The organism is Streptomyces sp. NPDC041124 (assembly GCF_055592385.1).
Map to the genome: position 1 here is coordinate 392,806 of NZ_JBVIYR010000002.1, position 56,516 is coordinate 449,321.

50 protein-coding genes and 1 riboswitch (2 of these 51 only partly in view) are annotated in these 56,516 nt (G+C 71.9%); of the genes, 24 read left to right on the plus strand and 26 right to left on the minus strand.

The window, feature by feature from the left end:
• The 3 genes from ACZ6A9_RS06195 to ACZ6A9_RS06205 form a co-directional block, all read right to left on the minus strand.
• Positions 1–539 carry the 5' portion of a C40 family peptidase gene (locus tag ACZ6A9_RS06195; RefSeq protein ID WP_468979312.1) on the minus strand. 502 nt of this gene lie to the left of the window's left edge, so 539 of the gene's 1,041 nt are visible here — the first part of the coding sequence; the start codon lies at positions 537–539; the stop codon falls past the left edge of the window.
• 232 nt (positions 540–771) lie between these two features.
• Complete coding sequence (locus ACZ6A9_RS06200) at positions 772–2,115, minus strand: NYN domain-containing protein (RefSeq protein WP_468979316.1); 1,344 nt, start codon at positions 2,113–2,115, stop codon at positions 772–774.
• Between the two features lie 105 nt (positions 2,116–2,220).
• Positions 2,221–2,460, minus strand: a complete 240-nt coding sequence (locus tag ACZ6A9_RS06205) for a hypothetical protein (protein ID WP_004932140.1) — start codon at positions 2,458–2,460, stop codon at positions 2,221–2,223.
• A 161-nt stretch (positions 2,461–2,621) separates the two neighbouring features.
• On the opposite strand from ACZ6A9_RS06205, the gene ACZ6A9_RS06210 reads away from it, so the two are divergent.
• The 7 genes from ACZ6A9_RS06210 to ACZ6A9_RS06240 all read left to right on the plus strand — a co-directional run bounded on the left by ACZ6A9_RS06210 (position 2,622) and on the right by ACZ6A9_RS06240 (position 8,870).
• Positions 2,622–3,356: a rhomboid family intramembrane serine protease gene (locus tag ACZ6A9_RS06210; RefSeq protein WP_468979322.1), complete on the plus strand. Its 735-nt coding sequence runs from the start codon at positions 2,622–2,624 to the stop codon at positions 3,354–3,356.
• The gene (locus ACZ6A9_RS06215) at positions 3,353–3,634 is read left to right on the plus strand and encodes an Lrp/AsnC family transcriptional regulator (RefSeq protein ID WP_030820493.1); all 282 of its coding nucleotides are present in this window, start codon (positions 3,353–3,355) and stop codon (positions 3,632–3,634) included. Before ACZ6A9_RS06210 ends, ACZ6A9_RS06215 begins: the two co-directional genes overlap by 4 nt.
• Positions 3,635–3,790: 156 nt before the next feature.
• On the plus strand, positions 3,791–4,120 hold the full coding sequence (locus tag ACZ6A9_RS06220; protein ID WP_468979328.1) for a small secreted hydrophilic protein: 330 nt from the start codon (positions 3,791–3,793) through the stop codon (positions 4,118–4,120).
• On the plus strand, positions 4,032–5,546 hold the full coding sequence (locus tag ACZ6A9_RS06225; protein WP_468979331.1) for a sensor histidine kinase: 1,515 nt from the start codon (positions 4,032–4,034) through the stop codon (positions 5,544–5,546). The genes ACZ6A9_RS06220 and ACZ6A9_RS06225 overlap by 89 nt, the downstream gene beginning before the upstream one ends.
• Positions 5,543–6,205, plus strand: a complete 663-nt coding sequence (locus ACZ6A9_RS06230) for a response regulator transcription factor (RefSeq protein WP_468979333.1) — start codon at positions 5,543–5,545, stop codon at positions 6,203–6,205. The genes ACZ6A9_RS06225 and ACZ6A9_RS06230 overlap by 4 nt, the downstream gene beginning before the upstream one ends.
• 77 nt (positions 6,206–6,282) lie before the next feature.
• Entirely contained in the window at positions 6,283–7,698 is a 1,416-nt protein-coding gene (locus ACZ6A9_RS06235; protein ID WP_468979338.1) for an SLC13 family permease, read from the plus strand.
• 11 nt (positions 7,699–7,709) lie between these two features.
• A complete protein-coding gene (locus ACZ6A9_RS06240) occupies positions 7,710–8,870 on the plus strand; it encodes a glycerate kinase (protein WP_468979344.1) in 1,161 nt (386 codons plus the stop codon).
• A gap of 146 nt (positions 8,871–9,016) precedes the next feature.
• Here the strand turns inward: ACZ6A9_RS06240 and ACZ6A9_RS06245 are convergent, their stop codons facing one another.
• The 6 genes from ACZ6A9_RS06245 to ctaE all read right to left on the minus strand — a co-directional run bounded on the left by ACZ6A9_RS06245 (position 9,017) and on the right by ctaE (position 16,156).
• The gene (locus ACZ6A9_RS06245; RefSeq protein WP_468979348.1) at positions 9,017–10,381 is read right to left on the minus strand and encodes an aminotransferase class V-fold PLP-dependent enzyme; all 1,365 of its coding nucleotides are present in this window, start codon (positions 10,379–10,381) and stop codon (positions 9,017–9,019) included.
• Between the two features lie 165 nt (positions 10,382–10,546).
• Positions 10,547–10,663, minus strand: a riboswitch (SAM riboswitch).
• Between the two features lie 77 nt (positions 10,664–10,740).
• On the minus strand, positions 10,741–11,805 hold the full coding sequence (gene trpD, locus ACZ6A9_RS06250; protein WP_468979354.1) for an anthranilate phosphoribosyltransferase: 1,065 nt from the start codon (positions 11,803–11,805) through the stop codon (positions 10,741–10,743).
• A gap of 156 nt (positions 11,806–11,961) precedes the next feature.
• Entirely contained in the window at positions 11,962–13,599 is a 1,638-nt protein-coding gene (gene qcrB, locus ACZ6A9_RS06255; RefSeq protein WP_468979358.1) for a cytochrome bc1 complex cytochrome b subunit, read from the minus strand.
• Complete coding sequence (gene qcrA / locus ACZ6A9_RS06260; RefSeq protein WP_468979362.1) at positions 13,596–14,654, minus strand: cytochrome bc1 complex Rieske iron-sulfur subunit; 1,059 nt, start codon at positions 14,652–14,654, stop codon at positions 13,596–13,598. Before qcrA ends, qcrB begins: the two co-directional genes overlap by 4 nt.
• Positions 14,651–15,463: a cytochrome bc1 complex diheme cytochrome c subunit gene (gene qcrC / locus ACZ6A9_RS06265; protein WP_468979368.1), complete on the minus strand. Its 813-nt coding sequence runs from the start codon at positions 15,461–15,463 to the stop codon at positions 14,651–14,653. Before qcrC ends, qcrA begins: the two co-directional genes overlap by 4 nt.
• Positions 15,464–15,544: 81 nt before the next feature.
• The gene (ctaE, locus tag ACZ6A9_RS06270; RefSeq protein ID WP_189555433.1) at positions 15,545–16,156 is read right to left on the minus strand and encodes an aa3-type cytochrome oxidase subunit III; all 612 of its coding nucleotides are present in this window, start codon (positions 16,154–16,156) and stop codon (positions 15,545–15,547) included.
• Between the two features lie 226 nt (positions 16,157–16,382).
• On the opposite strand from ctaE, the gene ACZ6A9_RS06275 reads away from it, so the two are divergent.
• Complete coding sequence (locus tag ACZ6A9_RS06275; protein ID WP_468979372.1) at positions 16,383–16,784, plus strand: response regulator; 402 nt, start codon at positions 16,383–16,385, stop codon at positions 16,782–16,784.
• A gap of 103 nt (positions 16,785–16,887) precedes the next feature.
• Here the strand turns inward: ACZ6A9_RS06275 and ACZ6A9_RS06280 are convergent, their stop codons facing one another.
• The 4 genes from ACZ6A9_RS06280 to ctaC form a co-directional block, all read right to left on the minus strand.
• Positions 16,888–18,162 (minus strand): L,D-transpeptidase, encoded by a 1,275-nt coding sequence (locus ACZ6A9_RS06280; protein WP_468979375.1) that lies wholly within the window; start codon positions 18,160–18,162, stop codon positions 16,888–16,890.
• 128 nt (positions 18,163–18,290) lie between these two features.
• Positions 18,291–18,689 carry a cytochrome c oxidase subunit 4 gene (locus ACZ6A9_RS06285; RefSeq protein WP_468979377.1) on the minus strand — a complete coding sequence of 133 codons (399 nt, stop codon included), beginning with the start codon at positions 18,687–18,689 and terminating at the stop codon, positions 18,291–18,293.
• Positions 18,686–20,422 carry an aa3-type cytochrome oxidase subunit I gene (gene ctaD / locus ACZ6A9_RS06290; protein ID WP_468979379.1) on the minus strand — a complete coding sequence of 579 codons (1,737 nt, stop codon included), beginning with the start codon at positions 20,420–20,422 and terminating at the stop codon, positions 18,686–18,688. Before ctaD (ACZ6A9_RS06290) ends, ACZ6A9_RS06285 begins: the two co-directional genes overlap by 4 nt.
• A complete protein-coding gene (ctaC, locus tag ACZ6A9_RS06295) occupies positions 20,419–21,378 on the minus strand; it encodes an aa3-type cytochrome oxidase subunit II (protein WP_468979382.1) in 960 nt (319 codons plus the stop codon). Before ctaC ends, ctaD (ACZ6A9_RS06290) begins: the two co-directional genes overlap by 4 nt.
• A gap of 262 nt (positions 21,379–21,640) precedes the next feature.
• Here ctaC and ACZ6A9_RS06300 point away from each other — a divergent pair, with 262 nt between their 5' ends.
• On the plus strand, positions 21,641–23,029 hold the full coding sequence (locus tag ACZ6A9_RS06300) for an aminotransferase class V-fold PLP-dependent enzyme (protein ID WP_468979384.1): 1,389 nt from the start codon (positions 21,641–21,643) through the stop codon (positions 23,027–23,029).
• Between the two features lie 53 nt (positions 23,030–23,082).
• On the opposite strand, the gene ACZ6A9_RS06305 is transcribed toward ACZ6A9_RS06300, so the two are convergent.
• Entirely contained in the window at positions 23,083–24,057 is a 975-nt protein-coding gene (locus ACZ6A9_RS06305) for a carbohydrate kinase family protein (protein WP_468979386.1), read from the minus strand.
• A 129-nt stretch (positions 24,058–24,186) separates the two neighbouring features.
• On the opposite strand from ACZ6A9_RS06305, the gene ACZ6A9_RS06310 reads away from it, so the two are divergent.
• Both ACZ6A9_RS06310 and ACZ6A9_RS06315 read left to right on the plus strand, forming a co-directional pair.
• Entirely contained in the window at positions 24,187–24,396 is a 210-nt protein-coding gene (locus ACZ6A9_RS06310) for a hypothetical protein (RefSeq protein WP_468979390.1), read from the plus strand.
• A gap of 142 nt (positions 24,397–24,538) precedes the next feature.
• Positions 24,539–26,482 (plus strand): hypothetical protein, encoded by a 1,944-nt coding sequence (locus ACZ6A9_RS06315; RefSeq protein WP_468979393.1) that lies wholly within the window; start codon positions 24,539–24,541, stop codon positions 26,480–26,482.
• Between the two features lie 83 nt (positions 26,483–26,565).
• Here ACZ6A9_RS06315 and erpA read toward each other — a convergent pair whose 3' ends face one another.
• Positions 26,566–26,922 carry an iron-sulfur cluster insertion protein ErpA gene (erpA, locus tag ACZ6A9_RS06320; RefSeq protein WP_030859125.1) on the minus strand — a complete coding sequence of 119 codons (357 nt, stop codon included), beginning with the start codon at positions 26,920–26,922 and terminating at the stop codon, positions 26,566–26,568.
• A gap of 282 nt (positions 26,923–27,204) precedes the next feature.
• On the opposite strand from erpA, the gene nadA reads away from it, so the two are divergent.
• Positions 27,205–28,389: a quinolinate synthase NadA gene (nadA, locus tag ACZ6A9_RS06325; RefSeq protein WP_468979397.1), complete on the plus strand. Its 1,185-nt coding sequence runs from the start codon at positions 27,205–27,207 to the stop codon at positions 28,387–28,389.
• 83 nt (positions 28,390–28,472) lie between these two features.
• Here nadA and ACZ6A9_RS06330 read toward each other — a convergent pair whose 3' ends face one another.
• The 5 genes from ACZ6A9_RS06330 to ACZ6A9_RS06350 all read right to left on the minus strand — a co-directional run bounded on the left by ACZ6A9_RS06330 (position 28,473) and on the right by ACZ6A9_RS06350 (position 34,866).
• Complete coding sequence (locus ACZ6A9_RS06330) at positions 28,473–31,589, minus strand: efflux RND transporter permease subunit (RefSeq protein ID WP_468979400.1); 3,117 nt, start codon at positions 31,587–31,589, stop codon at positions 28,473–28,475.
• A 165-nt stretch (positions 31,590–31,754) separates the two neighbouring features.
• Positions 31,755–32,438, minus strand: a complete 684-nt coding sequence (locus ACZ6A9_RS06335; protein ID WP_468979403.1) for a response regulator — start codon at positions 32,436–32,438, stop codon at positions 31,755–31,757.
• A gap of 44 nt (positions 32,439–32,482) precedes the next feature.
• Positions 32,483–33,706, minus strand: a complete 1,224-nt coding sequence (locus ACZ6A9_RS06340) for a sensor histidine kinase (protein ID WP_468979406.1) — start codon at positions 33,704–33,706, stop codon at positions 32,483–32,485.
• 73 nt (positions 33,707–33,779) lie between these two features.
• A complete protein-coding gene (pspAA, locus tag ACZ6A9_RS06345) occupies positions 33,780–34,061 on the minus strand; it encodes a PspA-associated protein PspAA (protein ID WP_228968227.1) in 282 nt (93 codons plus the stop codon).
• Positions 34,062–34,080: 19 nt separating this feature from the next.
• Positions 34,081–34,866 carry a PspA/IM30 family protein gene (locus ACZ6A9_RS06350; protein ID WP_468979410.1) on the minus strand — a complete coding sequence of 262 codons (786 nt, stop codon included), beginning with the start codon at positions 34,864–34,866 and terminating at the stop codon, positions 34,081–34,083.
• Between the two features lie 305 nt (positions 34,867–35,171).
• Here ACZ6A9_RS06350 and ACZ6A9_RS06355 point away from each other — a divergent pair, with 305 nt between their 5' ends.
• The gene (locus tag ACZ6A9_RS06355) at positions 35,172–35,771 is read left to right on the plus strand and encodes a DUF3043 domain-containing protein (RefSeq protein ID WP_468979413.1); all 600 of its coding nucleotides are present in this window, start codon (positions 35,172–35,174) and stop codon (positions 35,769–35,771) included.
• Between the two features lie 77 nt (positions 35,772–35,848).
• The gene (locus tag ACZ6A9_RS06360; RefSeq protein ID WP_468979415.1) at positions 35,849–36,517 is read left to right on the plus strand and encodes a methyltransferase domain-containing protein; all 669 of its coding nucleotides are present in this window, start codon (positions 35,849–35,851) and stop codon (positions 36,515–36,517) included.
• 144 nt (positions 36,518–36,661) lie between these two features.
• Here the strand turns inward: ACZ6A9_RS06360 and ACZ6A9_RS06365 are convergent, their stop codons facing one another.
• A complete protein-coding gene (locus ACZ6A9_RS06365; RefSeq protein WP_468979419.1) occupies positions 36,662–36,904 on the minus strand; it encodes a hypothetical protein in 243 nt (80 codons plus the stop codon).
• A gap of 125 nt (positions 36,905–37,029) precedes the next feature.
• Between ACZ6A9_RS06365 and ACZ6A9_RS06370 the strand changes: the two genes are divergently transcribed.
• On the plus strand, positions 37,030–38,229 hold the full coding sequence (locus tag ACZ6A9_RS06370) for a bifunctional adenosylcobinamide kinase/adenosylcobinamide-phosphate guanylyltransferase (protein ID WP_468979422.1): 1,200 nt from the start codon (positions 37,030–37,032) through the stop codon (positions 38,227–38,229).
• 100 nt (positions 38,230–38,329) lie between these two features.
• On the opposite strand, the gene ACZ6A9_RS06375 is transcribed toward ACZ6A9_RS06370, so the two are convergent.
• A complete protein-coding gene (locus ACZ6A9_RS06375; protein ID WP_468979424.1) occupies positions 38,330–39,379 on the minus strand; it encodes a class I SAM-dependent methyltransferase in 1,050 nt (349 codons plus the stop codon).
• A 228-nt stretch (positions 39,380–39,607) separates the two neighbouring features.
• Here ACZ6A9_RS06375 and cobT point away from each other — a divergent pair, with 228 nt between their 5' ends.
• A complete protein-coding gene (gene cobT, locus ACZ6A9_RS06380) occupies positions 39,608–40,654 on the plus strand; it encodes a nicotinate-nucleotide--dimethylbenzimidazole phosphoribosyltransferase (RefSeq protein ID WP_468979426.1) in 1,047 nt (348 codons plus the stop codon).
• 77 nt (positions 40,655–40,731) lie between these two features.
• Here the strand turns inward: cobT and ACZ6A9_RS06385 are convergent, their stop codons facing one another.
• Positions 40,732–41,490 carry a hypothetical protein gene (locus ACZ6A9_RS06385; RefSeq protein ID WP_468979429.1) on the minus strand — a complete coding sequence of 253 codons (759 nt, stop codon included), beginning with the start codon at positions 41,488–41,490 and terminating at the stop codon, positions 40,732–40,734.
• A 60-nt stretch (positions 41,491–41,550) separates the two neighbouring features.
• Here ACZ6A9_RS06385 and ACZ6A9_RS06390 point away from each other — a divergent pair, with 60 nt between their 5' ends.
• Positions 41,551–42,336, plus strand: a complete 786-nt coding sequence (locus ACZ6A9_RS06390) for an adenosylcobinamide-GDP ribazoletransferase (protein WP_468979432.1) — start codon at positions 41,551–41,553, stop codon at positions 42,334–42,336.
• 117 nt (positions 42,337–42,453) lie between these two features.
• Here the strand turns inward: ACZ6A9_RS06390 and ACZ6A9_RS06395 are convergent, their stop codons facing one another.
• Together ACZ6A9_RS06395 and ctaD (ACZ6A9_RS06400) are read right to left on the minus strand one after the other, a co-directional pair.
• The gene (locus ACZ6A9_RS06395; protein WP_468980673.1) at positions 42,454–42,795 is read right to left on the minus strand and encodes a hypothetical protein; all 342 of its coding nucleotides are present in this window, start codon (positions 42,793–42,795) and stop codon (positions 42,454–42,456) included.
• 37 nt (positions 42,796–42,832) lie between these two features.
• Positions 42,833–44,560 (minus strand): aa3-type cytochrome oxidase subunit I, encoded by a 1,728-nt coding sequence (gene ctaD / locus ACZ6A9_RS06400; RefSeq protein ID WP_468979436.1) that lies wholly within the window; start codon positions 44,558–44,560, stop codon positions 42,833–42,835.
• A gap of 279 nt (positions 44,561–44,839) precedes the next feature.
• Between ctaD (ACZ6A9_RS06400) and ACZ6A9_RS06405 the strand changes: the two genes are divergently transcribed.
• The gene (locus ACZ6A9_RS06405; RefSeq protein WP_468979438.1) at positions 44,840–45,445 is read left to right on the plus strand and encodes an RDD family protein; all 606 of its coding nucleotides are present in this window, start codon (positions 44,840–44,842) and stop codon (positions 45,443–45,445) included.
• On the opposite strand, the gene ACZ6A9_RS06410 is transcribed toward ACZ6A9_RS06405, so the two are convergent.
• Positions 45,405–46,196: an endo alpha-1,4 polygalactosaminidase gene (locus ACZ6A9_RS06410; RefSeq protein ID WP_468979441.1), complete on the minus strand. Its 792-nt coding sequence runs from the start codon at positions 46,194–46,196 to the stop codon at positions 45,405–45,407. The two genes, ACZ6A9_RS06405 and ACZ6A9_RS06410, sit on opposite strands and share 41 nt — an antisense overlap.
• 298 nt (positions 46,197–46,494) lie before the next feature.
• Between ACZ6A9_RS06410 and ACZ6A9_RS06415 the strand changes: the two genes are divergently transcribed.
• The 6 genes from ACZ6A9_RS06415 to ACZ6A9_RS06440 form a co-directional block, all read left to right on the plus strand.
• On the plus strand, positions 46,495–48,036 hold the full coding sequence (locus ACZ6A9_RS06415) for a leucyl aminopeptidase (RefSeq protein WP_468979447.1): 1,542 nt from the start codon (positions 46,495–46,497) through the stop codon (positions 48,034–48,036).
• Between the two features lie 352 nt (positions 48,037–48,388).
• Entirely contained in the window at positions 48,389–49,777 is a 1,389-nt protein-coding gene (gene lpdA, locus ACZ6A9_RS06420) for a dihydrolipoyl dehydrogenase (protein ID WP_468979454.1), read from the plus strand.
• Positions 49,778–49,839: 62 nt separating this feature from the next.
• A complete protein-coding gene (gene sucB, locus ACZ6A9_RS06425) occupies positions 49,840–51,684 on the plus strand; it encodes a 2-oxoglutarate dehydrogenase, E2 component, dihydrolipoamide succinyltransferase (RefSeq protein WP_468979456.1) in 1,845 nt (614 codons plus the stop codon).
• 220 nt (positions 51,685–51,904) lie between these two features.
• A complete protein-coding gene (locus ACZ6A9_RS06430; RefSeq protein WP_468979458.1) occupies positions 51,905–52,528 on the plus strand; it encodes a GntR family transcriptional regulator in 624 nt (207 codons plus the stop codon).
• A gap of 418 nt (positions 52,529–52,946) precedes the next feature.
• Positions 52,947–55,649, plus strand: coding sequence for a pyruvate dehydrogenase (acetyl-transferring), homodimeric type (gene aceE, locus ACZ6A9_RS06435; RefSeq protein WP_468979461.1), 2,703 nt, complete (start codon positions 52,947–52,949; stop codon positions 55,647–55,649).
• Between the two features lie 67 nt (positions 55,650–55,716).
• On the plus strand, positions 55,717–56,516 hold the 5' portion of the coding sequence (locus tag ACZ6A9_RS06440; protein ID WP_468979467.1) for a helix-turn-helix transcriptional regulator. 178 nt of this gene lie beyond the right edge of the window; 800 of the gene's 978 nt are visible here — the first part of the coding sequence; its start codon is at positions 55,717–55,719; its stop codon lies off the right edge, out of view.

Below are 56,516 nucleotides of genomic sequence, written 5' to 3' on the forward strand. Positions count from 1 at the left end.
TTCTTCTTGCCCAGTTCGGCGCGCGTGGAGGAGAGGTCCTTGAGCTTCTCGGACGCCTCGGAGCGCTGCTGGGAGAGTTCGCGCTGCTTCTCCTGGATCTTCTTCAGCGCGTCGACCTGCTGGGTGCTCAACTGGTCGAGGGTGGACGCCTTGTCGAGGTAGTCGTCCGGGTCGGCGGAGAGGAAGAGCTGCAGCGAGGGGTCTATGCCGCCGCTGCGGTACTGGGCGCTGGCCATCGAACCGAGGCCGTCGCGCAGCTCGTTGAGCTCCTGCTGGCCCTTGGCGACGTTGTCCTGGATCGTGGAGATCTCCTTCTGGAGCTTCTCCTGCTTCTCCTTGGCGCCGTTGTACTTCTCGGTGGCCTGCTCGGCCTGCTCGTAGAGCTTGTCGACCTTGGCCTTGACCTCGTCCTTGCTCGGCTTCTCGCTCGGGGCGGCGTTGGCGGCCTGCGAGCTCATGACGACGGCAGCTGCGGCAGCGGTGGTGAGCACGGTCACGCGTGCGCGGCTCGGCTGCTTGGGACGACGGTGGGACGCCACGGAGACGAGCTCCTTCTCGAGAGTGATCGCGCGAGCGAGGGTTCGAAGGGAGACCCTAGTGATTCTCTTGTGATCAGTTCAAATCCCCGGACGCAAAATCTCCGTCACAACGAGTTTATCGGGCCTCAACTCACCTGCAGTGATGCCCGCTTGACGCTACGTTGCGTGACGGTTCCGTCAATTCGGGCAATCAACCTTGTACGTTGCACGAGGGACGGATGCGCATCAGATACTAGGAAAGCCTTTTGAGGAGCACCGCCGAGGCGACGGGGCGTGCGCCCGCGCGGGCGACCCCGTCGGCGACCTCCCGGTCGGTGGAGACGACGATGACGGGACGCCCCGGCGGCTCCGCGCGCACCAGCTGGCGGATGAGTTCGTCGGCGGTGACGCCCGGCTTGGAGAACAGCACGCGCACACCGCGCGGCGGCGCGAGCAGGACCGGCGCGGCCAGTTCGGCGCCGTCGAAGACGCAGGTGACCTCGGCGCCGGTCTGCGCGGCGAGCTGGGCGAGCTGCCCCAGCAGGCGCAGGCGCTGCTTCTCCAGCGGCATCTGGGGATAGCCGGTCTTGGTCACGTTGTAGCCGTCGACGACGAGATGGGCCTGCGGCAGTGCCAGCAGCTGGTCGACGATGGCCGGGTCGTTCTCGGACAGCGCGCGGGCGGCGATGTCCTTCGGGGTCATGCGGCCCGGCTCCACGGCGTCCACGGTCTCGGCGGGCCGGACGGACACGGGAGGCAGCGCCAGTTCGCGCCGCAGCCCCTGGGCGGCGTCCAGCACGGTGTCCAGCAGCAGCCGCACCCGCATGTCCTCGACGCTGCGGCCCTCGCGGGCCGCCCGGCGGGCGGCCTCCAGGGCGGCCTCGGTCTCCCCCAGCCGGGCCTTGAGACGCCGGCTCTCGCTCTCGGCGGACGACACCTGGGCGCTGCCCTCGGCGCGTACGGCCTCCATCTCGCCGCGCAGCTTGCGCACGGCGGCCTCACCGCGCTTGACGTCGCTGAGGGCGGAGCGCAGCTTGCGGTGGAGCGAGTCGGTCTCCTTCTTCGCCGCTTCCAGCTCGGCGCGCAGCCGCTCGGTCTCGGACCTGGTGTGCTCGCGGGCCCGGTCGAGTTCGGTGCGCAGCCGTTCCAGCTCGGCCCGGGTCTCCTCGTCGGCGCGCTCGGCGTCGGCGCGCTGGGCCTCCTCGCCGGCGGCGGTCACCAGTTTGACCCAGCCGGCCGGGCGGAGCACATAGGCCGCGGCCGCCACGTCCAGCGGATCCGCGGCCGGGGGCGGGGAGCCCGAGTCGAGGGCGCCGGTCAGTTCCGGCTGGGCCTCTCTGAGCTTCTCCCCGATGCGCTGCCGGAACAGCGGATCGGTCTCCAGTGCCGCCGCCATGGCGTTGCCTGCGAACTTGGCGCGCCGGTTCGGAGCGAATCTGGCGTACTGCCTGAGCTGGGCGGGCAGCTCGGTGACCGTGAGTCCGCCGAAGCCGTCGGCGACGATCTGGACGACGCGGCGGCGCACGCCTTCGGGCAGCGGACGGTCGAGCATCTCGGCGGCGCCGTCCTGCGGCCCCCCGCCCGTGGTCTCCACCATCCGTCACACCCCCATGCCTGTGTGCGGCCCCGTGCGCGGGGTCGCCGTCAGCGGGACCCTCCCCCACTCTCGACTTCGCTCGAGCGGGAGGGGACCCCCTTCGCTTCAGGAGCCGGCGCCCGGCCTGTCCACCAGTTCCACCTGGTCCACGGCGTTGCACCAGCGGCACCGCACCGACTCGATCGTCTCACCGAGCACCTCCCGCTCCTCGACCCTGGGCTCTCCGGCCAGGTCCAGGTGGACGTACTCGACGACCTTCGACGAGCGGGTCACGTCGAAGCGGGTCAGGTTGCCGCAGAGGGTGCAGCGCCACCGCGTCGAGGCGGTCGGCAGAGGAACCGTCATCGTGGCTGTTCGCCTTCCTTCCAGTGTCCATGACGCACCGGGCGGGCCGACCGGTGCGTGTGGCTCGTAACCCTACGGCCTGGGGAGTCCCCGCCGCCCGCCCGTCCACGGCGGCGAGGCGGTATGCAGGGTTCCGTCCGGTTGCGTCATGCTCTGTGTCCATGATCCGCAACTGGAGCGCGTCGGCCGCCGCGGCGATCCGGGGCACGTCCGCGCCGGTGACCCACACCCTCGTCGCGCTGTGCTGCCTGGTCTTCCTGACCGGCCCCGTGGCGGGTCTCGGCCCGGCCCACGGCTCGGGGGACGAGCTGCTGGCCGCGCAGCGGGCCTACTTCCGGCGCTGGGGCGTCATCCCCGCAGACCTGTTCGAAGGGTCCCCCGGGGCCGTCCTGACCCCCGCCACGGCGCTCTTCGTGCACGGCGGCTGGGTGCATCTGCTCGGCAACATGCTGTTCCTCCACGTGTTCGGAGCGATGACGGAGGCGCGGATGGGACGGCTGCGGTTCACCGTGTGCTACGTCGGCTGCGGCTCCCTGGCACTGCTGGGGTACGCCGCCGCCAACGCGGACTCCGAGCGGGCCCTGGTCGGCGCCTCGGGGGCGATCTCGGCGGTCCTGGGCGCGTTTCTCTTCCTGTTCCCCCGGGCCCGGGTGACCAGTCTGCTGCCGTTCCTGTTCTTCCTGCCCGTGCGCCTGCCGGCGTGGGTGGTGCTGCCGTTCTGGGCGGCGCTGCAGTGGGCTGCGGCGGGACGGGCGGACGACGGGCCGGGGGTGGCCTACCTGGCGCACCTGCTGGGGTTCGCCCTGGGCTTCGGCTGCGCGTGGGTCTGCTTCGGCAGGGCGACTACAGTGAAGTCCGCCCCTGCTCCGGCCCCCGAGGGAGAGAACCAGCCGTGATCACCGCGATCGTCCTCATCAAGACCAGTGTGGACCGGATCCCCGAGATCGCGGAGCGGATCGCCGCGCTGGACAGTGTCAGCGAGGTCTTCTCCGTCACCGGCACCTACGACCTGATCGCCATGGTCCGGGTGCGCGAGCACGAGGACCTGGCGGAGGTGATCCCCGGCCGGATCAGCAAGATCCCGGGTGTGGAGGGCACCGACACGCACGTGGCGTTCCGCACGTACTCGCAGCACGACCTGGAGGCGGCGTTCGCCATCGGTCTGGACAGCTGACCCCGGCTTCGTCCCGGGCACGCCGTCCGGCCGTGACGGTCCCCGCCCCCGCCGCCCCTCCCCCGCTCCTCGGGCGCCGGAGGGGCCGCGCCCAGATGAAGAACTCCTCATCCGGGGCTCATCCGGGGCCCGCGGTGCGGTGCGCAGGATCGGACCATGGTTTTCACTCGCCGGATGGCGGCGCTCGCCGCCGTCGTGCTGATCCCGCTGGGCGTCGCCGCGACCAGTTTCGCGCTCGCCGACAGCCCCGAAAGGCCCAAGGTGCCGCCGCGGGTCGAACTGGACAGCGGCTCGCCCACGCCCACACCCACGGCCTCCTCGGCGCGGCCCGAGCCGACGCCGAGCGACGAGGTGGTCTCCCGGCCACCGGTGACCGACAGCCCCGCGGGTGGTGACGATGACGACGACCGAGGCCAGGACTCCTCGGACGACAACGGACGGGACGACGACGGACGGGACGACAACGGACCGGACGACGAGGGCTGACGGTGTCCGCCGGCGGATCTCCGCCCGGGTCCGCATCCTGCTGTGGCTGCTGTTCGTCATGACGGTCGCGTTCGCCTCCGTCGCCATGACCACCCGCTCCTTCCTGCTGCGGGACGTCGACGACCGGATCAGCGGGCTCCTCTCGCAGGAGGCGGGCGAGTTCGCCAACTTCGAGCAGCGGGGCTTCGACCCGGAGACGGGCCGGCCCTTCACCGACCCGGACCGCCTGCTGCGGGTGTTCCTGGAACGGCAGTACGCCGACCCGGACGAGGAGCTGATCGGCCTGGTGGCGCGGCGCGACGGCGGCCCGGCGCAGATCATCCAGCCGCGTGACCTGCCCGTCGCCCTGCCGCTGCACCAGGACCCCGACGCCCGGCGCCACGTCTTCGCCTCGCCCGACGCCTCCGGGGTGCTCCAGCGGCCCGAGGGGGAGATCCGCTGGGCCAAGGTGTCCGTGGCCCGGCACGGCGGCGGCACCCCCGAGGCGGCGTTCGTCGTCGCCTTCCACCCCGAGCGCGAGGTGGCGCGCGTCGACGAGGTGTTCCGGGTGCTGCTCGCCATCTCCGGGGTCGCCCTGCTGCTGACCACCGGCATCGGCTGGGCGGTCGCCGGACGGATCCTGCAGCCCGTACGGCTGGTGCGGACCGCGGCCGCGCAACTCACCGAGCAGGACCTCACCCGCCGCATCCCCGTACGCGGCCACGACGACATCGCGGCCCTCGCCGAGACGTACAACGCGATGCTGGACCGGATGGAGCGGGCCTTCGCCACCCAGCGTCGGTTCGTCGACGACGCCGGCCACGAACTGCGCACCCCGATCACCATCGTGCGCGGCCACCTGGAGCTGATGGGCGACGACCCGGCCGAACGCGAGGAGACCGTACGCCTGGTCACCGACGAACTGGACCGGATGAGCCGCATCGTGGAGGACCTGCTGCTGCTCGCCAAGGCCGAACGGCCCGACTTCGTCGCCCCGGAGCCGGTGCAGCTCGCCGAACTCACCGCCGACGTCTACGTCAAGGCCCGCACCCTGGGCGAACGCGACTGGCAGCTCACCGGCATAGCCGACCGGGAGACGGAGCTGGACCCGCAGCGCATCACCCAGGCGATGGTGCAGCTCGCGCAGAACGCGGTGCAGCACACCACCGCAGGACAGACCATCCGCATCGGCTCGCGCGCGCAGGGTGCGCGGATCGAGCTGTACGTCGCCGACTCCGGGTCCGGCGTCCGGCCCGAGGACCGGCAGCTGATCTTCGAACGCTTCCGGCGCGGCACCTCCCGGCGCGGTACGCGCGGTTCGGGCGCCGGGCTCGGCCTGTCGATCGTCAAGGCGATCGCCGAGGGCCACGGCGGCCACGTCCGCCTGGACGACACCGAGGGCGGCGGCGCCACCTTCGTACTCACCCTGGAAGAGGCACGCACGTGAACCGCATCCTGATCGTCGAGGACGAGGACCGCATCGCCTCCTTCGTGCAGAAGGGCCTGCGCGCCAACGGCTTCACCACCACCGTCGTCCCCGACGGCGAGGCCGGCTACGCGTACGCGCTGACCGGCGGTTTCGACCTGATCGTCCTGGACATCGGGCTGCCCGGCCGGGACGGTTTCACGGTGCTGCGCGAACTGCGCGAGTCGCGGGTGACGACCCCGGTGATCGTGCTGACCGCGCGGGACTCCGTACGGGACACGGTGGCCGGACTCGAGGGCGGCGCCGACGACTGGATGACCAAGCCGTTCCGCTTCGAGGAACTCCTCGCGCGGGTACGGCTGCGGCTGCGCACGGCGGCCCGCGCGCCGGAGGTGACGGTGCTGAGGTCGGGCGCGCTCGGCCTGGACCTGCGCACCCGCCGCGCCCGGGCCGGTGAGCGCACCGTCGACCTGACGGCCCGTGAGTTCGTGCTCCTCGAACTGTTCCTGAGGCATCCCGGGCAGGTGCTCTCCCGCGAACAGATCCTGTCCCACGTGTGGGGTTACGACTTCGACCCGGGCTCCAACATCGTGGACGTGTACGTCCGCGCGCTGCGCAAGAAGCTCGGCGCGGACACGGTGGAGACGGTCCGCGGGATGGGCTACCGGCTCCCCGCGTGAACACCCGTGCGACCGGGTGAAGTTCCCTTCATCTTCGGCTCATCGACGGCTCACCGCCCTCGGGGACATTCGATGACGTGACCCTGAATCCCCGTCCTGCCGCGGCGCTGTGCGTGGCCCTCTCGCTGTGCGCGCTGCTCGCGGTCCCCGGCACCTTCCCCGGCCTCGGCGGGGACGCCCGGCTCGCCCTCGCCGTGTTCGCGCTCGCGACGTGCGCGTGGGTCGGGACGCCGATCGACGACACCTACATCGCGCTGGGCGCGGGGCTCGCCCTGACGGTGACCGGGGTGATCAGCAGCGACACCCTCTTCGGGACCCTGGGCGACTCGACGGTGTGGCTGCTGATCTGCGCGTTCGTGCTGGCGGCCGCGGTCGCCCGGACCGGGCTCGCGGGGCGGGCGGCCGCCTTCCTGGTCGGCGGGGCGCGCACGGTACGGCAGTTGACGCATCTGACGACGGCAGCCCTCGTCGTCACGGCGTTCGCGGTGCCGGCCACCTCGGGCCGGGCGGCGCTCGCGCTGCCGGTCTTCCTCGCCCTCGCCAGAGCGCTCGCCGACCGCAAGCGAGTGGTCGTGATGCTGGCCCTGCTGTTCCCGACCGTGATCCTGCTGTCCGCGGTGGCAACCCTGATCGGCGCGGGAGCACACCTGATCACCGTGTCGGTGCTGTGGGAGGCCACCGGGGACCGGGTGGGCTTCACCGAATGGCTCCTGCTGGGGCTGCCGCTGGCCGTGGCCTCCTCCCATCTCGCCGCCGAGGCGGTGCTGTCGACCACCACCCGCCGCGCGGACCGGCGGGGCCCGGTGCACATCACCGCCGAGGAGATCCAGCGGCACAGCGACCGCCCGGTCACCGGTCCCTGGACGCAGGCCGAGAAGCGCTGCGCCCTGCTGCTCGCCACGGTGGTCGCCCTGTGGTGCAGCGAACCGCTGCACCGGGTGTCGCCGGCCGTGGTCGCGCTGATCGGCGCGGTCGTCGCCGCCTCCCCGGCGCTGGGCACCGTACGGCTGAAGGACGCGCTGAAGACGGTGCCGTGGTCCCTGCTGCTGTTCATGGCCGCCACCATGGCCATGGGCGTGGCACTGGCCGAGTCCGGCGCGGCCGAGTGGCTGGTCGACGGGATACCCGAGGGGATCACCCCGGTGATGTTCCTGGCGCTCGTCGTCGCGGTCAGCACCGCGGCCCACCTGGTGCTGCAGTCCCGCTCCGCACGCTCCTCCGTCCTGGTCCCGCTGGTCGTCGCGGCGGCTGTCGGCGCCGGGGTCAACCCGGTCGCCGCCGCGCTCGCGTCGACCGCCGCCGCCGGTTTCTGCCACACCCTCCCGGCCTCCGCCAAACCGGTCACGCTCTTCGCGGAGATCCCCGGCACGCCCACCTACACCCCGCGCGACCTGCTGCGGCTGTCCGCCGTGCTGGCCCCGCTCACCGCCGCCCTGGTCCTGCTGTTCGCCGTCGCGGTGTGGCCGCTGCTCGGCGTCCCCATGACCCGCTAAGGAGTTCCGTCATGCTCGACCGTGTCGTCGTAGCACCCAGCGGCTTCAAGGAGTCGCTGTCCGCCCAGGCCGCCGCCGACGCCATCGCGGCGGGCGTTCGCCGGGTCCTGCCGGACGCCGAGATCGACCGCATCCCGCTGGTGGACGGGGGTGAGGGAACGGCCGCGGCGCTCGCCTCCGCCACCGGCGGCCGGCTCGTCGCCCTGGCCGCCACGGGGCCGGTCGGTGAACCGGTCGGCACGCACTTCGCGGTGCTCGGCCCGAAGGACACGGCGGTGGTGGAGATGGCGGCCGTCGCCGGTCTCTCCCTCGTCCCCCGCGCCCGGCGCGACCCGGGCGCCACCACCACGTACGGCGTCGGGGAACTGATCCGTGCCGCGCTCGGCCAGGGTGTACGGCGGATCCTGGTCGGCTGCGGCGACTCGGGCACCTCCGACGGCGGGGCGGGCGCCCTCCAGGCGCTCGGGGCGCGACTGCTGGACGCCGACGGCTTCGAACTCGGCTCGGGTGGCGCTGAATTGGTGCGTCTGGCGCGCATCGACCCCTCCGGTCTCGATCCCCGCCTCGCGGACGTGGAACTCCTCGTCGCCTGCAACCCGTACAACGTGCTGTGCGGGGAGCGGGGCGTGGCCCGGGTGTTCGGCCCGCAGAAGGGGGCGACCCCGCGGCAGGTGGAGGAGTTGTCGGCGGGACTGGAGAACTGGGCGCGGGTGCTGACCCGGGACCTCGCCGGCACCGGCACCGACCTGCGGCTCGGCCGCGGCACGGGCGCCTCCGGCGGGCTGGGGGCCGGACTCGCCGCGCTGGGCGCGTCCCTCGTCCCCCGCTTCCCGGTCCTGCTGGACCACCTCGACCTGGACGACCGGCTGGCCCGCGCCGATCTGGTGGTCACCGCGGAGGGGGCCCTGGACCACCAGACGCCGCGCGGCAAGGTGCCGGCGGAGGTGGCGCGGCGGGCCAAGCTCTCCGGGCGGCCGGTGCTGGCCCTGGCGGGGACGCTGGGTGAGGGGGCGGGGGAGGTGCCGGGGGTGGACGCCTGTCACGGCATCCTGCCGGCGCCGATGGCTCTCGCGGAGGCGCTGGTGCGCGGCGCGGAGCTGCTGACCGATGCCTCGGAGCGTGCCCTGCGCATGATCGTCCTCGGCGCCCGCCTGCCGATGGCCCGCGCATGATCCTCGCCCCCGCCGCCCCTTCCCGTCCCGAACCTGGGGCTCCGCCCCAGACCCCGCTCCTCGAACGCCGGAGGGGCTGCATCAGCCCTTCCGGCGTTCGAGGAATGGGGGTTTGGAGGCAGCGCCCCCCGGGGGCGGATCCCGTACTAGGGCCGGGCGGCCGAGGTGTCCGGGACGCAGCGCCCGTCCACCGTCCGGTAGGACCAGCGGGCCCCGTCGCGGACCAGCTCCCGCACCGCCCGCACGAACCGCTCCACGTGCTCGTCCGGCGTACCCGCCCCGAAGCTCACCCGGATCGCGTTGTCCGCGGCCCCGCACCCGCCCTGGCCCCCCGCCTCCCCGCCGAGCAGCCGCCGCACCAGGGGATGTGCGCAGAACAGCCCGTCCCGCACCCCGATCCCGTACTCCGCGGAGAGCGCGGCGGCGAAGTGGGAACTGGTCCAGCCCTCGACGAGGAAGGACAGCACGCCGACCCGCGGGGCGTCGTCCCCGAACAGCGACAGGAACCGCACCTCGGGGACGTCCGCGAGCCCTTCCCGCACCGCACGGACCAGCGCCTCCTCCCGCGCGGCCAGGCCCTCGAAGCCGGCCTCGGTGAGCGCCTTGCAGGCGGAGGCGATGGCGTACGCGCCGATGACGTTCGGCGAGCCGGCCTCGTGGCGGGCGGCGCCCTGGTGCCACTCCACGTCCAGTCCCCCGTCCGTGCCCCGGGTGACCTTCCGGCTGGCTCCGCCGCCCGCGAGGTAGGGCTCGGCCGCCCGCAGCCAGTCGGCCCGGCCGGCCAGCACCCCGGAGCCGAAGGGGGCGTACAGCTTGTGCCCGGAGAAGGCGACCCAGTCGACGTCCAGGTCGCGCACGCTCACCGCGTGGTGCGGGGCGAGCTGCGCGGCGTCCAGCACGATCCGCGCCCCGTGCGCGTGCGCGGCGGCGGCGAGCTCCCGTACGGGCCACAGCTCACCGGTGACGTTGGAGGCGCCGGTGACACAGACCAGGGCGGGGCCGTACGGGGCGCGGTCGGCGAGGGTGCGTTCCAGGGCCGTCACGGCCCGGCGGGGGCTGTCGGGCGCGTCGAGGCAGGTGACGCGGGCACCGCGCCAGGGCAGCAGGGAGGCGTGGTGCTCGGTCTCGAAGACGAACACCTCGCAGTCGTCGGGGAGCGCGGCGGCGAGCAGGTTGAGGGAGTCGGTGGTGGACCGCGTGAAGAGCACCTGGTCGCCGGTACGGCAGTCGAGGAACTCAGCGACGGTGCGGCGGGCGTTCTCGAACAGGTCGGTGGAGAGCTGGGAGAGGTACCCGGCGCCCCGGTGGACGCTGCCGTAGTACGGCGCGTAGGCGGCCACGTCGTCCCACACCCGCTGCAGGGCGGGCGCGCTGGCGGCGTAGTCGAGGGCGGCGTAGGTGATCTCGCCGCCGGTGACGAGGGGGACGGTGACGTCGCGGCCCAGGACGGGCAGCGGGGCGGGCAGCGGAGCGCGGACGGGACGGCCGACGGCAGCGGTGGAGACGGACATGACGGAACTCCCGGTGAGGCAGGCGGAACCACCACGCGAGCGGACGGCGCTCGAGCGCGGAGGGGAAGAAGGAAGAGGGGGGTGCGGAGGCGGGGCTCGGCGGCCCTAGCGCATTCGCTTGCTCACCGGAGGCTCCTCGACGACCAGGACCCCTGGTGTACGAGGGGTCCGCGCTTGCCGTGGACCTCGCTGCCCACGGCCTGGTCCTCACCCGGGGCACCCCGCCACGGACGGAGGGTTGCCGGACAGCCGGCCGGGGCCTGATGGCTGTCACTCATGACCTGGGACAGGAAACTACGTGAAGTGATCGATGTCCCGCAACCCGTTTCCGGATCGCGGGACATCGTGCACGTCGGGGGCTAGGCGTTGCTGACGGCCACCCACCGCTCCAGGACGCGCCGGGCGGCCCCCGAGTCGATGGACTCGGCCGCCTTCTCCATCCCGGCGCGGATCTGCTCCGTGAGGGTGCCCGAGCCGGGCTCCAGGGCGACCAGCGCCGCCGCCGAGTTCAGCAGCACCGCGTCGCGCACCGGGCCTCTCTCGCCGTCCAGCACCCGGCGGGCGACCTCCGCGTTGTAGGAGGCGTCGGCGCCGCGCAGGGCTTCCACCGGCACCCGTTCGATGCCCACCTCGCGCGGGTCGAAGGTCTGCTCGTCGACCGTCCCGTCGCGGACCACCCACACCCTGGAGGTGGCGGTGGTGGTCAGCTCGTCCAGACCGTCGTCGCCGCGGAACACCAGCGAGGAGTGGCCGCGCCCGGCGAAGACCCCGGCGATGATGGGCGCCATCCGGGCGTCGGCGACCCCAACGGCCTGTGCCTTGACCCGCGCCGGGTTGGACAGCGGGCCGAGGAAGTTGAACACCGTGCGGATGCCGAGCTGGCCGCGCGCGGCCGCCACGTGGCGCAGCGCCGGGTGGAACTTCACCGCGAAGCAGAAGGTGATCCCCGCCTCCTCGGCCACCTCGGCGACCCGGCGCGGGGTGAGTTCCAGGTTGACGCCGAGCTTCTCCAGGACGTCGGAGGCGCCCGACGCGGAGGAGGCGGCCCGGTTGCCGTGCTTGACGACCTTCGCGCCGGTACCGGCGACGACGATCGAGGACATCGTGGAGATGTTCACCGTCCTGGCGCCGTCCCCGCCGGTGCCGACGATGTCGACGGTGGCGCCCGGCACGTCGATCACGTTGGCGTGGTCGTACATGGCGCGTACGCAGCCGGCGATCTCGTCGACGGTCTCGCCCTTGGCCCGCAGCGAGACCGCGAAGCCGGCGATCTGCGCGTCGGTCGCCTCACCGCGCATGATCAGGTCCATCGCCCAGGCGGTGTCGTCGGCGGAGAGGTTCCGGCCGTCCAGCAGTCCGTTCAGCACGGCGGGCCAGGAGCGGCCCGCCGCGATGTCGCCTCCAGCGGGGGTCACAGCGCTCATGGCCGCTCCTGGTGTACGTAGAAGAGTGCGGGCAACCGGTTCGGTCCCCGGACTCCCACCCTATCCAGCCCCGGGGACGGCGAAGGGCCCCCGTCCGCAGAACGGACGGGGGCCCTTCGCCGTCGTGTGGCGACTGGGGTGAGGGGGGTGGGGGGATCAGTGGTGGCCGTGGCCGCTCGTGATCTCCTTGTACTCCTCGACGGTCGGCTTGGGAATCTGGGACTCCCCGCCGTAGTAGCCCTTGCTGAGCTTGGCGCGCAGCTTCTCGCTCATCTTCACCTTGCGCCGGACGCCGTTCTCGTCGGCCTCCGGGCCGAGCTCGAGCGGCTTGTACTGCTCGTGCGCGGTGAGGGTGTGCAGCTGCTCCTGGCTGAGCGGCTCGTGGACCTCGATGAACTCGCCGTGCGGCAGGCGCTTGATGATGCCGGTCTCCCGGCCGTGCAGCACCTTCTCCTTGTCCCGGCGCTGGAGGCCGAGGCAGATCCGCTTGGTGACGATGAAGGCCACGACCGGGGCGACGAAGAAGCCGATCCGGACGAACCAGGTGATGGCGTTGATCGACAGGTTGAAGTGCGTGGCCCACAGGTCGTTGCCGCCGCCGACGAGGAGCACGAAGTACAGCGTGATCCAGGCGACGCCGAAGGCGGTGCGGGTCGGGGCGTTGCGCGGACGGTCCAGGATGTGGTGCTCGCGCTTGTCGCCGGTGACCCAGGACTCGATGAACGGGTACACCGCGATCGAGACCAGGACCAGCGGGAAAATCAGCAGCGGGATGAACACGCCCAGGACGAGCGTGTGGCCCCAGAAGTTGATCTCCCAGCCCGGCATGACACGGATCAGGCCCTCGGAGAAGCCCATGTACCAGTCCGGCTGGGCGTTCGTGGAGACCATGTCCGGCCGGTAGGGGCCGATGTTCCAGATCGGGTTGATCGTGGCGATCGCCGAGAGGGCCGCGAGCACACCGAAGACCAGGAAGAAGAAGCCTCCGGCCTTGGCCATGTAGACCGGCAGCAGCGGCATGCCGACGACGTTCTTGTTGGTCTTGCCGGGACCCGCGAACTGCGTGTGCTTGTGGTAGAAGACCAGGATCAGGTGGGCCACCACGAGGCCGAGCATGATGCCCGGCAGCAGCAGGACGTGGACCGAGAAGAACCGGGCGATGAAGTCGTCGCCGGGGAACTCGCCGCCGAAGATGAAGAACGACAGGTACGTGCCGACGATCGGCACGGACAGGACCGCGCCCTCCATGAAGCGGATACCGGTGCCGGAGAGCAGGTCGTCCGGGAGCGAGTAGCCGGTGAAACCGGTGAACATGCCGAGGACGAACAGCAGGAAGCCGAACAGCCAGTTGATCTCACGCGGCTTGCGGAACGCGCCGGTGAAGAACACGCGCATCATGTGCACGAACATGCCGGCCAGGAAGACCAGCGCGGCCCAGTGGTGGATCTGCCGGATCAGCAGACCGCCACGGACGTCGAAGCTGATGTCCAGCGTCGACTTGTAGGCCTCACTCATCAGCTGGCCCTGCATCGGGATGTAGCTGCCGTGGTACTCCACCTCGTTCATCGACGGGTGGAAGAACAGCGTCAGGTACACACCCGTGAGGATGATGATGAGGAAGCTGTAGAGGCAGATCTCACCCAGCATGAACGACCAGTGGTCGGGGAAGATCTTGCGCATGTTGGCCTTGGCCAGGGAGTAGATCCCCAGCCGGCCGTCGGCCCAGTCGGCGACGCGTTCGCCGGCCGGTGCCTTCCCGCGAGAGCGGGACTCGGGGGTCGTCGTAGTACTCATCCGCGCTCCCAGAAGGCAGGACCGACGGGCTCGTCGAAGTCGCCGAGCGCTTCGAGGTAGCCCTCGTCGTTCACGCCGATGCGCAGCTGCGGCAGGGCGTGACCGGCGGGACCGAAGATCACCTTGGCACCGTCGGAGAGGTCGAAGGTGGACTGGTGACAGGGGCACAGCGCGTGGTGCGTCTGCTGCTCGTACAGGGAGATCGGGCAACCGACGTGGGTGCAGATCTTCGAGTAGGCGAGGATCCCCTCGTGCGACCACTCCAGCGACTGCTTGTCCTTGATGTCGTCCGGCTGGATACGGACCAGCATCAGGGCAGCCTTGGCGATCTCGGTCATGAAACCGTGCTCGTGCGGGTCGAGACCCTCGGGCTGGGCGAAGGTGAGCGAGCCCACGATGATGTCGGACGGCCGCAGCGGCTCGTTCGTGTTCATGTTGACCAGCAGCTTGCCCTTGGACCACGCGGTCTCGCGCAGCTTGGTCCCGGGCAGCGGCCCGAGGTCGCGCAGCAGCACCACTCCGGAGAGCGGGAACAGGGCGAGCGCACCGAACATCGTGTTGCGGATCAGCTTCCGGCGGCCGAGCACCGACTCCTTGGCACCCTGGCGGAAGTCGTCCATGACCTTCGCCTTGACCTCCGGGGAGGCCTCGATCGGGTGACGCTCGTCGGCGATCTCGTGGTCCGACATCAGCGTGCGGGCCCAGTGGACCGCGCCGGCGCCGATGGCGAACAGGGCCACACCGAGGGTCATACCGAGCGCGAAGTTCAGCGCGCTGATGTGACCGAGCATGAAGATGTAGACGTACTGGTCGACCGGGATCGTCACGAACGAGACGATGAAGCCGACGGTGGCCAGCATCGACAGCGTGAACAGCAGGGCGACCGTGCGCTCGGACCGCTTGGCGGCCCGCTCGTCGAGGTCCTGGATCCGCGGCTCGTGCGGCGGCAGGCCCGGGTCGGCGAACGGGTTCTTCTCGTCCGCGAGCTTCACCGCACCGGCGGGGGTGTCCTGCGCTGCGGGCAGGTTCTCTTCTGGAATGTCTTGGCTACTCATGACTTCTTGGCCTTTGCGGTCCGAGCGGCGACCCAGACGGCGACCGCGATCAGCGCGCCGAGTCCGAAGACCCACGCGAACAGACCTTCCGAGACCGGTCCGAATCCGCCGAGCGCGAGGCCACCGGGGCTCTTGGACTCATCGCTGTTGACCGTGTCCAGGTACGCGATGATGTCCTTCTTGTTCTGCTCGGACAGCGTGCTGTCGGGGAAGGAGGGCATGTTCTGCGGGCCCGTGAGCATGGCCTCGTAGATGTGCTTCGGTGCGACGTCCTCGAGGTCCGGGGCGTACTTGCCGTGCGTGAGCGCGCCGCCCTTGCCGGTGAAGTTGTGGCACTGCGCGCAGTTGTTGCGGAACAGTTCACCGCCCTTGGCGATGTCGGCACCCTCGGGGCCGTACTGCTCCTCGGTGGGGATCGCCGGACCGGCGCCCAGGGAGGCGATGTACGCGGCCAGCTGGTCGATCTCGGCCTGCGAGTAGACGGCCGGCTTGTCGGGCAGCTGCGCGCCCTGCGAGGTGGCGGCCGGCATACGGCCGGTGCTCACCTGGAAGTCGACCGCGGCGGCGCCCACGCCCACCAGGCTCGGACCGTCGGAGGTGCCCTGACCGCCGGTGCCGTGGCAGCTGGCGCAGCCGACCGCGTAGAGCTTCTTGCCCTCCTCGATGGTGAGGGACTGGGCGGTTTCGTCGGCCTGCGCCTTGTCCGCGGGTGCGAACACGGCGTAGAGCCCCCCGGTGCACGCCAGGGCGAGGAGTAGGACGACGAGCGCCGCCAGCGGGTGGCGTCGTCGTGCGGAGAGCTTTTTCACGGATTACCCCGGTGTCAGGATCTTCTGCGTCGATGCTTCTGGTTGGTGCGCGGCTTCGCGCGCGCGAGGCTGTGGGCCCTGCTACTTGATCATGTAGATCGTGGCAAAGAGGCCGATCCAGACGACGTCGACGAAGTGCCAGTAATAGGACACGACGATGGCCGCTGTCGCCTGCTCGTGAGTGAACCTCCGTGCCGCGTAGGTCCGGCCCAGGACCAGCAGGAAGGCGATGAGACCGCCCAGCACATGCAGGCCGTGGAAGCCGGTGGTCAGGTAGAAGGCCGAGCCGTACGCGTCGGAGGAGAGAGACAGGCCGTAGTGCTTGACCAGCTCGGTGTACTCGAGGACCTGTCCTCCGATGAAGACCGCACCCATGATGAAGGTGACGATGAACCACATCCGGAGCTTCTTCACGTCACCGCGCTCGGCGGCGAAGACGCCGAGCTGACAGGTGAGGGAGGAGAGGACCAGGATCGTGGTGTTCGCCGCCGAGAACGGGAAGTTCAGGGAGTCGGCCTTCTCCGACCAGAAGTCGGGTCCGGTCACCGATCGCAGGGTGAAGTACATCGCGAAGAGGGCCGCGAAGAACATCAGCTCGGAACTCAGCCAGATGATGGTTCCGACGCTGGTGAGGTTCGGTCGGTTGACCGACGGGTGCGCGTGCCCGGTATCTACTGTCGTTGCTGTCGCCACGCCGACATTATGTCGGTCGCTTATCCCGCCCTCACTCCCGGGGGTGCCGTTCGGTGTGTTCCCCCGTCCTGGACTGCCCGGATGGCCCACCCGGAGCCCCGTCGGGACCCGTTCGAAGCCGTGTCCGAACCAGTGTTGACAGGCGGTCCGAGGGGGTAGCATCCGCGCCATCGGTACCCGAAGTTCCCGACAGAGCCGTGCCCTCTCTCTTACGCGTGGAGGAACAATGCAGGCGACCGCCACGGTGCTGGTCTACAGCGACGACGCCAACACCCGGGAGCAGGTGCGGCTCGCCACCGGCCGGCGGCCGGCCCCGGACGTGCCCGTAGTGGAGTTCGTGGAGTGCGCGACCCAGGCGGCCGTGCTCACGGAGCTGGACCGGGGCGGCATCGACGTGTGCGTGTTCGACGGCGAGGCCGTGCCGCTGGGGGGCATGGGGCTGTGCCGGCAGATCAAGGACGAGGTGTTCGGCTGTCCGCCGGTGCTGCTGCTGATCGCGCGGCCGCAGGACGCCTGGCTGGCGACGTGGAGCCGGGCGGAGTCCGCGGTGACGCTGCCGGTCGAGCCCGTGGAGTTCGCGTCCGCGCTGGCCGCGCTGCTGCGGCAGAAGCGGCTGCAGAGCGCCTAGTCGCTCCGTCGGTCCTGTGGTGCGGCGGCCGCGGGTCCGTCGTGGCCGGTCGCGCCCGCGCGGCGGAGCCGCATACCGGTACGGCCCCGCGCCCCTGAGGGGGTCACACAGCCGTTGGCCGCAGGCGTGCCCTCTCGCCGGAGCCCTGGGGCGTGGGGGTCGTCAGCGCGCTGCCGGCCAGCCACTTGTCCCAGTCGAGGTTCCAGTCGCCGTAGCCGTTGCCGAAGGGTTCCATCGTGTCGCCGGCCGAGTTGACGACCTCCACGATGTCGCCCTCGCGCACGGTGGCGAAGAACCACTCGGCGTTGGCGGTGTTCATGCCCACGCAGCCGTGGCTGACGTTGTCGGAGCCCTGGGAGCCGACGGACCACGGGGCGGCGTGCACGTACTCACCGCTCCACGTCACCCGGGTGGCCCACTGGACGTCCATGTCGTAGGACTCCGAGGAGCCCTCGGCGATGCCCACGGTGCTGCTGCGCATGCGTACGAGGGGTTCCTTGGCGAGGACCACCTTGACGCCGTTGCGGGTCTCGAAGCCGGGCTTGCCGGTGGTGACGGGGATCCGCTTGATCTCCTCGCCGTTCTTGTAGACCGTCAGGCGGTGCGCGGCGGCGTCGGTGAGGGCCGTGACGCGGTCTCCGGTGCGGATCGTGAGCGGCGCGGTGGTGCCGCCCCTGAGCCGGTCGCCGACCTTGATGCCGTCCAGGGTGCTGCGGACCCGGATGGTGGCGTGGGCGGGCCAGTACTCCTTCGGGCGGTAGTGGAGCTTCTTGTCGTCGACCCAGTGCCAGGACCCGGTCACGGCGGGCGTGGAGTCGACCTTGAGGGCGCGTTCCACGACGGCCCGGTGGGCCCGCTCCCTGACCGGTTCGGTCAGCTCGGCGGTGAGGGGCTGGCCGACGCCGTAGGTGCCCGCCCGGGGGCCGAAGGCGACGTCCAGGCGCTGGGCGGCGGTGGGTCTGCCGGTGGTGAAGGTGATGACCTTGCGGCCGGGGGCGCCGTCCTCGTCCTCGGTGCTCACCCGGACCGTGTACTGGGCGTCGGCGGCCAGCGGAGAGGTGCTGTGCCACCGGCTGCCGTCGGCGGCCAGTTCGCCCGCCACGTGGCGTCCTGAGGCGTCCACGGCGGTGACGTCCGTGATGCGGCCGTCGGAGTCCTCGGCGACCACTTCCAGGGGCTTGTCGGGGTCCGCGGGCTTGCCCTCGTCGACCCCGACGAAGGAGATCTGGTCCGTCGCGTCGTACGGCTCGGCGGACAGCGGGCTGCCGTCGGAGGAGCAGCCGGTGACGCCCGCGCCGACGGCGATCACCAGCAGCGCGCAGCCGGCGAGGCGGCTCCGGCCGGCGCCCGCGCCACGGGGGGACTCTGTCTGTCTCATGGCCTCACGCTAGGAAGCCGGGCCCGTGCCGGCTCACTGGACGGCCCGAACGGGTGACGCCGGAGACGAAAGCGGGGGCCCGGACGCTCCTGACGGAGTGTCCGGGCCCCGAAGTGCCGTGGCGCGTGTTACTGGGTGCGGTTCTCACCGCGGTAGTACTCGAAGACCCAGCCCCAGATGCCGAGCAGCAGCACCGGCGCCGAGAAGTACAGCAGCCACCAGCCGACGGCGACACCCAGGAAGGCCAGGGCGCCACCCGCGGCGAGGGCCAGCGGCTGCCAGCTGTGCGGGCTGAAGAACCCGACCTCGCCGGAGTCGTCCGCTACGTCCGCTTCCTTGTCGTCCTGCGCGCCCACGTCGACCCGCCGGGCGGTGAAGCCCAGGTAGAAGCCGACCATGATGCTCAGGCCGAACGCCAGGAAGAGGGCGGTGGTGCCGACCGGCTCCTTCGACCAGACGCCGTAGACACCGGCGACGATCAGGAAGAAGAGGCTCAGCCACATGAACAGGTTGCCCTGGATTCTCACTTGCCGGCCTCCTTGCCACCAGCGAGGGCCTTCTCACCGTGACCGGCGTTCTCGAGCTGGTCGAGCGCGGCGATCTCCGGGTGGTGCAGGTCGAACGCCGGGGATTCGCTGCGGATCCGCGGAAGGGTGATGAAGTTGTGGCGCGGCGGCGGGCAGGAGGTCGCCCACTCCAGGGAGCGGCCGTAGCCCCACGGGTCGTCGACACCGACCGGCTTGCCGTACTTGGCCGTCTTCCAGATGTTGTAGAAGAACGGCAGCAGCGACATGCCGAGCAGGAACGAGGCGATCGTGGACACCGTGTTGAGCGCGGTGAAACCGTCGGCCGCCAGGTAGTCCGAGTAGCGGCGCGGCATGCCCTCGACGCCCAGCCAGTGCTGGACGAGGAAGGTGCCGTGGAAGCCGACGAACAGCGTCCAGAAGGTGATCTTGCCCAGGCGCTCGTCGAGCATCTTGCCGGTGAACTTCGGCCACCAGAAGTGGAAGCCGGCGAACATCGCGAACACCACGGTGCCGAACACCACGTAGTGGAAGTGGGCCACCACGAAGTAGCTGTCGGAGACGTGGAAGTCCAGCGGAGGCGACGCCAGGATCACACCGGTCAGACCACCGAAGAGGAAGGTGATCAGGAAGCCGACGGACCACAGCATCGGTGTCTCGAAGGACAGGCTGCCCTTCCACATGGTGCCGATCCAGTTGAAGAACTTCACGCCCGTCGGCACCGCGATCAGGAAGGTCATGAAGGAGAAGAACGGCAGCAGCACACCGCCGGTGACGTACATGTGGTGCGCCCACACCGTGACCGACAGACCGGCGATCGCGATCGTCGCGGCGATCAGGCCCATGTAGCCGAAGATCGGCTTGCGGGAGAAGACCGGGACGATCTCGGAGACGATGCCGAAGAACGGCAGCGCGATGATGTACACCTCGGGGTGGCCGAAGAACCAGAAGAGGTGCTGCCACAGCAGCGCTCCGCCGTTGGCCGAGTCGAAGATGTGCGCCCCGAACTTGCGGTCCACCTCGAGGGCGAACAGCGCGGCGGCCAGCACCGGGAAGGCGAGCAGGACCAGCACGCCGGTCAGCAGCACGTTCCAGGTGAAGATCGGCATGCGGAACATCGTCATGCCCGGAGCGCGCATGCAGATGATCGTGGTGATGAAGTTGACCGAGCCGAGGATCGTGCCGAAGCCGGAGAAGGCCAGACCCATGATCCACATGTCGGCGCCGATGCCCGGCGAGCGGACCGCGTCCGACAGCGGGGAGTAGGCGAACCAGCCGAAGTTGGCAGCGCCGTCCGGGGTGAGGAAGCCACCCAGCGCGATCAGCGAGCCGAACAGGAAGAGCCAGTAGGCGAACATGTTCAGCCGGGGGAACGCCACGTCGGGCGCCCCGATCTGCAGCGGCATGATCCAGTTCGCGAAACCGGCGAAGAGGGGCGTCGCGAACATCAGCAGCATGACCGTGCCGTGCATCGTGAACGCCTGGTTGAACTGCTCGTTCGAGACGATCTGCAGTCCCGGACGGGCCAGCTCGGCGCGCATGACGAGCGCCATCACGCCACCGATGACGAAGAAGGCGAACGACGTCACCAGGTACAGCGTGCCGATCGTCTTGTGGTCGGTGGTCGTCAGCCACTTGACCACGACGCTGCCGCGGTTCTGGCGCCGGACCGGCAGCTCGTCCTCGTAGTGGGACCCGGCTGCCTCGGCACCCTGGGGTTGGTTGAGGATGCTCACAGGATGTTCGACTCCCGGTTCTTCTCAGGGCCCGTCTGTCCGATGCCGGCGGGCACGTAACCGGTCTGCCCCTTCTTCACGAGGTCCTTCAGGTGCTGCTCGTACCGCTCCTGAGAGACGACCTTCACGTTGAAGAGCATCCGGGAGTGGTCCACGCCGCAGAGCTCGGCGCACTTGCCCAGGAAGGTGCCCTCACGGCTGGGGGTCACCTCGAAGGCGTTGGTGTGCCCGGGGATGACGTCCTGCTTCATCAGGAAGGGCACCACCCAGAAGGAGTGGATGACATCACGCGAGGTCAGCACGAAGCGGACCCGCTTGCCCTCGGGCAGCCACAGGGTGGGGCCCGGGTTGTTGGTCTGCGGGTTGCGGGTGCCGGGGACACCGCAGTCGTAGACACCGCCGGCGTCGGCCGGGAAGGCGTCCTTGTAGCGGTCCGGGATCGCGTCCAGTTCCTTGGACTTCTTGGCGTCGCCCGAGGAACCGTCGACGTTCTCGACGTAGTTGAAGCACCAGCTCCACTGGAAGCCGACCACGTTGACCGTGACGTCGGGATTCTTCTCGAGCTTCAGCAGCTCGGACTCATCGCGCGCGGTGAAGAAGAAGAACACCGAGACGATGAGGAGGGGGACGACCGTGTACAGCGCCTCGATGGGCATGTTGTACCGGGTCTGCGGAGGGACCTCCACCTTGGTGCGGCTGCGCCGGTGGAAGAACACACTCCACAGGATCAGGCCCCACACCAGCGCGCCGATGGCGAGCGCGGCAGCCCAGGATCCCTGCCACAGGGAGAGGATCCGCGGAGCCTCTTCCGATGTTGGGGTGGGCATACCGAGGCGGGGGAAGTCCTCCCATGTGCAACCGGTGGCGGTCGCCAGGACCAGGCCCGCGGTCAGTGCCTGCAGCAGCTTCCGCCGCATGGGGCGCCGCGGCGAGCGGTCGGAGCCGTTGGGACTCACGTAGCGCCTTCCCGAGAGTCTCGCCCGCGCTTAACGGCTGCGGCCTGGCCTTCTCGCTGGTCGGTCGCCGCCCTGCGTCGGGCAGGGGTTTGGATGTTTATGCGGACCAAACCCTAGCCGACGCCCTCCGGGGGGTCGCGGGGAGGGGGGCCTAGTCGGTCCGCGGGTCGCTGGATTGGCGGCTGCGGGTGCGCGGGTGCTGGTCGCGCGGTTCCCCGTGCCCCCGGGGCCGGCTGCCGCACCGGAGTTCTACCGTTGCCGTATGGCCTACTTCGACGCCGCTTCCGCCGCTCCTCTCCACCCCGTCGCCCGGCAGGCCCTGATGGCCTCCCTCGACGAGGGGTGGGCGGATCCCGCACGGCTGTACCGGGAGGGACGGCGCGCCCGGATGCTGCTGGACGCGGCGCGCGAGGCCGCCGCGGAGGTGGTGGGGTGCAGGGCGGACGAGTTGGTGTTCACCCCGTCCGGGACCTCGGCGGTGCACTCCGGTGTCGCGGGCGCGCTGGCGGGGCGGCGGCGCACCGGGCCTCACCTGATCGTGTCGGCGGTCGAACACTCTTCTGTACTCCATGCGGCGGAAGTTCACCGGGCCGGTGGAGGGGCGGTCACCGAGGTGGCGGTGGAACGCACGGGGGCGGTGAGCCCGTCGGCGTACGCCGAGGCGCTGCGGCCGGACACCGCGCTGGCCTGTCTGCAGTCGGCCAACCACGAGGTGGGGACGGTGCAGCCGGTGGCCGAGGTGGCCGGGGCGTGCCGGGAGGCGGGGGTGCCGCTGCTGGTGGACGCGGCCCAGTCACTGGGCTGGGGGCCGGTGGAGGGCGACTGGTCGCTGCTCGCGGCGAGCGCGCACAAGTGGGGCGGCCCGTCGGGGGTGGGGCTGCTGGTCGTGCGCAAGGGGGTGCGGTTCGCGCCCCAGGGGCCGCGGGACGAGCGGGAGTCGGGGCGGTCGGCCGGGTTCGAGAACCTGCCGGCGATCGTGGCCGCGGCGGCGTCCCTGCGTGCGGTACGGGCGGAGGCCGCCGAGGAGGCGGTGCGGCTGCGGGAACTGACGGAGCGGATCCGGGCGCGGGTGCCGGGGCTGGTGCCGGACGCGGAGGTGGTCGGCGATCCGCGGCGGCGGCTGCCGGGGATCGTCACCTTCTCCTGCCTCTATGTCGACGGGGAGACGGTGCTGCACGAGCTGGACCGCGCCGGATTCTCGGTGTCGTCCGGGTCCTCCTGCACGAGCAGCACGCTGACGCCGAGCCATGTGCTCAGGGCGATGGGCGTGCTCAGCGAGGGCAACATCCGCGTCTCGCTGCCCGCAGGGACGCGGGAGGAGGACGTCGAGCGCTTCCTGACGGTCCTGCCGGAGGTGGTGGCGGGCGTGCGGGAGAAGCTGGGCGCGCCGGTGTCCGCGGGAGACACCGTGACACGGCGGGGCGAGGACACCGTGGTCGTGGACGCGCTGGGCCGCCGCTGTCCGATCCCGGTGATCGAGCTGGCCAAGGTGATCGGGGACGTCCCGCTGGGCGGCACGGTCCGCGTCCTGGCCGACGACGAGGCCGCCCGCCTGGACATCCCGGCCTGGTGCGACATGCGGAACCAGCAGTACCTGGGCGAGGAACCCGCCGCCGAGGGAACCGCCTACATGATCCGCCGCCTCACCTGACCCCCTCGGGGGCGCGGGGAACGGCGCGACCGGTCCCCACGCCCCCGGGTGGCTCAGCCCAGGTGCTCCCGGACCTCCTCCGCCGCCTCGTCCCCGTACGCCTTCATGAACCGCTCCATGAAGTGCCCGCGCCGCAGCTCGTACTCCTGCGTGCCCACGGTCTCGATGACCAGCGTGGCGAGCATGCAGCCCACCTGCGCCGCCCGCTCCAGCGGCACGCCCCACGCGAGTCCCGACAGGAATCCCGCCCGGAACGCGTCGCCGACACCCGTCGGGTCGGCCTTGCGCTCCTCGTCCGGGCATCCGACCTCGATCATCTCCTCGCCGGCCCGCTCGATGCGGACACCGCGCGCGCCGAGGGTGGTGACCCGGTGCCCCACCCGGTCGAGGATCTCCGCGTCGCTCCAGCCGGTCTTCGTCTCGATGAGCCCCTTCTCGTACTCGTTGGAGAAGAGGTAGGTCGCCCCCTCCAGCAGTATCCGGATCTCCTCGCCGTTCATCCGGGCGATCTGCTGGGAGAAGTCCGCGGCGAACGGGATGCCCCGCGAGCGGCACTCCTCGGTGTGCCGGAGCATGCCCTCCGGGTCGTCGGCGCCGATGGAGACCAGGTCGAGGCCGCCCACACGGTCGGCGACGGTCTTCAGCTCGATCAGCCGGGCCTCGCTCATCGCGCCCGTGTAGAAGGAGCCGATCTGGTTGTGGTCCGCGTCCGTGGTGCACACGAAGCGGGCGGTGTGCAGGGTGTCGGAGATGCGGACGGACTCGGTGTCGACGCCGTGCCGGTCCAGCCAGGCCCGGTACTCGTCGAAGTCGAAGCCGGCCGCTCCGACCAGGATCGGCCGGGTGCCGAGCTGGCCCATTCCGAAGGCGATGTTCGCGGCGACGCCACCCCGGCGTACGTCGAGGTTGTCGACCAGGAAGGACAGCGAGACCGTGTGCAGCTGGTCCGCGACGAACTGGTCGGCGAAGCGGCCGGGGAAGGTCATGAGATGGTCGGTGGCGATGGAGCCGGTGACTGCGATGCGCACGGCGTCGATTCTCCTGGGGGAGGCGGGTTGACACTTCACGCTACCGGGTGGGAGCGACCCGCAGAAGCAGTCGAAACTACCCGATAGTAGGGCTTTCTTCGTGACCTTGGTCGTGCGTACGGTGCGAACATGACGAACACCAAGATCCACGCGTCCACCCCGGTCGACCTCGAGGGCGACCTGGCGTCGCTGCGCGGCGACTGTGCCCGGATGGTTCCCCACTGGGCGGTGCCGGACCGGGCCGCCGCACGGCCGGTGTCCCCGTCCCTGATCCACGGGGTGAGCGTGCCGCCCGCGTCCGCCCGGCTGCTGGACGCGATGTCCGAGTACGGCGACTGAGCCGACGCGGGGAACCGCGCGCTCCCCCGCTGCGTCCCATCGCCGTCCCCCGTACAGGGGATGCGGGATACGACCCCTCAGCAGTCCCGGTGCGACCGGGCAGGGTCCACTGGGACAGTTGCGCAGCCGAAGGAGCGATGCGGTGAACACCGAGCGACCCGACAACGACGACGCCGAGGCGCGCGCCACCGGCAGCACGGGCGACACCGGGGGCGCTACGGGCGGCGACGGGGCGGCGGACGCCACGGAGCGGCGGGACCACTCGGCCGACCCCGCCGGGCCGGCCGCTGGCGCCCCTGCCGGGGGGCCGGAAGTGACGCGGGGCGAACCGGAGGCGGGCCCGGACGAGCCGACCCTCGCCGCGGAAACGCGCGCCCCGGAGGACGAGCCGGAGCCCGACCGCCCTGCCGAACCCCTCGCCGCGGGGACGCACGCCTCCGAGAGCGGGCCGGACTCCGGCCCGGACAGGCCTCGCGCCGCGAAGAACGAAACCCCCGAGGACGAGCCCGGGCCCGACCGCCCTGCCGAACCCCTCGCCGCGAGGACTCATGCCGCCGAGAGCGAGCCCGGGGCCGACCAGGACGAGGCCGTCGTCGGGGAGCACCGAGGCGATGGCGGGCGCTCCGGGGACGGGCCCTCCGGCGGTCCGGCGCGACGGCGTTCGCCCGTGCTGATCGCCTCCGTCGCCGCCGCCGTGCTGCTCGTCGGGGGCGGCGGTGCCTACCTGGCCACCGGTGCCGTGGGCGGCTCCGGTGACTCCGGGGCCGGTACGACGCCCGGGGCGAACGGTGACCCCACTCCCCCGCCGCTCGCCCTCGACGGCCACTCCGAGGGCGCGGGGAACGGCATCGCGCCCGGCGAGCCCAACCCCTACGGCGCCACCTACCGCGCCGACGGCACGCTCCCCGGCGGTCCCGGTTCCGCGCCGGTGTACCGCGCCGGTCAGGAGGTCACCGAGGAGCGGGTGGTCGCGCTGGCGAAGGCCCTGGGGCTCGAAGGGAAGCCGGTCGCGGAGGCCGGGGGCTGGCGGATCGGCGGCCAGGACGGCTCCGGGCCGACCCTGCGGGTGGAGCGGGAGGCGCCCGGCTCGTGGACGTTCAGCGCGCACACCCCGCGCACCGACAACTGCAAGGGCGCCACCTGCAAGCCCCCGTCCTCCGCTGACGCCTCCCCGGTGAGCGAGGCCGTCGCCAGGAAGGCCGCCGCGCCGGTGCTGAAGGCGGTGGGGCAGGACGACGCGAAGCTCGACGCGAGCCAGGTCATGGACGGCAGGCGGGTGGTGAACGCCGACCCCGAGGTGGGCGGGCTGCCGACGTACGGCTGGACGACCGGTGTGGTCGTCGGCGCGCGGGGCGAGGTGGTCGGCGGCAACGGCCGGCTCGCGGAACCGGTGAAGGGGGACACCTACCCCACGGTGAGGGCCGGGAAGGCGCTGGAGCTGATGAACGCGGCGCCGGGCGAGAGCCCGCGCGCGGGCATCGGGGGCTGCGCCACGTCCGTACCGCTGGAGGAGGACCGGCAGCAGGAGCGGTGCGAGCCGGGGGCGAAGCCGGCCGGTGAGACCGTCGCCGTCGACGGCGCGGTGTTCGGACTGGCCGCGCACTCCGTGGAGGGGCGGCCCGCGCTGGTCCCGTCGTGGCTGTTCGAGGTGCGGCCGGAGGGCGCGCGCGAGGCGTTCACGGTGACGTATCCGGCGGTCGACCCGGAGTTCCTCGCCTCCCGGTCGCAGTCCGGTGAGGCCAGTCCGGCACCCACGGCACCCGGTGACGAGCCGACCTCGGCGCCGGCGGCCCGGGAGGTCGAGGTCGAGGGCTTCACCGCCGAGGGCGAGGAGCTGACCGTGGTCTTCACGGGCGGTGTGTGCGCCGACTACGAGGTGACGGCGCGCGCGGAGGGCGGCGAGGTGACGGTTCGGGTGACCGAGACGCCCTGGCGGGACAAGGTGTGCATCATGATCGCCAAGCGGTACCAGGAGACGGTGCGCCTGGAGGCGCCGCTCGGTGACCGCGCGGTGGTGGACGCCGACGGCGATCCGGTGCCGCTGCACAAGGACGGCGCCCGGCTGCCCGCGCCGCCCGCCCGGTGACCCACGGACGCGGAACGACGAAGGCGGCGGCCCGGTGAGGGGCCGCCGCCTTCGTCACGGGCTGCCGGAAGTGGAGAGCCGGCTCAGCTGAAGGAGTCGCCGCAGGCGCAGGAGCCGGTGGCGTTCGGGTTGTCGATCGTGAAGCCCTGCTTCTCGATGGTGTCGACGAAGTCGATGGTGGCGCCGCCCAGGTACGGGGCGCTCATGCGGTCGGTGACGACCTTCACACCGTCGAAGTCCTTCAGCACGTCGCCGTCGAGCGAACGCTCGTCGAAGAAGAGCTGGTAGCGCAGGCCGGAGCAGCCGCCGGGCTGGACGGCGACGCGCAGGGCGAGGTCGTCACGGCCTTCCTGGTCGAGCAGGGCCTTGACCTTGGACGCGGCGGCGTCGGTCAGGACGATGCCGTCGGTGACGGTGGTGGTCTCGTCCGATACGGACATCTACATCTCTCCCGGGTTGTACGGAGACTGCTTGCCGACGGTTGCAACCGGCGGGACCGCGGATTCATTCCGGGCCGGGCGTCTTTCCTCGCCTTCCTCCTCATGCTCGCACACGCGGTGCGGAGCGGAAACCGGCTGCCGCGGGGCCTCACGGGAATGGATCGGCGCCCGCCGGGATTCACGTCACACGGACGCTATGGCCGTCGTCAAAGTGACGTGAACCGGTTATGATAGATAGCGTCATTTCGACGAGAAGTCGCCAGAACAGAAAGGGTGCGTGTCGTGACCACCGCCCAGACCCAGGAGCTCGACGTACAGCCGACGCCCCTCGCCCTGCTGCTCCTCGGCCGTGAGGCCGACCCGAGGAGCGAGCGCGGTGTGGAGTGTCCCGGCGACCTTCCCTCGCCGTCCGACCCGGACCTGGTGGAGCGCGCCCGCGCCGCCAAGGAGAAGCTCGGGGACAAGGTCTTCGTGCTCGGCCACCACTACCAGCGCGACGAGGTCATCCAGTTCGCGGACGTCACGGGCGACTCCTTCAAGCTGGCCCGGGACGCCGCCGCACGGCCGCAGGCGGAGTACATCGTCTTCTGCGGTGTGCACTTCATGGCCGAGTCCGCTGACATCCTCACCGGGGACGAGCAGAAGGTGGTCCTGCCCGATCTGGCGGCCGGCTGCTCCATGGCCGACATGGCCACCGCCGAGCAGGTCGCCGAGTGCTGGGACGTGCTGACCGAGGCCGGTGTGGCCGAGCAGGTCGTCCCCGTCTCGTACATGAACTCCTCCGCCGACATCAAGGCCTTCACCGGCAAGCACGGCGGCACCATCTGCACCTCCTCCAACGCCAGGCGCGCCCTGGACTGGGCCTTCGAGCAGGGCGAGAAGGTGCTGTTCCTGCCCGACCAGCACCTGGGCCGCAACACCGCGGTGCGGGACATGGGCATGTCCCTGGAGGACTGCGTCGTCTACAACCCGCACAAGCCGAACGGCGGGCTGACCGCCGACGAGCTGCGCGGCGCGAAGATGATCCTGTGGCGCGGCCACTGCTCGGTGCACGGCCGCTTCAGCCTGGACTCGGTCGACGACGTGCGCGAGCGCATACCCGGCGTGAACGTTCTGGTGCACCCCGAGTGCCGGCACGAGGTCGTGGCCGCGGCGGACTACGTCGGCTCGACCGAGTACATCATCAAGACGCTGGAGGCGGCCCCGGCCGGCTCCAAGTGGGCCATCGGCACGGAGCTGAACCTCGTACGGCGCCTGGCGAACCGTTTCGCGCCGGAGGGCAAGGAGATCGTCTTCCTCGACAAGACGGTCTGCTTCTGCTCCACCATGAACCGCATCGACCTGCCGCACCTGGTGTGGGCGCTGGAGTCGCTGGCGGAGGGCAACCTGGTCAACCGCATCGAGGTGGACAAGGAGACGGAGGCGTTCGCGAAGCTGGCCCTGGAGCGGATGCTGGCCCTGCCGTAGCCGCCGGCAGCGCAGCCGCGCACGGAGCAGGCCCTGCCCGACACCGGATGTGCCGGGCAGGGCCTGCTCCGTCGTACGGGGGGTCAGACCTTCGCGGTCTCCGGATCGCCGGCCGCCGGCTGGGCCGGGACGCCGCCCTTCTTCGCCGCCTTCTTCTTCGCGCGCCGCTCCTTGCGCAGCTCCAGCATCACGTAGAGCGTCGGCACGAGGAGCAGGGTGAGCAGCGTCGACGTGATCAGACCGCCGATCACCACCACCGCCAGCGGCTGGGCGATGAAGCCGCCCTCGCCGGTGACGCCCAGCGCCATCGGCAGCAGGGCGAAGATGGTCGCCAGGGCCGTCATGAGGATCGGCCGCAGACGGTGGCGGCCGCCCTCCAGCACGGCCTCGACGACGCCGTAGCCCTGCGCGCGGTACTGGTTGATCAGGTCGATCAGCACGATCGCGTTGGTGACCACGATGCCGATCAGCATCAGCATGCCGATCATCGCCGGGACACCCATCGGGGTGCCGGTGACCAGCAGCAGGCCGAGCGCGCCGGTCGCGGCGAACGGGATGGACACCAGCAGGATCAGCGGCTGGGCGAGCGACCGGAAGGTGCCGACCAGCAGCAGGAACACGATCGCGATCGCGGCCAGCATCGCCAGGCCCAGGTTGGCGAAGGCCTCGTCCTGGTCCTCGGTGACGCCGCCGATCTCCGCCGTCGCGCCGTCGGGCAGCGTCAGCCCGTCGATCTTCGCCTGGAGGTCCACGCCCACGGCGCCCGTGTCCTCACCGACCGGCCGGGCCGTGACGGTGGCCGAGCGCTGGCCGTCGATCCGGGTCATGGAGACCGGGCCGTCCACCACCTCGACGGTGGCGACGTCGCTCAGCTTCACCGGACCCAGCGGCAGGTTCTTCAGCTGCTCCACCGTGGTGGCCGGCTGCGCCGAGCGGATGACGACGTCGCGCTCGGTGTCGTCGAGCACCGCCTTGGCGGCCGGGGTGCCGCGCACCGCCTGGGCGACGGCCGCACCGAGTGTCTGGTCGTCGAACCCGGCCGCCGCGGCCGCGGCGTTGGCCCTGACCGAGACGCGGGGCACGCTCTGCGCCAGGTCGCTGGTGACGTCCGTGACGCCGTCCAGGGAGGCCACCGCTTCGCGCACCTGCTCCGCCGCCTCGCGCAGCACCTTCGCGTCGGCGGCCTTGACGACCACGCTCAGGTCCTGGCTGCCGAAGCCGTCACCGGCCGCGACGGTGGTGGTGCCGATGCCGTCGAGGTCCCCGAGACCCTTCTCCAGGCGGTCCCGCACGTCCTCGGAGGACGCGTCGTCCTCCAGCATCACCTGGTACGTGGCCTGGTTGGTGTCCGTACCGCCGCCGAAGGCCGCCATGAAGCCGGACGAGCCGACCGTCACCTGGTGGTCCCTGACGCCCTCGGTGTCGCCGAGCAGCTTCTCGACCTTCCGCGCCTGGGCGTCGGTCGCGGCCAGGCTGCTGCCGGGCCTCAGCTCCTGCCGGACGGTGAGGACCTGCTGCTCGCCCGGGTCGAAGAAGTTGGTCTTCAGCAGCGGCGCCATGGCGAAGGTGCCGATCAGCACGACGACCGCGATGGCCAGGCTGGCGAGCCTGCGCCGGGTGGCGAAGCGCAGCACCGAGAGGTACATGCGCTGGAGGCGGCTCCTGGCCTCCTTCTCCTCGGCGAGCCGGCGCGCCTCCTCGGCGTCCTCGGGCGTGCCCTTCGGGGGACGCAGGAACCAGTACGACAGCACCGGGACGACCGTCAGCGACACCAGCAGCGACGCCAGCAGCGCGGCGGTGACGGTGAGGCTGAAGGAGCCGAACAGCTCACCCACCATGCCGCCGACCAGGCCGATCGGCAGGAAGACGGCGACGGTGGTGAGGGTCGCGGAGGTGACCGCGCCGGCCACCTCGCGCACCGCCTTCATGATCGCCTCGTGGCGCTCCTCGCCGTAGCCGAGGTGCCGCTTGATGTTCTCCAGGACGACGATGGAGTCGTCCACGACGCGGCCGATGGCGATGGTCAGGGCGCCCAGTGTCAGCATGTTCAGCGACAGGTCGCGCGTCCACAGCACGATCAGCGCGAGGACCACGGACAGCGGGATGGACACCGCGGTGACGAGGGTGGAGCGGACCGACGCCAGGAAGACGAGGATCACCACGACGGCGAAGAGCAGACCGAGCGCGCCCTCGGTGGTCAGGCCGTCGATGGCCTGGGACACCGCCGGGCCCTGGTCGCTGACGACGGTGAGGGTGGCGCCGTCGCCCAGGTCCTCACGCATCCCGGGGAGCTCGTCCTGGACGGCCTCGGAGATGGCCACCGCGCTGCCGTCGTGGTCCATGGTGGCCATCACGGCGAGGCTGGGCCTGCCGTTGGTGCGGGTGAGGGAGTCGGCCCTGGCCTCCTCCTGCGTCACCGTGGCGACGTCGGCGAGGCGGACCGGCTTGCCCTTGCCGGGCTGACCGGTGACCATCAGGTCCTCGATCTGCTGCAGCGAGGTGAAGCCGCCGCCCACCTGGACGGTGCGGTTGGCACCGCCCTCGTCGAAGGAGCCGGCCGGCACGGTCGCGCCGCCCGCCTGGAGGGCAGCCGCGAGCGACTGCGCGGTCAGGCCGGCCCTCGTCAGCTTCGCGGTGTCCGGGGTGACCGTGACCTGGAGGTCGCGCACGCCGTCCACCAGGACCTGGCCGACTCCGTCGATGCCCTCCAGGGTGGGCACCACGGTCCGCTCCAGCTCGTCGGCGAGCGCCTGCTGGTCCTTGTCGGACGTCACGGCGAGCACCACGGTCGGGATGTCGTCCGTGGAACCGGCGACGACCTGCGGGTCGACTCCGTCCGGGAGGAGGGCACCGGCCCGGTTGACGGCCTGCTGGACGTCGGCGACGAGCTGCTGGGTGTCGTTGCCGTAGTCGAAGGACGCCATGATGACGGCGTTGCCCTCGCTCGCCGTCGAGGTGACACCGGAGATGCCGTCGACGGCCTCCAGGTTGTCCTCGATGGGTTCGACGACCTGCTTCTCGACGACATCCGGGGACGCGCCCTGGTACGGCGCGATCACGGACACCATGGGCAGTTCGATGGTGGGCAGCAGCTGCTGCTTCAGCTGGGGTATCGCGATCGCCCCGAAGACGAGCGCGATGATCGACATCAGTCCGATCAGCGCCCGTTGCGCGAGGCTGAATCTGGACAGCCAGGACATGGGCAGGGTCTCTTTTCCGTGGAGCGGCAGAAGTCCGGAGAGCGGGCACGCGCGCGAGTGGGCGCCCGCTCTACACCCTGGGCCATGGGCGGGGGCCGATCCGTAGACCCGAGGTCCCATCCCTCATCGCGGCGCCTACTCCCGCCGCAGTACGCCCCCCGGGGCTCACTCCACCCTTGGACGGACCAGCCCCGACTCGTAGGCGGTGACCACCAGCTGGGCCCGGTCGCGCGCCCCCAGCTTGGCCATGGCCCGGTTGACGTGCGTCTTCACCGTCAGCGGGCTGACCTCGAGGCGTTCGGCGATCTCGTCGTTGGAGTGGCCGCCCGCCACCTGGACGAGCACCTCGCGCTCGCGTCCGGTGAGCGACCGGAGCTTCTCGGCGCGGTCCTCGTCGCCGTCGGGGCCGGCCGGACCCGCCTGGGCGAGGAACCGGGCGATCAGGCCCTTGGTGGCCACCGGGGACAGCAGCGCCTCCCCCTCGGCGGCGATCCGGATGGCGTTCAGCATCTCCTCGGGTTCGGAGCCCTTGCCGAGGAAGCCGGAGGCGCCGGCCCGCAGCGACTGCACCACGTAGTCGTCGACCTCGAAGGTCGTCAGTATCACCACCCGCACCCCGGCCAGTTCGGGATCCGCGCTGATCATGCGGGTGGCGGCGAGCCCGTCGGTGCCGGGCATCCGGATGTCCATGAGGACGACGTCGGCGCGCTGCTCCCGGGCCAGCCGGACCGCCTGAGCGCCGTCGGACGCCTCCCCCACCACCTCCATGTCCGGCTCGGAGTCGACGAGCACGCGGAAGGCGCTGCGCAGCAGGGTCTGGTCGTCGGCGAGCAGGACGCGGATCGTCATACGGGCTCCAGCGGCACGGTGGGCACGGGCGGCGGGCGGGACGGTCAGGGACCGCCGTCCCCGGCGGCGGACGGGCGGGTCTTGACCGGAAGGATCGCATGGACGCGGAAACCGCCGCCGTAGCGGGGACCGGTGGTGAGGGTGCCGCGCAGGGCGGTGACGCGCTCGCGCATGCCGAGCAGTCCGTGCCCGCCGCCCGGGCTCGGGTGCTGCTCCTCGTCGCTGCCGTCGTCGAGGACCGTGATCTCGATGTGGGGTCCCACGCGCACGACGCTGACCTCGGCCCGCGCCTCGGTGCCGGCGTGCTTCTGCACATTGGTCAGGGCCTCCTGGACGATCCGGTAGGCGGCCAGGTCGACGGCGGCGGGCAGTTCGGTGCCCTCGTCGGTGCGGGCGACCTCCACGCGCAGTCCGGCGCTGCGGAAGGTGCCCGCGAGTTCGTCGAGGCGGTCCAGGCCGGGGGCGGGCTCGGTGGGTGCCTCGGGGTCGCCGGACTGGCGCAGCAGACCGACGGTGGCGCGCAGCTCGCCCAGCGCGCAGCGGCTGGCCTCGCGCACATGGGCGAGGGCCTCCTTGGCCTGGTCGGGGCGCTTGTCCATGACGTGGGCGGCGACTCCGGCCTGGACGTTGACCAGGGCGATGTGGTGGGCGACGACGTCGTGCAGGTCGCGGGCGATGCGCAGGCGTTCCTCGGCGACCCGGCGGCGGGCCTCCTCCTCCCGGGTGCGTTCGGCGCGTTCGGCGCGCTCGCGGATCGCCTGGACGAAGGCGCGACGGCTGCGCACGGCGTCGCCCGCGGTGGCGCCGATGCCGGTCCACGCGAAGATCGCCAGGTTCTCCTGCGCGTACCAGGGCAGGGGGCCGACCGCCATCGCGGTGCCGGTGAGGACGGTCATGGTGAGCAGGCCGACGCGCCAGGTGGTGGGGCGGTCGGTGGCGGAGGCGACGGTGTAGAGGGCGACGACGGCGCACATGACGACGGGAGCGCGGGGATCGCCGGTGACGGACTCGGCGACGGAGACACCGCCGGCGAGCGCGAGCACGGTGCGGGGGGCGCGGCGGCGGAAGGCGAGCGCGGCGGCGCCGAGGGTCATGAGGAGCAGGCTGAGCGGGTCGGGGGTGCGCAGTTCCCAGTTGACGCCTTCGGGGTCGTGCGGGTCGACGAAGGAGCCGGCGACCATGCAGACGAGGACGCCGGCCGCCAGGGCCGCGTCCAGGGCGAAGGGGTGCGCCCCGGCTCGGCACCGGGCGCGTGTCAGGGTGCTCACGGCTGTCCACGGTAGCGGGGTGCCGCCGCCCGGGAACCGTGCGCCCGGGCGGCCCAGCGGTGCCGCGTGATCGTCAGGTGCCCGGGATGAGGCCGTCGTCGCTGAGCAGGTCCCTGACCTCCTCCAGGGTCGCGTCCGGGGAGGGCAGGATCAGGTCGGAGGGCTCCAGGGTGTCGTCCGGCAGGGGCTCGCCGAGTTCGTGGACCTTGGCCAGCAGGGCCTTCAGGGTCGCGCGGAAGCCGGGACCGTCGCCGTTCTCCATCTCGGCGAGCAGTTCCTCGTCCAGCGTGTTCAGCTCGGCGAGCCGGTTCTCCGCCAGCGTCACCTGGCCCTCCCCCATGATCCGTACGATCATGTCGCCTCCTCGGCGTGGGCTACTGCTTGTCGAAGCGCGGAGTGTCCTGCGGCTGCTGCTGGGGCTGCGTCTGGCCCTGGCTGCCCTCGATGGCCTGCCGGTCGCCGCTGCCGCCGCCGGCCAGCTCCGCCTTCATGCGCTGCAGTTCCAGCTCTACATCCGTACCACCGGAGAGCCGGTCCAGCTCGGCCTGGATGTCGTCCTTGTGCATGCCGGACTGGTCGTCGAGGGCGCCGGAGGCGAGCAGTTCGTCGATCGCGCCGGCCCTCGCCTGGAGCTGGGCGGTCTTGTCCTCGGCGCGCTGGATGGCCAGGCCGACGTCGCCCATCTCCTCGGAGATGCCGGAGAAGGCCTCGCCGATCCGGGTCTGGGCCTGGGCGGCGGTGTAGGTGGCCTTGATGGTCTCCTTCTTGGTGCGGAAGGCGTCCACCTTGGCCTGGAGGCGCTGGGCCGCGAGGGTGAGCTTCTCCTCCTCGCCCTGGAGCGTGGCGTGCTGGGTCTCCAGGTCGGTCACCTGCTGCTGGAGCGCGGCACGGCGGGAGAGCGCCTCGCGCGCCAGGTCCTCGCGGCCGAGCGCGAGCGCCTTGCGGCCCTGGTCCTCCAGCTTGCCGGACTGGGACTGGAGCTGGTTGAGCTGGAGCTCCAGCCGCTTGCGGGAGGTCGCCACGTCGGCGACGCCGCGGCGGACCTTCTGAAGCAGCTCGAGCTGCTTCTGGTACGAGTAATCGAGGGTCTCGCGCGGGTCCTCGGCCCGGTCAAGGGCCTTGTTCGCCTTCGCGCGGAAGATCATCCCCATACGCTTCATGACACCGCTCATGGGCTTCGCGCGCCCCCTTCTGACGTCCAGCTCCAGCGTCTGCAACAGAACCCACAGTACGGGCCCTGCCTCCATTACCGCACTGTTCGGGGACGGATGCGCTCATCCCCAAGGACGACTGCGTACCCTCCCGATCCGGCGTAGGGAGTAGGTGGTTCCCGGGGTCGGCCGGACGGGCACGTCCCGAAGAGCCGCCTTACGTCCCCTCCTGTCCTTTTGGAGACGTCCGGTGTTGCCGGATCGTTCCCCGCGGGGCTGGGGTCCAACCCCGGGACCCCGTACCCTTGGGTTTTGTGTTCCGTAGCCGTGCCAAGGAAGAGAAGGCATCGGTCGCCGACAAGGCGACGTTGACCGACTCCAAGCAGACCCGTCACCCGGAGGCCCCGAAGGGCCGCCCCACACCCAAGCGCAGCGCGGCCCAGTCGCAGCGCCGCAGCGTGGCCAACACGTCGATGACGCGCAAGGAGGCCGCCAAGCGGCAGCGTGAGGAGCGCCGTGTCGCGCTGGAGCGTCAGCGCCAGGCGCTGGCCAGCGGCGACGAGCGCTATCTGCCCGTGCGCGACAAGGGGCCGGTGCGCCGGTTCGCCCGCGACTACGTGGACTCGCGGTTCAACATCGCGGAGTACTTCCTGCCGATGGCCGTGATCATCCTCGTGATGAGCGTGATCCAGGTGCCCCAGCTGCAGAACGCGGCGCTGCTGCTGTGGCTGGTGGTCATCGTGATGATCGTGCTCGACTCGATCGTGACCGGGTTCCGGCTGAAGAAGACCCTCGCCGGGCGCTTCCCCGACGAGAGCAGGCGCGGCGCGGTGGCCTACGCCCTGATGCGCACGCTCCAGATGCGCCGGCTGCGGCTGCCCAAGCCCCAGGTCAAGCGCGGGGAGCGGCCCTGAGCACCACGCCGTTCGCCGACGCACCCGGCCGGTTGAGCGGGCCCGGCGGTCTGCGGGACGTCGTGCGGCAGGAGTTGGTGGCCCGCCAGCTGGAGGAGCAGATAGTCGGGCGCTTCCCGGTCGGGCGGCGGCTGAGGGTGCTCGACGTGGGCATGGGCCGGGGTGCGCAGGCGCTCCGGCTGGCCCGGGCCGGTCACCACGTGACCGGGGTGGAGCACGACGCGGCGATGATCTCCGCCGCGCGGGAGGCGCTCGCGGGGCAGCCCGAGGGCATCCGGGAGCGGATGCGGATCGTCGAGGGGCGGGCCGGGGACACCGGTGTGCACTTCCTGCCGGGCAGCTTCGACGTGGTGCTGTGTCATGGCGTCCTCATGTACGTGGAGGAGCCGGACGCGCTGCTGGCGGGGGTGGCGCGGATGCTGGCACCCGGGGGGCTGCTGTCGCTGCTGGTCCGCAACGGCGACGCGCCGGCGATGCGGGCGGGGCTGTCGGGTGACTGGGCCGGGGCGCTGGCCGGCTTCCGTACGACGTCGTACGGGCTGACGAGGCTGACGTCGACGCTCGCGGGGATCGGGGCGCCGTTGCACACGTGGTACGGCGTGCGGGTCTTCACGGACACGGTGGCGGACGACGCGTGCCCGCCGGCCGACCTGGACGCGCTGCTCGCGGTCGAGGACCGGGCCGGGCGTACGGACCCCTATCGCGGGGTCGCCTCTCTGCTGCACCTGTGCGGCGTCCGGGGCTGAGGGCTGCCGCCAGGTTTCCCTCGCTCCCGCCGCCCCTTCCCGTCCCGTCCTGGGGCTGCGCCCCGGACCCCCTCGCGCAGTTCCCCGCGCCCCTTGAGGGGCGCGGGGGCAAGGACCTTTCGGGGCCACGCGCCACCGGGAGGCTTACGCCTCGTCCGGCTCCGCTTCCGCTGCCGGTTCCGTTTCCGCGTGGAGGCTCATCGGACCGTAGATCTCCGTGGTGTCCTCCAGCAGCCGCACCTGGTCGGCGCCACCCTCGGCGAGGGCCTTCCAGTTCTCCCCGATCCAGGACTCGGCGTCCCCCTGTGTGGGGAACTCCTCCGGCGGCACCGCGGGCTCGACCTGTGTCCCGTCGGCCTTCTCGAACCGCCACGTCCATGCCGCCATGTACGCCTCCCATGGGTGTGAGCACGCTGAGCACTGTCACGACAGGAGCCGGATCCTGGTCCGGCTCCTGCCCGGAAGCCTAGTCGGACGGGCAGCGGTCGTGGGGACGGGAGAAAATCGGGTCCGTGGAACTGACTCTGCTCGGCACCGGTGCCCCCGCGGGACTGCCCCGCCCCGACTGTCCCTGCGCCGCGTGCGCCTCCGCCCTCGGCACGGACGCGCGGGCGGCCACCTCGCTGCTCGTGGACGGGGCGCTGCTGCTCGACCTCACGCCGGGCGCGGCGTTCGCGGCCGCCCGCGCGGGCCGTTCGCTGAGCGGTGTGCGCCAGGTGCTGCTGTCGCATCCGCACGACGGCCCCGCCGTGGAGGTGCCGGCCGGGCTGCCGCAACCCGGCCGGGTCCCGGACGGGCGGGAGTTGGCGCTGCTGACCGGCCATCGGGTCCGGGCGGTGGCGCTGGACGCGCCCGGCACCGGGTACGCGGTGACCGGCCCGGACGGGCGGCGGCTGCTGTACCTGCCGCCGGGCGGGGCGCCTGCCGGGCTCGAGGAGCCGGCGGAGTCGTACGCGATGGTGCTGCTGGACGTGGTGGGGCGCCCGGACGCGCTGGCCCGGCTGCGGGAGGTCGGCGCGGTCGGCCCCACCACGGACGTGGTCGCGGTCCATCTGGACCACGACGTGCCGCCGGGGCGCGAGGTGCGGCGCCGGCTCGCGGCGGCCGGGGCCCGCGCGGTACCGGACGGGAGCACGCTGGAGGTCGGCGCGTACGAGGACGTGCCCGACGTGCCGCGCCGGACGCTGGTGCTGGGCGGGGCGCGGTCGGGCAAGTCGGTGGAGGCCGAACGGCGGCTGGAGTCGTTCCCCGAGGTGCTGTACGTGGCGACCGGCGGGTCGCGGGGCGGGGACACCGAGTGGGCGGTGCGGGTGTCGGCGCACCAGGAGCGGCGGCCGGGGTCCTGGCGCACCCTGGAGACCTGCGACCTGGTGCCGCTGCTGAAGGACGACGGGCCTCCGCTGCTGGTGGACTGTCTGTCGCTGTGGCTGACGGACGCGATGGACGCCGTCGGCGCGTGGGACGACGCCGAGTGGGCGGACGGCGGGGAGCGGGCGCTGCGGGAGCGGGTGCGGGCGCTGACGGAGGCGGTGCGCGGGACCCGGCGGACGGTGGTCGCCGTGTCCAACGAGGTGGGCTCGGGCATCGTGCCCGCGACCCCGTCCGGCCGCCGCTACCGCGACGAGCTGGGGCGTCTGAACGCGGCGTTCGCGCAGGAGTGCGAGCAGGTGCTGCTGGTGGTGGCGGGGCAGGCGATCGCCCTGCGCGGCTGACCCCTCCCCGGATCCCCGGCCCCGGCCATGGTCGCGGCCCCGGCCCCGGCCATGATCGCGGCCCCGGCCATGGTCGCGGCTCAGGGTTTCGGTTTCCGGCTCAGGGTTTCGGTTTCCGGGCGATGACGCGGTAGGCGTTGGCGAACGGGGTGTGGCGCAGCAGGGGGGCGAGGGCCAGGTCGGCCGCCGCGGCGGCGACCACCAGGGGGGTGCCCGCGCGGAGCAGCGCGCTGCGCAGCCGTCGCTCGAACGGGGACGACGGGACGGCGCGCCAGGGGGTGTCCGGGGCGGGCAGCGCGTGGGAGAGGGCGAGGGCGGCCAGCCCCGCCAGGTCGTGCGGGACGTGCGCGGCGCGGTGCCCGACGGTGACGAGGGTGCAGCCGCGCTCCTCGAGCGCCGCGCACAGGTTGCGCCGGGGCATCAGGTGCGGCCGGCGGGGCTGGTCGTAGGGCAGCCACCAGCGGCCGAACAGGGCGGCGAACGCGCAGCGCGGGTCGAGGGTCTCGATGAGGAGGTGACCGCCGGGGCGCAGCGCGTCGAGTGCGGCGTCCAGCTCCGCGCGGGGATCGGTGGTCCGCTCCAGGTGGTGCAGCATGCTGACGACGTCGTACCGGCCGGCCAGCCGGGCCCGGACCGCGGGGTCGGTCAGCGATCCGACGTGGGCCTCCTCGACGCGGCCGAGCGCCCGGGCCCGCTCCACGCGCGCGGTGAGGTCGGTGCCGTCGAAGGCGGTGTACGGGAAGTACTCCCGCGCGCTCCGCGGGAAGCTCGCGAGGCCGGTGCCGACGTCCAGCCAGCTCTCCGGTTCGCCGAAGGGGAGCATCGCGCGGGCGGCGGCGCGGCGGCGGTGCCGTGCGGCGTGCAGGGCGAGGACGCGTTCGGTGGCGGGGTCGCGGGGGGCGCCGCGCACGGCCCGCCGGTAGAAGGCGAGGCCCTCGGCGGTGAGGCGGGGGTTCTGGAAGGTGTGGCCGCAGTCCCGGCACGCGTCGACGGTGAACAGGCCGGGCCGGTGCCGACGCAGGTCGCCGGTTCTCAGCCGGTTGCGCAGCCGCACGGAGCCGCACCAGGGGCAGTCCCCGCGGCGCGGCTCGTGCACCCGCGCGGAGCCTTGCGGAGCGGGGATCGCGGCGTCTGGGGTGGGCGCGGACATGGGCGGCTCCCTGCGTGCGGGCGTACGGCGCGGAGGTGGGGGACGTACAGGACGGTCGGGACGGACAGGGCGGGAAGATCCTTGTCCGGCAATCCATGGCAAAACGTTACGGACGGGGAGGCCCTCCGGGGTGGAACGGCGCCGGGGCGGCGTGGTTCCGGCGCGGTCGCGCGCGCGGGGCCGGTCGGCGCGGCGTGGTGTTCGATCAGGGCCGGTACTGTTCGGCGAATGAGCTCGCTTAATCTCGACGACTTCACCGATCTGATCGAGCGTCCGGACGGCGGGGTGCGCCGTGACGCGGAGGCACGCCGGGAGCGCCAGGTCGTGCCGCCCGGATCGCTGGGCCGGTTCGACGACCTCGGTGAGTGGCTGGCGGCTGCGCAGTCCGCGGTCCCGGTGCGGCCGGTCGAACGTCCGCGGGTGGTGCTGTTCGCCGGCGACCACGGCGTCGCCGGGCTGGACGTGTCGGCGCGGGCCGCGGGCAGCGCGGTGGAGCTGGTGCGGGAGGTCCTGGACGGCGGCCGTCCGGTGTCCGTGCTGGCGCGGCGGCTGGGGGTGCCGGTTCGGGTGGTCGACATGGCCCTGGACTGCGACCCCGGGGAGCTGCCGGAGGACGTCGTGCGGCACCGGGTGCGGCGGGGCAGCGGGCGGATCGACGTCGAGGACGCGCTGACCCAGGAGGAGGCCGAGGCGGCGTTCCGCGCGGGGATGGCCGTGGCCGACGAGGAGGCCGACTCCGGTACGGACGTGGTGGTGCTCGGCGACGTGAGCGTGGGCGGCACCACGGCGGCGGGCGTGCTGGTGGCCGCGCTGTGCGGGACGGACGCGTCGGTGGTGACCGGGCGCGGCGGGCTGGCGATCGACGACCTGGCGTGGATGCGCAAGTGCGCGGCGATCCGTGACGCGCTGCGGCGGGCCCGGCCGGTACTGGGCGATCAGTTGCGGCTGCTGGCGACGGTGGGCGGGGCCGACCTGACCGCGATGACGGGGTTCCTGTTGCAGTCGGCGGTGCGCAAGACGCCGGTCGTGCTGGACGGTGTGGTGACGGCGGCGTGTGCGCTGGTGGCGCAGCGGGTGGCGTTCCGGGCGCCGGACTGGTGGCTGGCGTCGCACGCGAGCGGGGAGCCGGGGCAGGCGAAGGCGCTGGACCGGATGGCACTGGAACCGCTGCTCTCGCACGGCGTGCGGGTCGGGGAGGGCACGGGCGCCCTGCTGGCCCTCCCCCTGGTGCAGGCGGCGGCGGCACTGTCGGCGGAGCTGCCGGAACGCGAGTGACCGCGGCGGGCGGTCGTTCACCCGGTTCCCCGCGCCCTCCGGGGCGGCGGGGCGGCGGGGCGGCGGGGCGAGGAACGCTACCCGCGCTCCAGCGGACGGGGCGGATCCGGCCGGCCGCCGAGCCAGTCCTCGACGGCCCGCCGCGGTCCCGACCAGCGGCGGTCGTGCCGGTACGCCCGCAGCATCGCCTTCGCCCGGGCCCGGTGCCGCCGCCCGTAGAACCGCCGCGCCCACAAGGACCCCGGCCGGGCCAGCCGCAGCGCCCCGACGAGCGCCACGACCGGGACGATCGCGCCGAACACCGCGAGCCGCGCCTTCCCCTTGAGCAGCGCGACCAGCGCGAAGAGGAGGTTCACCCCGACGGTCGCGGCCGCACCCGCGCGGTTCTGGAGCTCGTCCTCCGAGAGGTCGTTGACGCCGAACGGGCTGAACCCCGCCAGCAGCAGCCCCACCAGCGCGGCGGTGAGGACGACCATCTCCACGCTCTTGCGCCCCGCCTCGGTCCAGTACACGTCGGCGAGGTGCAGGATCAGCGCGAACTCGTCCAGCACCAGCCCCGCGCCGATCCCGAAGATCACCGCGCTGAGCGCCGCGCCGAAGCCCTGCCCCCCGCTCGCCACCGCGCCGAACCCGCCGATCACGGCGAGGACGACCCCCGGCACCACGTGGTGGATGTGCACCGCTCCCGCCGTGACGTTCCCGAAGGGCCCCTTGCCGGCCCGGATCAGCCGCGTGATGGCCCGGGTGACCAGGAAGGTGAGGACGAAGGCGGCCAGCGCGAGAAGCAGCGGGAGCTTGCCCGGCTCGATGATGTTCCGCTCCAGCCATGATCCCATATGCGCACTTTATCCAGGGGTGCCGCGGGCGCTCCGGTGACCGGCGGGTAATCTGCGCCGGTGCCCGCTCCCGCCTCCCGCGCCGACGGCCTCCGCTTCGCCTTCGGCACTCTCACCGTGCTCCCGGTCCCGCTGACCCGCTGGGACCGGCCGGCCGCCCGCGCCGGCATGCTGTGCGCCCCCGTGGTCGGCCTGGTGGCCGGCGCCCTGGCCGCCGGAACAGGACTCCTGCTGCTCCTCCTCGGCGCGGGCCCCCCGCTCGCCGCCGTGGCGAGCGTGGCCGTACCGGCCGTCCTGACCCGGGGGCTGCACCTCGACGGGCTCGCCGACACCGCGGACGGGCTCGGCAGCGGCAAGCCCGCCGAGGACGCCCTGCGGATCATGAAGCAGTCGGACATCGGCCCGTTCGGTGTCCTGACGCTGGTGTTCGTCCTGCTGACGCAGGTGGCCGCGTTGGCCCAGGCGTACGGCCACGACGGGGCGCGGGGCGCCTTCGCCGCCGTCGTGTCGGCGGCCGTGGCGCGGCTTGCGCTCACTCTGGCCGCCCGGGGCGGTGTACCGCCCGCCCGGCCCGAAGGGCTGGGCGCGGCGGTCGCGGGAGTGGTCCCGCTGCCGGGCGCGGTGGGTGCCGCGCTCGTGGTCACCGGGCTCGCGGCGGCCGGGGGCGCGTTCCTCGGGGCCTTTGACGTCCTGCGTGCCGTGCTCGCGGTGCTGCTGGCCGTCGCCGTGGCCGAACTCCTCCTGCGCCACTGTGTCCGCCGCTTCGGCGGGGTCACCGGCGATGTGTTCGGCGGGGTCGCCGAGACGGCGGCGACGACCGCGCTCGTCGTGTTCTCACTGGGCTGAGGCCGGCCTCTCACCGGGCTGAGGCCGATGTGCCACTGGGCCCGAGAGCGGCCTCTCACCGGGCTGGGACCGGCCGGGCCACCGGGCGGGGCGCCGCCCGGTGTGTCCGCCGTGGCGTCACCGCCGGGTGAGGAGCGCGGTGATCGCCGTGCCGGCGCCGCCCGCCACCGCCGCGGCCGTCAGGGCGACGCAGCGCGCCCGGAGCTGCCGGTAGCGGCTCTCGTACTCGACGCGCAGTTCGGCCGCCCGGTCGCGGATCCGTACCAGCATGGCCCGGGAGGCGGCGATCCGGTCGGCCCGGTACACGCGCTCCACCTCTTCGCGCTGAGCGGTCGTCAGCCACGGGAGCTGCGCCGCGAACCGGTCGGCCCGGCGTCGTGCCTCCTCGACCTCGGCGGCCCACAGGAGGTGTCCCTCGAGCTGGTTGAGACCGTGGGCGCTGTCCTGACGGGGGTTCACGTCCTCCTCCGTGTTCCCGGCGTTCCCGGCCGCGCGCTCACCGCTGCTTGTCACCGGGGGCGATGGTGACGGACTCCTGGGGGTGGTTCTCGAGATCGTCCATGGCGGCGATGTCCGGGTGGTGCAGGTCGAACGCCGGGGATTCGCTGCGGATCCTGGGCAGCGTGGTGAAGTTGTGGCGCGGCGGCGGGCAGGAGGTCGCCCACTCCAGGGAGCGGCCGTAGCCCCACGGGTCGTCGACGCCGACCGGCTTGCCGTACTTGGCCGTCTTCCAGATGTTGTAGAAGAACGGCAGCAGCGACATGCCGAGCAGGAAGGTGGAGATCGTGGACACCGTGTTGAGCGCGGTGAAGCCGTCGGCCGCCAGGTAGTCCGGGTACCGGCGCGGCATGCCCTCGGCACCCAGCCAGTGCTGGACGAGGAAGGTGCCGTGGAAGCCGACGAACAGCGTCCAGAAGGTGATCTTGCCCAGGCGCTCGTCGAGCATCTTGCCGGTGAACTTCGGCCACCAGAAGTGGAATCCGGCGAACATCGCGAACACCACGGTGCCGAACACCACGTAGTGGAAGTGCGCGACGACGAAGTACGAGTCCGTGACGTGGAAGTCCAGCGGAGGCGACGCCAGGACCACACCGGTCAGACCACCGAAGAGGAAGGTCACCAGGAAGCCGATGGACCACAGCATCGGTGTCTCGAACGAGAGACTGCCCTTCCACATGGTGCCGGTCCAGTTGAAGAACTTCACACCGGTGGGAATGGCGATCAGGAAGGTCATGAAGGAGAAGAACGGCAGCAGCACACCGCCCGTGGCGTACATGTGGTGCGCCCACACCGTGACCGACAGACCGGCGATCGCGATGGTGGCGGCGATCAGGCCCATGTAGCCGAAGATCGGCTTGCGGGAGAAGACCGGGATGATCTCGGAGACGATGCCGAAGAACGGCAGCGCGATGATGTACACCTCGGGGTGGCCGAAGAACCAGAACATGTGCTGCCACAGCAGTGGTCCGCCGTTGGCCGCGTCGTAGATGTGGGCCCCGAACTTGCGGTCCGCCGCCAGCGCGAGGAGCGCGGCGGCGAGCACCGGGAAGGCGAGCAGGACCAGCACGCCGGTCAGCAGCACGTTCCAGGTGAAGATCGGCATGCGGAACATCGTCATGCCCGGAGCGCGCATGCAGACGATCGTGGTGATGAAGTTGACCGAGCCGAGGATCGTGCCGAAGCCGGACAGTGCCAGACCCATGATCCACAGGTCGCCGCCCAGGCCCGGCGAGCGGACCGAGTCCGACAGCGGGGTGTAGGCGAACCAGCCGAAGCTCGCCGCCCCCTCCGGGGTGAGGAAGCCGCTCACGGCGATCAGCGAGCCGAACAGGAAGAGCCAGTAGGAGAACATGTTCAGCCGGGGGAACGCCACGTCGGGCGCCCCGATCTGCAGCGGCATGATCCAGTTCGCGAAGCCGACGAACAGGGGCGTCGCGAACATCAGCAGCATGATCGTGCCGTGCATCGTGAACGCCTGGTTGTACTGCTCGTTCGAGATGATCTGCAGTCCCGGCCGGGCCAGCTCGGCGCGCATCACCAGCGCCAGGATGCCGCCGAACACGAAGAACGCGAAGGAGGTGCAGAGGTAGAGCGTGCCGATCGTCTTGTGGTCGGTGGTCGTCATCCACTTGATCACGACGTTGCCCGGCCGTCTGCGCCGGACCGGCAGCTCGTCCTCGTACGTCTCCTCGTCGAGCGAGACCGCTGTGCTCTTGTCCGCCACTGTGCCAGTCCTCCTACGGCTTCGGGGACAGTCCCCAGGGCAGCATGGCCGCAGGACCGGCGACCGCGCCCGAAGACGTACGCCGTGGCGTGCTTTCCACTCGGCATTCGGGTGACGTCGGCCCCGCTTCGCACGTCCGTGCGGTCGCGGTGGCGGATTGCGCGCCCACCGCACCGGTCCGGTCACCGGGTGGAAACGATCTCCCCGTATCCCTGGGAGCGGACCGGACCGGCCCGCTAGCGTGGTCGGCCGGACGGACGGGAGAACGGGGGGACGTCGATGCCGGCATTCCGGCGCGCCATGGCCTGGCTCATCGACTTCGCCCTGGTGGCGACCCTGGCCTCGGCGCTCGCGGTGCTCACCTTCAACCGCGTGTCCGCGCTGGTCACCGACGTCCCCGAGCTCGCCGCGCGCGGCGGCTTCGACCTGCTGACCTCGCGCGGTGACGTGCTCGACGCCTCCGGCGACCTCGGTGTGTCCCTGTGGGACAAGTCGGTGCTGTACGTCCAGCAGGCCTTCGGGCTGCTGGTCGTCACCACGTTCCTCTACCAGTGGGCCTGCCTCGCCCTGGCCGGGCGCACCGTCGGCAAGGGTCTGACCGGGCTGTGGATCACCCCGCGCGTGCCCGGCCGGGCGGCGCTCAGGGCGGCGGTGACCACGGCGGCCGACGTCGCCGTGTACGCCGTGGCCTGCGTGCTGCTGGTCGAGGGGGAGGTCCTGCTGTCGGTGCTGGTGTGGACGGCCGCGGTGGCGCTGTTCCTGGTCAACGCCCTGCCGGTGCTCGGCCCCGCCCGGCGGTCCCTCGCCGACCGGGTGGCGGGCACCTCGGTGACCGGTCTCGGGCTCAGCACGGCCGGCGCCACGCGTCCAGTTCGTACTTCTTGAGCAGGGAACTCAGCCGCAGGCGGCGGGAGTCGGCGCAGAAACGGGCGGTGGGCAGCTCGTACTCGACGTGGAAGACGGCCTTGTCCGCCTCGACGAACGGCGTGAGCGCGTCGCACTCGTCATACTGGGCGCACTGCTCGTTGACCGCGAAGTCGAAGTCGCCGACCAGCTCGGGGATCTGGCCGAGGTCGTTCTTCAGACCGACGGCCAGTCCGCGCTCGTGGGCGAGCCGGGCGATCAGCCGGTTGTAGCGGAGCTGGTCGGCGGCGGTGAGCGGGAAACCGGTGCGGTTGCGGTAGCCGTCCATGTTGTCCGGCTCCACCGCGTCGAACCCCTTGTCGCGGCACATGTCGAACCGCTCGGCCATGAGCGGTTCCAGGACGTCGGTCCGGCGGATGTCCAGCCAGCGCTCGCCCTCCCAGCCGTTTCCCCGGCCGATCACCGAGGCGGGGAAGTCGTCCGCGTCCGGCCGGAAGTCCTCCCAGGCGCCCGTGGACAGGTAGCAGATGACCTTGCGGCCGTCGCGGTGCAGCCGCGCCACCGTCGCGCGGGAGTGGTCGAAGCCGTCGATGTCGTACACGGGCACGTCGACGGAGGTGTCGAGCCGGCCGCTGAGCTGCCACTGCCAGGCGGTGCCGGGGCGGGGCCGCCAGCGGTCGCCGGGCGGGGACCCGGCGTCGGGCGCGGGGGCGCCGGAGCAGCCGGCCACCAGCAGGGCGAGCAGCAGGACAAGCAGGAACGGTCGTCTCACCGGGCGGTCTCCACGGGATGGCGTGATCGGTACGGACACCACCGAAGACGCTCCTCGCGGTCCGGCGGTTGTGGCGGCGGTGCCCGGAGACGGGCCCCGACGTCACCTCACGGCGAACACCTGGATGAATGAGCGAACGCACAGACGCGCGTAGGCTCGTCCCGAGTGTCCGCCGGTACCGGGAGGGGCCCCCGACGAGGCCGCACCCGGACAGCGCAACTAGGGTCGGCTGCCGGGCCCGGTCGACCCACACCTTTCGGCCACCGCAACTTCACATCGGAAGCGAGATTCCACCACCGTGACTGCTCTCACTCTCAGCACCGCCGCGGTCCCCGGCCTGCGGGTCGACGCGATCGTGATCGGTGTCGCCAAGGGCTCTGCCGCAAAGGCCTCGGGCCCGGTCGTCGCACCGGGCGCCGAGGCCGTGGACCAGGCGTTCGACGGCGGGCTCGCCGGCGTACTGGAGACTCTCGGCGCGTCCGGTGCCGAGGGCGAGGTGACGAAGCTCCCCGCTCCGTCCGGCTTCAAGGCACCGCTCGTGGTGGCGGTGGGCCTCGGCGCCCAGCCCGGGAAGGACTCCGGGTACGACGCCGAGGCGCTGCGCAAGGCGGCTGGTGTGGCCGCCCGAGCCCTCGCGGGCACCAAGAAGGCCGCCTTCGCCCTGCCCCTGACGGACGCCGCCGACGCCGGCGCGGTCGCCGAGGGCGTGCTGCTCGGCGCGTACTCCTTCGACGCCTACAAGGTCGACGGCGGCTCCGCCAGGAACGGCAAGAACGGCAAGGCCCCGCTCGGCGAGGCCGCGCTGCTCGGCGGCAAGCCCCGCGACAAGGCGTTCAAGGCCGCCGTCGAGCGGGCCACCGCCGTCGCCGAGGAGCTCAACCGCGCCCGCGACCTGATCAACACCCCGCCGAACGACCTCAACCCGGAGGCGTTCGCGGCCGTCGCCCAGGCGGCGGCCAAGGAGCACGGCATCAAGGTGCAGGTGCTCGACGAGAAGGCCCTCGCCAAGGGCGGCTACGGCGGCATCCTCGGCGTCGGCGCCGGCTCGGCGGCCGGCCCGCGCCTGGTGAAACTGTCGTACACCTCCTCCAGGGCGAAGAAGCACCTCGCCCTGGTCGGCAAGGGCATCACCTACGACTCGGGCGGCATCTCGCTGAAGCCGGCCGGTCACAACGAGACGATGAAGTGCGACATGAGCGGTGCCGCCGCGGTGTTCGCCGCGGTCGTCGTCGCCGCCCGGCTCGGCCTGGAGGTCAACGTCACCGGCTGGCTGGCGCTGGCCGAGAACATGCCGTCCGGCTCGGCCACCCGCCCCGGCGACGTGCTGCGCATGCTCAGCGGCAAGACCGTGGAGGTGCTCAACACCGACGCCGAGGGCCGGCTCGTCCTCGCCGACGCCCTGTGGGCCGCCTCGCAGGAGAAGCCGGACGCCATCGTGGACGTGGCGACCCTGACCGGCGCGATGGTGCTGGCGCTGGGCAACCGCACCTTCGGCATCATGGCGAACGACGACGCGTTCCGCTCTGCGGTGCACGAGGCCGCCGAGGAGTCCGGCGAGCCGTCCTGGCCGATGCCGCTGCCCGAGCACCTGCGCAAGGGCATGGACTCCGCCACGGCCGACATCGCCAACATGGGCGAGCGGATGGGCGGCGGCCTGGTCGCCGGCCTGTTCCTGCGCGAGTTCGTCGGCGAGGGCATCACCTGGGCCCACCTCGACATCGCCGGACCGGCCTTCAATGAGGGCGGCCCGTTCGGGTACACGCCCAAGGGCGGCACCGGCTCCGCGGTGCGCACCCTGGTGCGCCTGGCGGAGCGGGCGGCCGCCGGCGACCTGAGCTGAAGTCCGGCTGCCGGCCGGGGTCTCGCACGCGGGCCGGGTGAGGCCCCGCCGTCCACCGGCGGGTCCGTCCGCCGTGGGCCGGACGCGGACGGCGGGTGACCGGCCGCGTCCGGCGCGGGGCCGCGGCGCGGCGGTCGCGGCCGGCCCTCGGGGCGGGCCGCGCCGCCGCCTGCGGCACGGGAACGTGGGACGTGTCACACAACGGCCCGGCGTCTCGTTCAGGCGTGACAAGTGCGAGGATAGGGCTCGGCAGGACAGGGCCCACCCAAGGGCCGAGAACATTGAGCGGCCGGACACCAGCCGCCGACCGGTCACTGGAGACCGGCGTGGCGCAATGCATGGAGGACGTGACGTGGCGAACGACGCCAGCACCGTTTTCGACCTAGTGATCCTCGGCGGTGGCAGCGGTGGTTACGCCGCGGCCCTGCGCGGGGCGCAGCTGGGCCTGGACGTCGCCCTGATCGAGAAGGGCAAGGTCGGCGGTACCTGCCTGCACAACGGCTGCATCCCCACGAAGGCCCTGCTGCACGCGGGCGAGATCGCCGACCAGGCCCGCGAGAGCGAGCAGTTCGGTGTGAAGGCCACCTTCGAGGGCATCGACATGGCGGCCGTCCACAAGTACAAGGACGACGTGATCGCCGGCCTGTACAAGGGCCTGCAGGGGCTGATCGCCTCCCGCAAGGTCACCTACATCGAGGGCGAGGGCCGGCTGTCCTCGCCCACTTCCGTGGACGTCAACGGTCAGCGGGTCCAGGGCCGCCACGTCCTGCTGGCGACCGGTTCCGTGCCGAAGTCGCTGCCCGGTCTGGAGATCGACGGCAACCGCATCATCTCCTCCGACCACGCCCTGGTCCTGGACCGCGTGCCGAAGTCCGCGATCGTCCTGGGCGGCGGCGTCATCGGCGTCGAGTTCGCCTCCGCGTGGAAGTCCTTCGGGTCCGAGGTCACCGTCATCGAGGGCCTGAAGCACCTCGTCCCGGTCGAGGACGAGAACAGCTCGAAGCTGCTGGAGCGCGCGTTCCGCAAGCGCGGCATCAAGTTCAACCTGGGCACCTTCTTCGAGAAGGCCGAGTACACCCAGGACGGCGTGAAGGTCACCCTGGCGGACGGCAAGGAGTTCGAGGCCGAGGTCCTGCTCGTCGCCGTCGGCCGCGGCCCGGTCTCGCAGGGCCTGGGCTACGAGGAGGCCGGGGTCGCCATGGACCGCGGCTACGTCCTGGTCGACGAGTACATGCGCACCAACGTCCCCACGATCTCGGCCGTCGGTGACCTGGTCCCGACGCTCCAGCTCGCGCACGTCGGCTTCGCCGAGGGCATCCTGGTGGCGGAGCGCCTGGCCGGTCTGAAGACCGTCCCGATCGACTACGACGGTGTCCCGCGGGTGACGTACTGCCACCCGGAGGTCGCCTCCGTCGGCATCACCGAGGCCAAGGCCAAGGAGATCTACGGCGCAGACAAGGTCGTCGCCCTGAAGTACAACCTGGCGGGCAACGGCAAGAGCAAGATCCTGAAGACCGCGGGCGAGATCAAGCTCGTCCAGGTCAAGGACGGTGCGGTGGTCGGTGTCCACATGGTCGGCGACCGTATGGGCGAGCAGGTCGGCGAAGCCCAGCTGATCTACAACTGGGAGGCTCTGCCGGCCGAGGTGGCGCAGCTCATCCACGCCCACCCGACGCAGAACGAGGCGATGGGTGAGGCCCACCTGGCGCTGGCCGGCAAGCCCCTCCACTCCCACGACTGACGCCCTCGGTCACCGGGCGCGACGACACAGACTTCCGCACTTTTAAAGGAGCAACCGAAACCATGCCGGTTTCCGTAACCCTTCCGGCGCTCGGCGAGAGCGTCACCGAGGGCACCGTCACCCGCTGGCTGAAGGCCGAGGGCGATCGCGTCGAGGCCGACGAGCCGCTGCTCGAGGTCTCCACCGACAAGGTCGACACCGAGATCCCCGCTCCCGCCTCCGGCGTGCTGTCCTCCATCAAGGTCGCCGAGGACGAGACCGTCGAGGTCGGCGCCGAGCTGGCCCTGATCGACGACGGCTCGGGCGCCCCGGCGGCCGAGCAGGCCCCGGCCGCGGAGCAGGCCCCGGCGGCCGAGCAGGCCGCTCCGCCGGCTCCCGCCCCGGAGCCGCAGGCGCAGCCGTCCACCGAGCAGCCCGCCCCGGCTCCGGCGCCCAGCGCCGAGGCCTCGGCCGGCGGCGGTTCCGCCGAGGGCACGGACGTGGTCCTGCCCGCGCTCGGTGAGTCCGTCACCGAGGGCACCGTCACCCGCTGGCTGAAGTCGGTCGGTGACAGCGTCGAGGCCGACGAGCCGCTGCTGGAGGTGTCGACGGACAAGGTCGACACCGAGATCCCGGCGCCCGCCTCCGGCACGCTGCTGGAGATCGTGGTCGGCGAGGACGAGACGGCCGAGGTCGGCGCCAAGCTCGCCGTCATCGGTGAGGCCGGTGCCGCTCCGGCCGCCGCCCCCGCCCCGGCCGCTCCCGAGGCCTCGGCGCAGCCCGAGCCCGCCCCCGCGCAGCCCGAGCCCGCCCCCGCGCAGCCCGAGCCCGCCCCGGCTCCCGCTCCCGCCCTGGCGGCTCCGGCTCCCGCTCCGGCCCCGCAGCAGGCCGCCCCGGCCGCTCCGGCGCCCGCCCCGGCCGCTCCGGCACCGGCGCAGCAGGCCCCCGCCGCCCCGGCCCCGGCTGCCGCTCCGGCCGCCGCCCAGGCCACGGACGAGGGCGCCTACGTGACCCCGCTGGTGCGCAAGCTCGCCGCCGAGAACAGCGTCGACCTGTCCACCGTCAAGGGCACCGGCGTCGGCGGCCGTATCCGCAAGCAGGACGTCATCGCCGCCGCCGAGGCCGCCAAGGCCACCGCGGCCGCCCCGGCTCCGGCCGCCGCCGCCGCGCCCGCCGCGAAGAAGGCCCCGGCGCTCGAGGCCTCCCCGCTGCGCGGTCAGACGGTGAAGATGCCGCGGATCCGCAAGGTCATCGGCGACAACATGGTCAAGGCCCTGCACGAGCAGGCGCAGCTGTCCTCGGTGGTCGAGGTCGACGTCACCCGCCTCATGAAGCTGCGTGCCCGTGCCAAGGACGCGTTCGCGGCCCGTGAGGGCGTCAAGCTCTCCCCGATGCCGTTCTTCGTCAAGGCCGCGGCGCAGGCGCTGAAGGCGCACGCGCCGATCAACGCCAAGATCAACGAGGCCGAGGGGACCATCACCTACTTCGACACCGAGAACATCGGTATCGCGGTGGACTCCGAGAAGGGCCTGATGACCCCGGTCATCAAGAACGCCGGTGACCTCAACATCGCCGGCATCGCCAAGGCCACGGCGGAGCTGGCGGGCAAGGTCCGCGGCAACAAGATCACCCCGGACGAGCTGTCCGGCGCGACCTTCACCATCAGCAACACCGGTTCGCGCGGCGCGCTGTTCGACACGATCATCGTGCCGCCGGGCCAGGTCGCGATCCTCGGCATCGGTGCCACGGTCAAGCGTCCGGCCGTCATCGAGACCGAGGAGGGCACGGTCATCGGCGTCCGCGACATGACCTACCTGACCCTCTCCTACGACCACCGCCTGGTGGACGGCGCCGACGCGGCCCGTTACCTGACGGCGGTCAAGGCGATCCTGGAGGCCGGCGAGTTCGAGGTCGAGCTCGGCCTGTGACCCGACGGGTGATCTCCGGCCGCTGAGACGGTCCCGCGGTGCCCCCGTCCGGAAGCCCCCTGAGGGCTTTCCGGGCGGGGGCACCGGCGTATGGGGCGTGTAAGTCTCGTCTCACCTGGGCGAAAGCGCCCCTGTGCGCCCCTGCGGGGTGGGCTCACGGCCGTATTGTCTATTCGTCAAAGCCCCCCGGGGGCCCGAGGGCCCCGCTAAGGAGCCCCTCATGACCGCGCCCGTCGTCCACTCGCTGCGCGAACAGATCCGCGAGCACATCCTGGAAGGGATCATCAGCGGACGCTGGAAGCCGGGCGAGCGGATCGTGGAGCGGCGCATCGCGACCGAGCTGGAGGTCAGCCAGACGCCCGTGCGGGAGGCGCTGCGGGAGCTGGAGTCGCTGCGGCTGATCGAGTCGGCGCCGAACAAGGGCGTGCGGGTGCGGAACCTGACGGCCGCCGACCTGGAGGAGAGCTACCCCGTACGGGCCGGTCTGGAGGCGATCGCGGCGGAACTGGCGGCGGAGCGGCTGGCGGAGGACTGCTCGGCGCTGGAGCCGCACGTCGCCGCGCTGTACGAGGCGGACCGGCTGGCCGACGGGACGGGGCAGGTGCGGCACACGGTGGCGTTCCACCGGGAGCTGGTGCGGGCGGCGGGCAACTCGGTGCTGCTGCACACCTGGGAGGGGCTGGGGATCGAGGTGTTCACCGCGCTGTCGATACGGTGGCTGGGGACGGTGCAGCAGTCGTACGCGGAGGAGCACGAGGAGCTGGTCGCGGCGTTCCGGCGGCGTGATCCGCGCATCGCGGAGCTGGTCAAGGCCCATGTGCTGGGGTGCGCGCCGCGGGCGTAGCGAGAGCTGTTCACCCCCGCCGCCCCTTTCCGTCCCGTCCCCGGGGGCTCTGCCCCCGGACCCCCTTCGCGCAGTTCCCCGCGCCCCTGCTGGGGGGCGGGGAACTGCGCGATCCGCCCCCACCGGCGTGCGGCGGACATACCTCCCAAGCGCCCCGTGCTCTTCCGCGCGCACCGTGCCTCACCTGCGCAAACAGCCCGACTGAACAGTCACCCGGTGCCACCGCCGGAGGCACCCCGTGCCGACTTTCTCGGTATCGAGAGGTTTTGCCCCTCAACCCTTTGATCGATCATCGATCAGGGGGTTATTGTCGCCTGCGGACTTCCACCGAAGTCCCCGCCCTGTCCTGCCAAAGACCTAGGGCACCCCCGAACCCTTACCGATGAGGGAACCCCCTTCGACTGAGGAAGGCGGCGACATGACCGACCCCAACGCCATCCAGCCGAGCGAGCTCGACCAGCTCCCGGACCGCGACCCCGAGGAGACCGCCGAGTGGCAGGCCTCCCTGGACGCCGTCACCAAGGCGGCCGGGCCGCACCGTGCCGCATACCTGATGCGCCGCACGCTGGAGCGCGCCGAGGGCGCCGGCATCGCGCTGCCGAAGCTCCTCGAAACCGACTACGTCAACACCATCCCCACCTCCGCCGAGCCCGCCGTGGACGGCGACGAGGCGCTGGAGCAGCGCATCACCGCCTGGAACCGCTGGAACGCGGCCGCCATGGTGACCAGGGGCAGCAAGTACGGCGTCGGCGGACACATCGCCACCTTCGCCTCCGCCGCCTGGCTGTACGAGACCGGGTTCAACCACTTCTTCCGCGGCAAGGAGGGAGACGGCTCGGGCGACCAGCTCTACATCCAGGGCCACGCCTCCCCCGGCATCTACGCCCGCGCCTTCCTCGACGGCCGGATCGGCGAGCAGCAGCTCGACAACTTCCGCCGCGAGGCCGGGGGCAACGGCCTGCCGTCGTACCCGCACCCGCGCCGGCTGCCCTGGCTGTGGGAGTTCCCCACCGTGTCGATGGGCCTCGGGCCGATCTCCGCGATCTACCAGGCGCGCTTCAACCGCTACCTGACCAGCCGCGGCATCAAGGACGTCTCCGACTCCCACGTGTGGGCGTTCCTCGGCGACGGCGAGATGGACGAGCCCGAGTCGACGACCGCGCTCACCCTCGCCTCCCGCGAGCAGCTGGACAACCTGACCTTCGTCATCAACTGCAACCTGCAGCGCCTCGACGGTCCGGTCCGCGCCAACTTCAAGATCGTGCAGGAGCTGGAGGCCCAGTTCCGCGGCGCCGGCTGGAACGTCATCAAGACGCTGTGGGGCACCGCGTGGGACGAGCTGTTCCGGCTCGACACCACCGGCGCCCTGGTACGCCGCCTGCGTGAGGTACCGGACGCGCAGGTGCAGACGTACCAGACGCGCGACGCCGCCTACATCCGCGAGGACTTCTTCGGCAAGGACCCGGCGCTCGTCGAGATGGCGAAGCTGCTGAGCGACGACAAGATCCTCGAGTGCTTCCACCTCTCGCGCGGCGGCCACGAGTCCCGCAAGGTCCACGCCGCGTACAAGGCCGCGCTCGCCCACAAGGGCGCGCCGACGGTGATCCTGGCGCAGACCGTCAAGGGCCACACGCTCGGTGAGGGCTTCGCCTCCAAGAACGCCAACCACCAGATGAAGAAGCTGTCGGTGGACGAGTTCAAGGCGATGCGCGACCGGCTGGAGCTGCCGATCCCGGACGCGCGGTTCGTCGACGGCCAGGTGCCCTACGTCCACCCGGGCGCCGACTCCCCCGAGGTCCGCTACCTCCAGGAGCGCCGCGCCGCGCTCGGCGGTCCGGCCCCGGCCCGCCGCGTGCACCCGGTCGCGCCGCTGCCGCAGCCCGCCGACAAGGCCTTCGCCGCCTTCGACAAGGGCTCCGGCTCGCAGAACGTGGCCACCACCATGGCGTTCGTCCGCCTGGTCAAGGACCTGGTCCGCGACAAGGAGACCGGCAAGCGCTGGGTGCCGATCGTCCCCGACGAGGCACGCACCTTCGGCATGGAGAGCCTCTTCCCGTCCCTCGGCATCTACTCGCCGATGGGGCAGACGTACGAGCCGGTCGACCGCGACCAGCTGATGTACTACAAGGAAGCCAAGAACGGCCAGATCTTCAACGAGGGGATCACCGAGGCCGGCGCCATGGCCGAGTTCGTCGCCGCCTCCACGTCGTACTCGACGCACGGCGAGACGATGATCCCGTTCTACATCTACTACTCGATGTTCGGCTGGCAGCGCACCGGCGACCAGATGTGGCAGCTCGGCGACCAGCTCGGCCGCGGCTTCCTGGTCGGCGCCACGGCGGGCCGCACGACGCTGACGGGCGAGGGCCTCCAGCACGCCGACGGCCACTCCCCGGTCATCGCGGCGACCAACCCGGCGGCACTGACGTACGACCCGGCGTTCGCGTACGAGATCGGCGTCATCGTCAAGGAGGGTCTGCGCCGGATGTTCGGCGAGGCCAGGCCGGGCGAGGACCAGGACGTCTTCTACTACCTGACGGTCTACAACGAGCCGCTGCCGCAGCCGGCGAAGCCGTCGGCGGCCGGCGTCGACGAGGGCATCGTCAAGGGCCTGTACCGCTTCAACACGGCGGAGACGGCCGGGCTCACCCCCGCCGCCAACGCCCCGCGCATCCAGCTGCTCGGCTCCGGCACGGCGATCCACTGGGCACTGAAGGCGCAGCGCCTGCTCGCGGAGGAGTGGGGTGTGGCCGCCGACGTGTGGTCCGCCACCTCGTGGACCGAGCTGCGGCGCGACGCGCTGGAGGCCGACGAGGCGCTGCTGCGCGGCGAGGAGCGGGTGCCGTTCGTCCGGCGGGCGCTCCAGGGGGCCGAGGGCCCGGTGCTGGCCGTGTCGGACTACATGCGCCAGGTCCCGGACCAGATCGCGCAGTGGGTCGATCAGGACTACACCTCGCTGGGCGCCGACGGCTTCGGTCTGTCGGACACCCGTGAGGCGGCCCGCCGCCACTTCGGCGTCGACGCCGAGTCCATCGTCGTCGCCGCCCTGGCCCAGCTGGCCCGGCGCGGCGAGGTGAAGGCCGCGGCCGTGAAGGAAGCCCGCGAGAAGTACGGCCTGTGAGGGTCCGGTCATGCAGGAGGCCCCCGGCGCTCACCGAGCGCCGGGGGCCTCCTGCATGATGTGCTCCATGCGCGCTGCCCGGTTGATCAAGATGGTGCTGCTGCTCCAGTCCCGGCCCTCCATGACCGCCGCCGAACTGGCACGCGAGCTGGAGGTGTCGGAGCGGACCGTGACCCGGGACGCGCAGGCGCTGTCGGAGGCCGGAGTGCCGGTGTACGCGGACCGGGGACGGATCGGCGGCTACCGGCTGGTCGGCGGGTACCGGACGCGGCTGACGGGGCTGGCGCGCGGTGAGGCGGAGGCGCTGTTCCTGTCGGGGGTGCCGGGCGCGCTGCGCGAGATGGGCCTGGAGGACGCGGCCTCGGCGGCGCGGCTGAAGGTGTCGGCCGCCCTGCTGCCGTCCCTGCGGGACGCCTCCCGCACGGCGGCCCAGCGCTTCCACCTGGACGCCCCGAACTGGTTCCGCGAGCCGACGACGCCCGAGCTGCTGCCGGCCGTCGCGGACGCGGTGTGGGACGACCGGCGGATCACCGCACGCTACCGGCGCGGCGAGGACGAGGTGGAGCGGGAGCTGGAACCGTACGGGCTCGTGCTCAAGGCGGGCGTCTGGTACCTGTGCGCGCGGGTGGCGGACCGGGACGCCTTCCGGGTGTACCGCATCGACCGGTTCACGGCGGTGGAGGCGGGCGGGGAGCGCTTCGAGCGGGCGGCCGACTTCGCGCTGCCGGCCTTCTGGGAGGAGCGGGCGGAGCAGTTCGCGCGGTCGCTCCTGCGGGCGGAGGTCGTGGTGCGGCTGTCGGCGGAGGGCGCGCGCCGGCTGCCGCACGTCGTGGATCCGCCGGCGGCGCGGGAGGCGTTGGCGGGGGC

Coding starts and splice junctions, on each gene's coding strand:
- ACZ6A9_RS06200 (WP_468979316.1), bottom strand. CDS start 2,115: ATGGTGGAGACCACGGGCGGGGGGCCGCAGGACGGCGCCGCCGAGATG.
- ACZ6A9_RS06205 (WP_004932140.1), bottom strand. CDS start 2,460: ATGACGGTTCCTCTGCCGACCGCCTCGACGCGGTGGCGCTGCACCCTC.
- ACZ6A9_RS06210 (WP_468979322.1), top strand. CDS start 2,622: ATGATCCGCAACTGGAGCGCGTCGGCCGCCGCGGCGATCCGGGGCACG.
- ACZ6A9_RS06220 (WP_468979328.1), top strand. CDS start 3,791: ATGGTTTTCACTCGCCGGATGGCGGCGCTCGCCGCCGTCGTGCTGATC.
- ACZ6A9_RS06225 (WP_468979331.1), top strand. CDS start 4,032: ATGACGACGACCGAGGCCAGGACTCCTCGGACGACAACGGACGGGACG.
- ACZ6A9_RS06240 (WP_468979344.1), top strand. CDS start 7,710: ATGCTCGACCGTGTCGTCGTAGCACCCAGCGGCTTCAAGGAGTCGCTG.
- ACZ6A9_RS06245 (WP_468979348.1), bottom strand. CDS start 10,381: ATGTCCGTCTCCACCGCTGCCGTCGGCCGTCCCGTCCGCGCTCCGCTG.
- trpD (WP_468979354.1), bottom strand. CDS start 11,805: ATGAGCGCTGTGACCCCCGCTGGAGGCGACATCGCGGCGGGCCGCTCC.
- qcrB (WP_468979358.1), bottom strand. CDS start 13,599: ATGAGTACTACGACGACCCCCGAGTCCCGCTCTCGCGGGAAGGCACCG.
- qcrA (WP_468979362.1), bottom strand. CDS start 14,654: ATGAGTAGCCAAGACATTCCAGAAGAGAACCTGCCCGCAGCGCAGGAC.
- ACZ6A9_RS06275 (WP_468979372.1), top strand. CDS start 16,383: ATGCAGGCGACCGCCACGGTGCTGGTCTACAGCGACGACGCCAACACC.
- ACZ6A9_RS06280 (WP_468979375.1), bottom strand. CDS start 18,162: ATGAGACAGACAGAGTCCCCCCGTGGCGCGGGCGCCGGCCGGAGCCGC.
- ACZ6A9_RS06300 (WP_468979384.1), top strand. CDS start 21,641: ATGGCCTACTTCGACGCCGCTTCCGCCGCTCCTCTCCACCCCGTCGCC.
- ACZ6A9_RS06310 (WP_468979390.1), top strand. CDS start 24,187: ATGACGAACACCAAGATCCACGCGTCCACCCCGGTCGACCTCGAGGGC.
- erpA (WP_030859125.1), bottom strand. CDS start 26,922: ATGTCCGTATCGGACGAGACCACCACCGTCACCGACGGCATCGTCCTG.
- ACZ6A9_RS06330 (WP_468979400.1), bottom strand. CDS start 31,589: ATGTCCTGGCTGTCCAGATTCAGCCTCGCGCAACGGGCGCTGATCGGA.
- ACZ6A9_RS06335 (WP_468979403.1), bottom strand. CDS start 32,438: ATGACGATCCGCGTCCTGCTCGCCGACGACCAGACCCTGCTGCGCAGC.
- pspAA (WP_228968227.1), bottom strand. CDS start 34,061: ATGATCGTACGGATCATGGGGGAGGGCCAGGTGACGCTGGCGGAGAAC.
- ACZ6A9_RS06350 (WP_468979410.1), bottom strand. CDS start 34,866: ATGAAGCGTATGGGGATGATCTTCCGCGCGAAGGCGAACAAGGCCCTT.
- ACZ6A9_RS06365 (WP_468979419.1), bottom strand. CDS start 36,904: ATGGCGGCATGGACGTGGCGGTTCGAGAAGGCCGACGGGACACAGGTC.
- ACZ6A9_RS06375 (WP_468979424.1), bottom strand. CDS start 39,379: ATGTCCGCGCCCACCCCAGACGCCGCGATCCCCGCTCCGCAAGGCTCC.
- cobT (WP_468979426.1), top strand. CDS start 39,608: ATGAGCTCGCTTAATCTCGACGACTTCACCGATCTGATCGAGCGTCCG.
- ACZ6A9_RS06385 (WP_468979429.1), bottom strand. CDS start 41,490: ATGGGATCATGGCTGGAGCGGAACATCATCGAGCCGGGCAAGCTCCCG.
- ACZ6A9_RS06405 (WP_468979438.1), top strand. CDS start 44,840: ATGCCGGCATTCCGGCGCGCCATGGCCTGGCTCATCGACTTCGCCCTG.
- sucB (WP_468979456.1), top strand. CDS start 49,840: ATGCCGGTTTCCGTAACCCTTCCGGCGCTCGGCGAGAGCGTCACCGAG.
- ACZ6A9_RS06430 (WP_468979458.1), top strand. CDS start 51,905: ATGACCGCGCCCGTCGTCCACTCGCTGCGCGAACAGATCCGCGAGCAC.
- aceE (WP_468979461.1), top strand. CDS start 52,947: ATGACCGACCCCAACGCCATCCAGCCGAGCGAGCTCGACCAGCTCCCG.